At 68.4% G+C, this 43,659-nt stretch carries 40 protein-coding genes, 1 tRNA gene and 1 pseudogene; 20 read left to right on the forward strand and 22 right to left on the reverse strand.

What is annotated here, in order from left to right; all coding sequences use genetic code 11:
- Nucleotides 1–70: 70 nt before the first annotated feature.
- The 7 genes and pseudogenes from UK23_RS24550 to ssb all read right to left on the reverse strand — a co-directional run bounded on the left by UK23_RS24550 (nucleotide 71) and on the right by ssb (nucleotide 14,848).
- On the reverse strand, nucleotides 71–1,201 hold the full coding sequence (locus UK23_RS24550) for a low temperature requirement protein A (protein ID WP_196777867.1): 1,131 nt from the start codon (nucleotides 1,199–1,201) through the stop codon (nucleotides 71–73).
- An 85-nt stretch (nucleotides 1,202–1,286) separates the two neighbouring features.
- A complete protein-coding gene (locus tag UK23_RS24555) occupies nucleotides 1,287–1,913 on the reverse strand; it encodes a hypothetical protein (protein WP_045314006.1) in 627 nt (208 codons plus the stop codon).
- Entirely contained in the window at nucleotides 1,906–2,337 is a 432-nt protein-coding gene (locus UK23_RS24560) for an acyl-CoA thioesterase (protein ID WP_045313978.1), read from the reverse strand. The genes UK23_RS24555 and UK23_RS24560 overlap by 8 nt, the downstream gene beginning before the upstream one ends.
- Nucleotides 2,338–2,936: 599 nt before the next feature.
- Nucleotides 2,937–7,880, reverse strand: a complete 4,944-nt coding sequence (locus UK23_RS24570; RefSeq protein WP_045313980.1) for an NAD-glutamate dehydrogenase — start codon at nucleotides 7,878–7,880, stop codon at nucleotides 2,937–2,939.
- A gap of 356 nt (nucleotides 7,881–8,236) precedes the next feature.
- On the reverse strand, nucleotides 8,237–12,478 hold the full coding sequence (locus UK23_RS48895; RefSeq protein WP_052684996.1) for a hypothetical protein: 4,242 nt from the start codon (nucleotides 12,476–12,478) through the stop codon (nucleotides 8,237–8,239).
- 18 nt (nucleotides 12,479–12,496) lie between these two features.
- A pseudogene (ettA, locus tag UK23_RS24580) lies at nucleotides 12,497–14,172 on the reverse strand (energy-dependent translational throttle protein EttA).
- A gap of 280 nt (nucleotides 14,173–14,452) precedes the next feature.
- The gene (gene ssb, locus UK23_RS24585) at nucleotides 14,453–14,848 is read right to left on the reverse strand and encodes a single-stranded DNA-binding protein (RefSeq protein ID WP_052684997.1); all 396 of its coding nucleotides are present in this window, start codon (nucleotides 14,846–14,848) and stop codon (nucleotides 14,453–14,455) included.
- Between the two features lie 254 nt (nucleotides 14,849–15,102).
- On the opposite strand from ssb, the gene UK23_RS24590 reads away from it, so the two are divergent.
- Genes UK23_RS24590 through UK23_RS24600 form a run of 3 tightly spaced genes read left to right on the forward strand, consistent with a single transcriptional unit; the run spans nucleotide 15,103 to nucleotide 17,440 of the window.
- Nucleotides 15,103–15,717 (forward strand): TetR/AcrR family transcriptional regulator, encoded by a 615-nt coding sequence (locus UK23_RS24590; protein ID WP_052684998.1) that lies wholly within the window; start codon nucleotides 15,103–15,105, stop codon nucleotides 15,715–15,717.
- Nucleotides 15,710–16,633, forward strand: coding sequence for a daunorubicin resistance protein DrrA family ABC transporter ATP-binding protein (locus UK23_RS24595; RefSeq protein WP_045313983.1), 924 nt, complete (start codon nucleotides 15,710–15,712; stop codon nucleotides 16,631–16,633). Before UK23_RS24590 ends, UK23_RS24595 begins: the two co-directional genes overlap by 8 nt.
- A 9-nt stretch (nucleotides 16,634–16,642) precedes the next feature.
- On the forward strand, nucleotides 16,643–17,440 hold the full coding sequence (locus UK23_RS24600) for an ABC transporter permease (protein WP_045313984.1): 798 nt from the start codon (nucleotides 16,643–16,645) through the stop codon (nucleotides 17,438–17,440).
- Here the strand turns inward: UK23_RS24600 and UK23_RS24605 are convergent.
- A complete protein-coding gene (locus UK23_RS24605; RefSeq protein WP_231114653.1) occupies nucleotides 17,437–19,368 on the reverse strand; it encodes a cytochrome c oxidase assembly protein in 1,932 nt (643 codons plus the stop codon). The two genes, UK23_RS24600 and UK23_RS24605, sit on opposite strands and share 4 nt — an antisense overlap.
- Before the next feature lie 35 nt (nucleotides 19,369–19,403).
- Between UK23_RS24605 and UK23_RS24610 the strand changes: the two genes are divergently transcribed.
- Nucleotides 19,404–19,919, forward strand: coding sequence for a lipoprotein (locus UK23_RS24610; RefSeq protein ID WP_045313986.1), 516 nt, complete (start codon nucleotides 19,404–19,406; stop codon nucleotides 19,917–19,919).
- Here the strand turns inward: UK23_RS24610 and UK23_RS24615 are convergent.
- A complete protein-coding gene (locus UK23_RS24615; protein WP_045314008.1) occupies nucleotides 19,897–21,060 on the reverse strand; it encodes an MFS transporter in 1,164 nt (387 codons plus the stop codon). The two genes, UK23_RS24610 and UK23_RS24615, sit on opposite strands and share 23 nt — an antisense overlap.
- 64 nt (nucleotides 21,061–21,124) lie before the next feature.
- Here UK23_RS24615 and UK23_RS24620 point away from each other — a divergent pair, with 64 nt between their 5' ends.
- Nucleotides 21,125–22,213, forward strand: a complete 1,089-nt coding sequence (locus UK23_RS24620; protein WP_045313987.1) for a LacI family DNA-binding transcriptional regulator — start codon at nucleotides 21,125–21,127, stop codon at nucleotides 22,211–22,213.
- A gap of 127 nt (nucleotides 22,214–22,340) precedes the next feature.
- A tRNA-Arg gene (locus UK23_RS24625) sits at nucleotides 22,341–22,413 on the forward strand.
- A gap of 147 nt (nucleotides 22,414–22,560) precedes the next feature.
- On the opposite strand, the gene UK23_RS24630 is transcribed toward UK23_RS24625, so the two are convergent.
- Nucleotides 22,561–24,159, reverse strand: coding sequence for an HNH endonuclease signature motif containing protein (locus tag UK23_RS24630; protein WP_045313988.1), 1,599 nt, complete (start codon nucleotides 24,157–24,159; stop codon nucleotides 22,561–22,563).
- 94 nt (nucleotides 24,160–24,253) lie between these two features.
- On the opposite strand from UK23_RS24630, the gene UK23_RS24635 reads away from it, so the two are divergent.
- Nucleotides 24,254–24,637, forward strand: a complete 384-nt coding sequence (locus tag UK23_RS24635; protein ID WP_045313989.1) for a hypothetical protein — start codon at nucleotides 24,254–24,256, stop codon at nucleotides 24,635–24,637.
- Here the strand turns inward: UK23_RS24635 and UK23_RS24640 are convergent.
- Nucleotides 24,613–25,425 (reverse strand): NAD(P)H-binding protein, encoded by an 813-nt coding sequence (locus UK23_RS24640; protein WP_045314009.1) that lies wholly within the window; start codon nucleotides 25,423–25,425, stop codon nucleotides 24,613–24,615. The two genes, UK23_RS24635 and UK23_RS24640, sit on opposite strands and share 25 nt — an antisense overlap.
- An 85-nt stretch (nucleotides 25,426–25,510) precedes the next feature.
- Here UK23_RS24640 and UK23_RS24645 point away from each other — a divergent pair, with 85 nt between their 5' ends.
- A complete protein-coding gene (locus tag UK23_RS24645; RefSeq protein WP_045314010.1) occupies nucleotides 25,511–26,272 on the forward strand; it encodes an AraC family transcriptional regulator in 762 nt (253 codons plus the stop codon).
- On the opposite strand, the gene UK23_RS24650 is transcribed toward UK23_RS24645, so the two are convergent.
- From UK23_RS24650 to UK23_RS24660, 3 genes are all read right to left on the reverse strand, one after another.
- A complete protein-coding gene (locus tag UK23_RS24650; RefSeq protein WP_045313990.1) occupies nucleotides 26,229–27,128 on the reverse strand; it encodes a LysR family transcriptional regulator in 900 nt (299 codons plus the stop codon). The two genes, UK23_RS24645 and UK23_RS24650, sit on opposite strands and share 44 nt — an antisense overlap.
- A 47-nt stretch (nucleotides 27,129–27,175) precedes the next feature.
- On the reverse strand, nucleotides 27,176–27,499 hold the full coding sequence (locus tag UK23_RS24655; RefSeq protein ID WP_045313991.1) for a hypothetical protein: 324 nt from the start codon (nucleotides 27,497–27,499) through the stop codon (nucleotides 27,176–27,178).
- A gap of 147 nt (nucleotides 27,500–27,646) precedes the next feature.
- On the reverse strand, nucleotides 27,647–28,219 hold the full coding sequence (locus UK23_RS24660) for a TetR/AcrR family transcriptional regulator (RefSeq protein WP_045313992.1): 573 nt from the start codon (nucleotides 28,217–28,219) through the stop codon (nucleotides 27,647–27,649).
- Between the two features lie 85 nt (nucleotides 28,220–28,304).
- Between UK23_RS24660 and UK23_RS48900 the strand changes: the two genes are divergently transcribed.
- Nucleotides 28,305–28,943 carry a class I SAM-dependent methyltransferase gene (locus UK23_RS48900; RefSeq protein ID WP_052684999.1) on the forward strand — a complete coding sequence of 213 codons (639 nt, stop codon included), beginning with the start codon at nucleotides 28,305–28,307 and terminating at the stop codon, nucleotides 28,941–28,943.
- Here UK23_RS48900 and UK23_RS24670 read toward each other — a convergent pair.
- Nucleotides 28,891–29,679 carry a DUF3152 domain-containing protein gene (locus UK23_RS24670; protein WP_052685000.1) on the reverse strand — a complete coding sequence of 263 codons (789 nt, stop codon included), beginning with the start codon at nucleotides 29,677–29,679 and terminating at the stop codon, nucleotides 28,891–28,893. The two genes, UK23_RS48900 and UK23_RS24670, sit on opposite strands and share 53 nt — an antisense overlap.
- A 79-nt stretch (nucleotides 29,680–29,758) precedes the next feature.
- On the opposite strand from UK23_RS24670, the gene UK23_RS24675 reads away from it, so the two are divergent.
- The 3 genes from UK23_RS24675 to UK23_RS24685 are packed head-to-tail and all read left to right on the forward strand — an operon-like array spanning nucleotide 29,759 to nucleotide 32,711.
- The gene (locus UK23_RS24675; protein ID WP_045314013.1) at nucleotides 29,759–30,424 is read left to right on the forward strand and encodes a response regulator transcription factor; all 666 of its coding nucleotides are present in this window, start codon (nucleotides 29,759–29,761) and stop codon (nucleotides 30,422–30,424) included.
- Nucleotides 30,421–32,175: a sensor histidine kinase gene (locus tag UK23_RS24680; RefSeq protein ID WP_045313993.1), complete on the forward strand. Its 1,755-nt coding sequence runs from the start codon at nucleotides 30,421–30,423 to the stop codon at nucleotides 32,173–32,175. Before UK23_RS24675 ends, UK23_RS24680 begins: the two co-directional genes overlap by 4 nt.
- On the forward strand, nucleotides 32,172–32,711 hold the full coding sequence (locus tag UK23_RS24685; protein ID WP_045313994.1) for a dihydrofolate reductase family protein: 540 nt from the start codon (nucleotides 32,172–32,174) through the stop codon (nucleotides 32,709–32,711). Before UK23_RS24680 ends, UK23_RS24685 begins: the two co-directional genes overlap by 4 nt.
- Here the strand turns inward: UK23_RS24685 and UK23_RS24690 are convergent.
- Complete coding sequence (locus UK23_RS24690; RefSeq protein WP_045313995.1) at nucleotides 32,680–33,486, reverse strand: NAD(P)/FAD-dependent oxidoreductase; 807 nt, start codon at nucleotides 33,484–33,486, stop codon at nucleotides 32,680–32,682. The genes UK23_RS24685 and UK23_RS24690 overlap by 32 nt on opposite strands.
- Nucleotides 33,487–33,536: 50 nt before the next feature.
- Between UK23_RS24690 and UK23_RS24695 the strand changes: the two genes are divergently transcribed.
- A complete protein-coding gene (locus tag UK23_RS24695; RefSeq protein WP_045313996.1) occupies nucleotides 33,537–34,097 on the forward strand; it encodes a helix-turn-helix domain-containing protein in 561 nt (186 codons plus the stop codon).
- Between the two features lie 7 nt (nucleotides 34,098–34,104).
- Nucleotides 34,105–34,374, forward strand: a complete 270-nt coding sequence (locus tag UK23_RS24700; RefSeq protein ID WP_045313997.1) for a DUF2277 domain-containing protein — start codon at nucleotides 34,105–34,107, stop codon at nucleotides 34,372–34,374.
- Here UK23_RS24700 and UK23_RS24705 read toward each other — a convergent pair.
- The gene (locus UK23_RS24705) at nucleotides 34,371–34,628 is read right to left on the reverse strand and encodes a hypothetical protein (RefSeq protein WP_045313998.1); all 258 of its coding nucleotides are present in this window, start codon (nucleotides 34,626–34,628) and stop codon (nucleotides 34,371–34,373) included. The genes UK23_RS24700 and UK23_RS24705 overlap by 4 nt on opposite strands.
- 285 nt (nucleotides 34,629–34,913) lie before the next feature.
- Between UK23_RS24705 and UK23_RS24710 the strand changes: the two genes are divergently transcribed.
- A complete protein-coding gene (locus tag UK23_RS24710) occupies nucleotides 34,914–35,594 on the forward strand; it encodes a hypothetical protein (protein WP_231114654.1) in 681 nt (226 codons plus the stop codon).
- A gap of 99 nt (nucleotides 35,595–35,693) precedes the next feature.
- A complete protein-coding gene (locus UK23_RS24715) occupies nucleotides 35,694–36,419 on the forward strand; it encodes a class I SAM-dependent methyltransferase (protein ID WP_045313999.1) in 726 nt (241 codons plus the stop codon).
- On the opposite strand, the gene UK23_RS24720 is transcribed toward UK23_RS24715, so the two are convergent.
- Together UK23_RS24720 and UK23_RS24725 are read right to left on the reverse strand one after the other, a co-directional pair.
- Complete coding sequence (locus UK23_RS24720) at nucleotides 36,406–37,056, reverse strand: HNH endonuclease family protein (RefSeq protein WP_045314000.1); 651 nt, start codon at nucleotides 37,054–37,056, stop codon at nucleotides 36,406–36,408. The two genes, UK23_RS24715 and UK23_RS24720, sit on opposite strands and share 14 nt — an antisense overlap.
- Nucleotides 37,057–37,119: 63 nt before the next feature.
- Nucleotides 37,120–38,067, reverse strand: coding sequence for a methionyl-tRNA formyltransferase (locus UK23_RS24725; protein ID WP_045314001.1), 948 nt, complete (start codon nucleotides 38,065–38,067; stop codon nucleotides 37,120–37,122).
- 93 nt (nucleotides 38,068–38,160) lie between these two features.
- On the opposite strand from UK23_RS24725, the gene UK23_RS24730 reads away from it, so the two are divergent.
- Genes UK23_RS24730 through UK23_RS53925 form a run of 3 tightly spaced genes read left to right on the forward strand, consistent with a single transcriptional unit; the run spans nucleotide 38,161 to nucleotide 40,939 of the window.
- A complete protein-coding gene (locus tag UK23_RS24730) occupies nucleotides 38,161–39,411 on the forward strand; it encodes a lysine N(6)-hydroxylase/L-ornithine N(5)-oxygenase family protein (RefSeq protein WP_045314002.1) in 1,251 nt (416 codons plus the stop codon).
- Nucleotides 39,408–40,199, forward strand: coding sequence for an amidohydrolase family protein (locus UK23_RS53920; protein WP_231114655.1), 792 nt, complete (start codon nucleotides 39,408–39,410; stop codon nucleotides 40,197–40,199). The genes UK23_RS24730 and UK23_RS53920 overlap by 4 nt, the downstream gene beginning before the upstream one ends.
- On the forward strand, nucleotides 40,094–40,939 hold the full coding sequence (locus UK23_RS53925) for an amidohydrolase (protein WP_269112307.1): 846 nt from the start codon (nucleotides 40,094–40,096) through the stop codon (nucleotides 40,937–40,939). Before UK23_RS53920 ends, UK23_RS53925 begins: the two co-directional genes overlap by 106 nt.
- Nucleotides 40,940–40,982: 43 nt before the next feature.
- Here UK23_RS53925 and UK23_RS24740 read toward each other — a convergent pair whose 3' ends face one another.
- From UK23_RS24740 to UK23_RS24750, 3 genes are read right to left on the reverse strand one after another with little or no spacing between them, the layout of a single operon-like run.
- Nucleotides 40,983–41,294: an ArsR/SmtB family transcription factor gene (locus tag UK23_RS24740; protein ID WP_082114938.1), complete on the reverse strand. Its 312-nt coding sequence runs from the start codon at nucleotides 41,292–41,294 to the stop codon at nucleotides 40,983–40,985.
- The gene (locus UK23_RS24745; protein WP_045314003.1) at nucleotides 41,291–41,725 is read right to left on the reverse strand and encodes an SRPBCC family protein; all 435 of its coding nucleotides are present in this window, start codon (nucleotides 41,723–41,725) and stop codon (nucleotides 41,291–41,293) included. The genes UK23_RS24740 and UK23_RS24745 overlap by 4 nt, the downstream gene beginning before the upstream one ends.
- Before the next feature lie 37 nt (nucleotides 41,726–41,762).
- Nucleotides 41,763–42,572 (reverse strand): hypothetical protein, encoded by an 810-nt coding sequence (locus UK23_RS24750; protein ID WP_045314004.1) that lies wholly within the window; start codon nucleotides 42,570–42,572, stop codon nucleotides 41,763–41,765.
- A 153-nt stretch (nucleotides 42,573–42,725) separates the two neighbouring features.
- On the opposite strand from UK23_RS24750, the gene UK23_RS24755 reads away from it, so the two are divergent.
- A partial coding sequence (locus UK23_RS24755) for a CHAD domain-containing protein (protein WP_045314005.1) occupies nucleotides 42,726–43,659 on the forward strand: 934 nt, incomplete at its 3' end.

Here is a 43,659-nt window from a genome sequence, read left to right on the forward strand (position 1 = left end):
GTCGGACCCTCTGAGTACGTTGAAACGCAGGGGTTCCCAGCACGGGGGTACCCCTGCGTCAGCGTGCACGTCAGGCCTGTCGCTTGGCCTCGACCGCCAGCAAGGCACCGAAGACGGCGACGAGCGCGGCGACCTGGGCGATGGCGAGCCACAACCCGACCGGCACCGTCACCAGCGCGGCGACCGCGGCGATGATCCGCCACTTGTTGCTGCCGATCCGCAGCCGGTAGCGGAAGTAGATCTCGCCGACGAGGAAGATCGCCGCGCCGCCACCGAGCGCGAGCGCGCCGCTGAGGTGGAGGTGCTCGGTGGCGTGCCCGATCGTCTTCTTCACGCCGACCGCCACGACCACGATGCCCAGCAGGATCGGCGCGTGGGCCCAGCCGAAGGCCGAGAGTGCCGCGCTGGCCCGGTCGGACGGCGTCATGGCCGCCAGGTTGTGCTCGGCACGCAGGTCCTGTTCGCGGCCGAAGTAGCACCACCACAGCTGGTAGACGAGCGCGAGGCCCAGCAACGCGGCCACGACCAGTTGCAGGTTCAGCGGCAGTCCCGTCGCGCCGATGCCGATCGCGATGATCGACTCGCCGAGCGCCACGATGACCACCAGGCCGTGCCGCTCCACGAAGTGCGCCGACCGGATGCGGAACTCGCCGTGCCGTCGGTTCACGTACGGCGACACGATCATGACCACCACGGCCGCCGTCCACGCCGCCGCGCGCCACGTGCTCGGCAGGAAGCCGCCGACGAACACCAGACCGGCCGACCCGAGGTTGAACGGTGCCAGCCGCGCCATCGCCGCCGCCGAACCCGGGCCGCCGGACGCGATGAACAGGCCGGAGTGCACCAGGTTCACGATCAGGTAGCCGATGCCGAACGCGACCCCGGCGGCGCCGAACGCGTTGGGGATGGCCAGCGCGATGACCAGGAAGCCGCCCATGCCCGCCATGAGCAGCAACCGTCGCATGGTGGTGGTCGGCGGCACGGCGTTCGTGAGCCAGACGTACCCGAAGTACATCCACAGGATCACGAACAGCATGATCACGACCTGCGCGAACCCGAGCGGCGACGTGTCGTCGGCCAGCTTGCTCGTCAGCTGCGTGATCGTGAAGACGAAGACCAGGTCGAAGAACAGCTCCAGCGTCGAGACCCGGTACTCGGTCCCCTCGGGCGCTTCGGGCGCCTCGTGCGTTTCGGCGGACACGCGCGACATCGTGCCACGCGCATCCGCTTGTGGCGCCCCGAATTCTCCAACCGCGAACCTGGACCTAACTCCAGGTCAGCCCAGTTCAGACGAGCAGTGGCAGCATCGAGTGCCGGCGCCGCACCACCGCGCCGTACTTGGCGTCGATCCGCAGCCACGAGTCGGTCGCGGTCACCCGCACCTCGCCGTCCTCGCCGAGGAAACCCATGCCCGACAACGCGAACAGGCACCGCAGCGGGATCTTCACGTCCAACCCGGACCCGCTGACCGTGAGCACGGTCTGGTCGAGCAACGAGGCGGGCGGAGTGCCTTGCGGGCCGGTGTTCTCCCGCGCCACCGCGACACCTTCGTCGGCGAGCTTCGAGATGACCTCGACGGGCAGCCGGTCGACCATGAGCCAGCCCTCGAACGGCGGCAGGGCCGAGCGCCACATCAGGTCCTTGGCCGGGCCGGGGTCGATGCGTTCGTCGCGCATCACCGCGAGCCCCGTCAGCAGCTCCGAGCCCGACACCGTGACGTCGGCCGGATTCGCCTGTCCCGCAACGGTTCGCGTCGCGAGCGTGTCGAACGGCGTGGCCACCCACGCGTCCAGCAGCTCGGAGTTGCGGTTGCGCAGCCGCACCACGGACTGCGCCTCCAGCCGCACCGCACGCGCGGCGAAAGCGCCGAGGTCGTCTCTCTCGGCCGCGTCGGCCAGCACCAGCTCAGGCACCATTACCCCCTGCTCGCCACCCGGCGAGGAAATCGCGCTCGGCGTCGGTCAGACGACGTGGCCGCGCGGTCGTCACGTTGTAGGGCACCATGAGCGTCTCCGCCCTGGTGACCACTGGGCTGTCCGCCTCCCGGCTGCCGCGCACCACGTAGTCGAGCGTGAACGACGCGGACTTGAGCTCCCGCACCGACATCTCGACCACGATGTCCTCACCGGTGAACACGATCGGCGCGAGGTAATCGACGAAGAGCTTCGCCACGACCATCCCCTCGGCCATCTCCTTCACCCCGTGGCGGGCGGCCTCGGTGAACAGCAGCTCGATCCGGGCCTCTTCCAGCAACGTCACCGTGTTCGCGTGGTTGACGTGACCGAACGCATCCATGTCCGACCATCGCGGCCGCACACCAGTGACGAAGACACCCATGCAGGGACCCTACCGCCCGGGAACCTTCACAGGATCTCCACTCCAGCCGATTGAAAGTCGATAGCCAGCCCTCACCAATCGCGCTGCGTCACACGCACTGCTGATCTTCCCGCAGGCTGTCTGCTACCGCGTTCTTCAGCAGGCTGTTCGCACCGATCGCGGTGATCCCCGCCGTCGCGGCAGACGAGGTCGCGTTCTTCCCGCCCCGCGAGTCCGTGCCTGTGCCGGTCGGGTGTCCTCGATCGTCTTCGTCGCGTGCTGTCAGGTTCTGATCGTGGCGTGGTGAGGAGTGCTGCACCGGCGGGGCCGGGCACCGTGTTCGAGCCCCGCATGCTTGGGCGGACGAGTCACGATCGGTACCGTCCTGCCACGGTCGAGGTGCTCGGCTCCGGCTGCTCACCGTGCTGCACACGCTCCCCCCGCGCGCTTCCTCATGGCGCAACGATCGAACGGCGATTTCGGTTCCCGGCGCCGCCAAAATCCTGTGGACAACTCGCGGCTACATCGGCCGCGTACCTCCTGACCTGCGAAACGCTACCGGAAAAACGCCAGGGGGCCGTGGAGTTGTCCACAGCCCCCTGGCTTTCGGCTGATGCTTACTACCTGACCATGCTCCGCACCTGACGGGCGGCGACGGAAAGGGTCGCCAGGTCCAGCTGGTGGACCCGGTTGATCTCGTCCAGCGCACCGCGCGAGCGAGCCAGGCGGGAGGCGTTGGCCTGCTCCCACTTGGTGATCTTCTCGCTCGCCGTGTCGCCCTCGTCGCTCGCCCTCATCACGTCGATCGTGATGGCCCGCAACGACGAGTAGAAGTCGTCGCGCAGAGCCAGGCGGGCCAGGGCGTGCCAGCGGTTGCCACGCTCCAGGCTCGTCACCGAGTCCAGCATGTGGTCGATGTCGAGGTGGTCGGACAGCGCGAAGTACAGCTCGGCGCTCTCCCGGTGCGAACGCTCCGGGCCCATACCGCCGGCCGGGCCGAACTCGCGTTCGGCCAGCTCGGCGATCTCGGTGACGTCGAGCAGTCCGTACATGTAGAGCAACGCGGCGACCTTGCGGGCGAGCTCCGCCGGGACGCCCTGCTCGACGAACTTGTCCGCCTTGCCGGCGACCACGTCGAGCTCCTTGCCCTGCAACAGCTCGAAGGCGAACGGGCTGAGCTCCTCGACCACGCTGCGGAATCGGTTGATCGTCGAACCCACCGCCAGCGGCTGCGGGCGGTTCGACAACAGCCAGCGGGACGCGCGGTCGAGCAGCCGGCGGGTCTCCAGCACCAGGTTGTCCTGGACCGCCGTCGACACCACGTTGTCCAGCGCCTCGATCTCCCGCCAGATCGCCGGCAGGTCGAAGACCTCGGTCACCACGGCGTACGCGCGCACCGCGTCGGTCGCCGAGGCACTCATCTCCTCGGCCAGGCGGAAGGCGTAGGACACGCCACCGCCGTCGACGACCTCGTTCACCACGACCGTCGTGATGATCTGCTTCGCCAGCGGGTGGTTCGGGATCGCGGTGCCGAAACGTTCGCGCAGCAGCGTCGGGAAGTAGTCCGGCAGCTTGTTCTTGAACGTGTCGATCGTCGGGATGTCGCTGGAGAGCAGCTCTTCCTTCAGCGTGAGCTTGGTGAAGGCGAGCAACGTGGCGAGCTCCGGCGAGGTGAGGCCCTCGCCGTTCTTCTCCAGCGTCTTGAACTCCGCGGCGCTCGGCAGCGCCTCCAGCTTGCGGTTGAGCGCACCGCGGGCTTCGAGGTCGGCCGTGAGACGCGCGTGCACCGACAGCATCGGGCCGGCGTGCGCCCGGCTGACGCCGAGGACGTTGTTCTGCGAGTAGTTGTCGGCCAGCACGAGCTCGCCGACCTCGTCGGTCATCTCGGCGAGGACCTCGTTGCGCTGCTGCTGTTCCACCGAGCCCTCCCGGACCAGGTGGTCCAGCAGGATCTTGATGTTGACCTCGTGGTCGGAGCAGTCGACGCCGGCGGAGTTGTCGAGCGCGTCGGTGTTGACCTTGCCGCCGTTGCGCGCGAACTCGATGCGGCCGCGCTGGGTCAGGCCCAGGTTGCCGCCCTCGCCGACGACCTTGACGCGCAACTCGTTGCCGTCGACGCGGATCGAGTCGTTGGCCTTGTCGCCGACGTCGGCGTGAGACTCGGTCGACGCCTTGACGTACGTGCCGATGCCGCCGTTCCACAGCAGGTCGACCGGCGCGAGCAGGATCGCCTTCTTCAGCTCCGGCGGGGACAGCTTCTCGACGCCCTCCGGCAGCCCGAGCGCGACACGGGCCTGCTCGGACAGCGGAATCGACTTGGCGGACAACGGGAAGATGCCGCCGCCCTCGCTGATCAGCGAGCGGTCGTAGTCGTCCCACGACGAGCGCGGCACGTTGAACAGCCGCACCCGCTCGGCGAACGAGGTGTCCGCGACCGGGTTCGGGTCGATGAAGATGTGCCGGTGGTCGAACGCGGCCACGAGCCGGATGTGCTCGGACAGCATCATGCCGTTGCCGAACACGTCACCGGACATGTCGCCGATGCCGACGACGGTGAACTCCTCGGTCTGCGTGTCCACGCCGAGCTCGCGGAACGAGCGCTTCACGCTCTCCCACGCGCCCTTGGCCGTGATGCCCATGGCCTTGTGGTCGTAGCCGATCGAGCCACCGGAGGCGAACGCGTCGCCCAGCCAGAAGCCGTAGCTCTGCGACACACCGTTTGCGATGTCCGAGAACGTCGCGGTGCCCTTGTCCGCGGCCACGACCAGGTACGTGTCGTCGGCGTCGTAGCGCACGACCTGCGGCGCGGGCACGACCTCGTTGTTGATCAGGTTGTCGGTGAGGTCGAGCAGGCCGGAGATGAACATCTTGTAGCAGGCGATGCCCTCGGACATGAAGTTCTCGCGGTCGATGCCGGGGTCACCGGTCGCCGGGATCGGGCGCTTGACGACGAAGCCGCCCTTGGCGCCGACGGGCACGATCACCGCGTTCTTCACGGCCTGCGCCTTGACCAGGCCGAGGATCTCCGTGCGGAAGTCCTCGCGGCGGTCGGACCAGCGCAGACCACCACGCGCGACGGAACCGAAGCGCAGGTGCACGCCCTCGACGCGCGGCGAGTACACGAAGATCTCGAACTTCGGCCGCGGCGCCGGCAGGTCCGGGATCGCCTGCGGGTCGAGCTTGACCGACAGGTACGGCCGGGCGTTGCCGTCGGCGTCGCGGAAGAAGTAGTTCGTCCGCAGCGTGGCGTTGATCAGCGTGAGCAGGCTGCGCAGGATGCGGTCCGCGTCGAGGCTCGTCACGTCGTCGATCAGCTTGCCGGTCTCGACGACCATCGTCTCGGTGCGGTCCGCGCGCGTGGCGTCGTCGAGCCGCGGGTCGAACCGGGACTCGAACAACGCGACCAGCGCGATCGCCACGCTCGTGTGACCGAGCACCGCGTCCTCGATGTAGTCCTGCGAGTACGGCGTGCCCGCCTGCCGCAGGTACTTCGCGTACGCGCGCAGCATCGCGGCCTGCTGCCAGGTGAGCCCGGCCTGCAGCACCAGCGAGTTGAACCTGTCGACCTCGGCCTCGCCACGCCAGACGGCGGCGAACGCGTCCTGGAACCGCACGCGCACGTTGTCGAGGTCGGACTCCGACAGCTGCTCGAGCGCCTTCTGGTCGATGCGCAGGCCGAAGTCGTAGATCCAGCACTGCACGCCGTCTTCGCGGGTGATCTCGTACGGCCGCTCGTCGACCACGATCACGCCCATGCGCTGCAGCATCGGCAGCACGTCGGACAGCGTGATGCCGTCGCCGGTCACGAACAGCTTGAAGCGCCGCTCCCCCGGCTCGGCGTCCTCCGGCACGTAGAACACCATGTCGAGGTCGCCCTCGGCGAGCGCCTCGATGCGGCGGAAGTCGCCCAGGCCGACGCTCGCCGGGAAGTCCTCCTTGTAGGCCTCCGGGAAGACCGAGGCGAACCGCTGGCCCTGCTCGGTGGCCGACTCGGCCCCCAGGACACCGCTGTCGCCCAGCACGGCCTCGACCATGCGGTCGTCCCAGCTGCGGACGGCCTCGGCGAGCTTCTGCTGGATCGCGTTGGTGTCCGGCTCCAGCGTGCGCGCCGGGTCCGTGTGCACCATGAAGTGCACGCGGGCCAGCGCCGACTCGCCGATGCGCGCGCTGTACTCGAGGTTCAGACCGCCGAGCTCGGCGAGCAGCACCTCCTGCATCGCGAGGCGGCTCGTCGTCGTGTAGCGGTCGCGCGGCAGGTAGACCAGGCACGAGAAGAAGCGGCCGAACGGGTCTCGGCGCAGGAACAGCCGCAGCCGGCGCCGTTCCGCGAGGGCGATGACACCGGTCGTGGTCTGGTACAGCGTGTCGGCGTCGACCGAGAACAGCTCGGTGCGCGGGTAGTTCTGGATCACCTCGAGCATCCGCTGCCCCGAGTAGGACTGCAGCGGGAAGCCGGCGCGGTGGATCACGTCGCGCACGCGGCGCTCGATCACCGGGATGTCGAGCACGTCCTCGTGCAGCGCCGTCGTGCTGAAGATGCCCAGGAACCGGTGCTCGCCGGAGACGTTGCCCTCGGCGTCGAACGTCTTCACGCCCACGTAGTAGGGGTAGACGCTGCGGTGCACGCTGCTCTGCGCGCTCGCCTGGGTCAGCACGAGCAGCTCCGGGCTGAGCGCCTGCGCGCCGTTGTCCGGCCCCGCGGTCAGGCTGCGCGCCGCGAGGCTGTCCTGCCTGAGCACGCCGAGACCACTCGCGAGCACGGCCCGCAGCGCCGGTTCGCCGTCCTCCTGGACCAGCTCGTACTGCCGGTAGCCCATGAACGTGAAGTGCCCGTCCGCGAGCCACTTGAGGAGCTTCGCGGCGTCCGTGGTGGCCTCGGACGAGTCCTTCTCGAGCTCGTCGGCGAGCTGCGTCGCCGTGGTGACCATGCGGTCGGTGTCCTCGACGACCTCGCGGACGTCGGTCAGCACCGTCAGCAGCCGGGTCTCCAGCTCACGCGCCCGATCGGCGTCCGTGATCAGGTCGACCTCGATGTTCATCCACGACTCCGCCAGCGCGTCGCCGGGCGGGTCGGCCGGGTCGGCCGTGGGCAGCACCTCGGTGCGCTCACCCGTCACCGGGTCGCGGCGCACGACGACGATGGGGTGCACAACGCGCTGCACCTGCACACCACCGCGCGTGAGCTCGGACGCGACCGAGTCCACGAGGTACGGCATGTCGTCCGTGACCACTTGGACCACGGTGACCGGACACTGCCAGCCATCGGTCCCGCGTGTCGGGTTCAGGATGCGCACCGCGGCGCGTCCGGGAACGCGGCTCTCGGCGAGCTGGTAGTTCGACCGCACCGCTCCGACCAGGTCCACCGGGTCGTCGTCGTTGACTTCCTCGGCGGGCACGTGCCGGTAGAAGAGGCGGATCAGATCAGCGAGTTCGGGGGCATTGGCGGCGGCCCGTTCGATCAGCTCGTCACGGACCTGCTCAGGACTGGCCGGTCGACTTCCACCGTCCGCGGTCGGGGCCGCGGAGGCGTCGTCGGTACGGGTCGGGGCTCCAGTCGAGGTCATCTTCAGGCGACTCCACGCTATCCGGCACCTCTGTGTGCCGGGTCCGCCTCCACCCTAGATGGGGTGGCGGCCGTCACCGGCAACGGGAGGGGCACTGACGGACCACTGAATCGTGGGCTGAATCGAGTCACATAATCAGTGGCTCCAACGCATTTCGCATGATGGACGCTCAAGCCCACCACCAGTTCCGCCGCCCGGCCCGACCCGGCGACCACTCTTGCGCAGGACACCGGCCCGACCCGCCTCACCGCCCACCTCGGCGTGGCGGGCGGGTCGGCGGCACGAGCGGCTTGGGCAAGGCTTGAGGTGTGGCGCTGACCACCACGGCGCGCCGAGTGGCCTGGTCCGAGCCCGGCTCACGTACCGGGCAAGGTCCAGCTGGCGGGGCCACCGGGCGAAACCGGACGGATCGGGCCGGTCGTCTCGCTGTCCGGCGCGCCGCCCACGGGGACGATCGGGCCGGTCCTCTCCTGCTCGGACTCGCCCTTCCGCCCGGCCGGCTCCCCCGCGGGTGGCTGCTCGCCGAACGACTGGCTCGGGTTGAACAGGGAGTCGGCCGCGGGCTGCGGTGTCTCGAACGGCTGTCCCGAACCGAAGGCCGGCTCGAGGCTCGACCGGTTCTCGGGGGGCGCCGGGAACTGCTGGGAACCGAACGCCGAGCCTGCCTGAAACAGCGAGTCCGTGCCCGGCGTGGCTGTCGTGGTCGGCTCCGGTGCCGGGGAACCGAACGGCTGCCCTGGCCGAAAGAGGGAGTCAGCTCCCGCTCCGGATCCTGTGGCGGACTCCGGCGACTGCTGGGATCCGAACGACTCCCCTGGACGAACCTGGAAGTCAGCGCCTGGCCCAGGCTGAGAACCGAACGGCTCATCGGGACGAACCTGGAAGTCCGCGCCTGCGCCAGACCCTCTGGCGGATTCCAGCGCAGGCTGAGAACCGAACGACTCACCAGGACGAACCTGGAAGTCCGCGCCTGGCCCAGACCCTCTGGCGGACTCCGGCGCAGGCTCAGAACCGAACGACTCGCCCGGCCGAACCAAGAAGTCAGAGCCTGTTCCGGCAGCTGGCTCCGGCTGTGGCGAACCAGTGGGCTGACCGGGGTTGAAGAGCGAGTCGGTGTTGGACGGTTGCTCGGGTTCGGAAGCGGACCATTCCGGGACGGGCAGGTCCACGGCGTCCATCTGTTCCTCGTCGGAGCGACGGCCGGTCTCGTAGGCGACCAGTGCTTCCGCCAGCAGGTCGGCGAGGCTCAGGTCGCTGGGCTTGCGGCGGCTGCTCGGGCGGCCCGTCCGCGCGCCAGGCTCGTCCTTCGCCTCGGCGGGTTGGACGATGCCCGCGGCCTCGTAGGCGGTCGGCGCGGCAGCATCCGGCGCAACGATCTCGGCTTGAACCGGCTCGGTAACCGGGTCCGGTTCGGCCGACGGCTCGGATTCCGTGGCGAAGAAGTCGTACTGCGGCGGCGAGTCGAGCCCCGCTGCGGGCGCGGGGATCACGGACGTCGCCGGGTCGAAATCGGTGCCGGTGGCATCGGGCGTCGCCGAGCCGGACGCCGGACCGGCATCCGGGGCCGAGGACGGCTCGTCGGGCTCACGGACCGACATCGTCACGATGGGGTCGACGTCGAAGTCGTCAGCGATCTCGAAGTTGGCCCAGCCGCCCGGATCCGGCTGGCTTCCCTGGCCGGACGACGTCGGGTCGGCCTGCGGGGACGGATCCGGCTGGGTGCCGAACCCCGCCTGGGTGCCGAAGGTGGGCTGGGAACCGAAGTTCTGCGTGCCGAAGCTGGTCTGCGTCCCGAAGGTCGGCTGGCCACCGAACCCGGTCTGAGTGCCGAAGGCCGACTGTCCGCCGGTGTTGGGCTGACCAGCGAACCCCGCCTCGGTTCCCGCCTCTGCTGGGTTGCCGGAGCCGGACTCGGCACCGAACCCGGGCCGGCCACCGAACCCACGCGCACTTTCGGCACCAGGATCGCCGCCGAACCCGCGCTCACCGGAACCGGACTCACTGCCGAAGCCGCGCTCGCTCGCGGCACCCGGCTCGGTGCCGAAGCCTGGTCGGCCAGGTGTGGCGCGCTGGTCCGGAAGTGCGGTCAGGGGGACCGGGGTGGTGGGGACGTCCGCGGAGTCGTCCTCGACGTCTGCCGCGCTCAGAAACGTGCTCGAGAGCAGGTCCGGCTCCGGGGGCTGCGGGATCTCGTCCGGGACCGGCACCGACGGCACCGGGTCCGGGATCGGTGAGTGCGGCTTGTGCTCCGGGTCCGGGTCGGGGGCGGGCGTTGGGTGCTCCGCCGGGTCCGGGGACGGGATCGAGGACGTCGACCACCGCTGACCGGTGAAGTCGAGGTTGGAGTAGTCGCGCTCCGGGAGGGTGCGCTCGTCGGCCGGGGTCGCGGGGAAGCCCGCGGCCGGGGTGTGGAGCGGGTAGGCCGGGGGCGGGTCGTCCAGGTGGGGGCCGAAGTCCGGGGCGGCCGGCGGGCGCGAGAACGCCGCGGACAGGCCCGAGCGGGACGGGGCGTCCGGCGTGTTCGGGTCGGCGAAGTAGTTCGGGGCGTCCGGGTGGTCCTGGCCGCCGAAGGAGGATTGCGGGGCCGGATCGTCCTGGCGCAGACGGGACGGTGGTTCCACTCGCCACGACGGGGCGTCCGTGCTCGAGGCTGCCTCGGCGTCCCGGGCACGGCGGCGGCCGCCTGCTCGCAGACCCTGGGCCTTGAGCATCTCCAGGACGCTTTCCGGCTGGGCTCTGGACGCCTCTTCGCGGGCCGCGGCTTCTCTGCGCGCTGCTTCCTCGCGGACCGCGGCCTCGCGTTCCGCGACTTCACGGGCGGCGGCGGCACGGGCCAGTTCCTCGCGCGCCGCGGCTTCGCGGGCTGCGGCTTCGCGTTCGGCGGCTTCGCGTTCGGCGGCCTGGCGAGCGGCTTCCTGGCGAGCGGCTTCTTCCGCCGCTTCGCGTTCTGCCTGGGCGCGTTGCTCGGCGCGGGCCTGGCGTTCCGCCTCGATCTGGCGGCGGGCCTCGCGCTGCAGCTCCATGAGCTGTTCTTCGACCTTGCGCTTGCGTTCCTGGTCCGGGCTCAGCTGCGGGGCCGCAGGTGCTGGCTCGGGGGTCTCGGCGACGGTGGACGGCTGGTCTTCGTCGATCTCGCCCGCGGCGACTCTGGCTGCGCGGCGGCGGCCGCTCACCATGGCGCCGGCGGAGGCGATCAGACCTGAGGCGGGGACTGTGCGGTCGGAAGAAGGCACGACAGGGGGTGGGGGTTCCAAGGGTTCCGGTGTCTTGTCGTCGGGTTCGCCGAACGGCTGGACCGTGCGCCACCTCTCGGCGGCGTGCTGGCGTGCCGCGGACAAACCCTCCACGGTCATGTCTTCGGCAGCTCTGCGGACGCGCTTGACCTTCAGGCCATCGCCCTTGCGGACCTGGACCGGGCGCCACGTGCGGAGCTGTTGCTTCAAAGCGGCGGACAGGACGCCGTCGGTCACGATCTGCATGCCCTCGGCCGGGCGGAGCAGGCTCGCCAGTTGCTGGTGCAGATCCGCGGGCTGGCGGTGGACGCCGGAGAACTCGGCCGCGAGTCTGGCGCGCACCGCGTAGACGGCGCGGGCTCTGCGGCGTTCGGCGGCGTGGGCGGAGCGCAGGTTCGTCAGCGCGTCGGCCAGTTCGCCGGACACCTCGTGCACGTGCGCCAGTGCCAGCAGGCTTTCCGCCAGCAACGTGTCGAGCTGGTGGCGTTCGGCACTGGCCGCGGCCTCGCGCAACATCTCGCGGGCGAGCGCCACCCGGCCCGCGGGGAGATGGACGCGTGTCGCGAGAGCCAGGCGCAGCCAGCCGGTGGTGGAGGCCGATGGCGCGCGCACCGGGCGGTCGAGCAGTGGCGTGCCGACCTCGCTCGCGTCGAGCAGGCGGTTCGCGTCCATCAGCGCCAGCACCAGTTCCAGCGTGAGCCGGCCCATGCCCTGACCGCTGTCCGCCGACGGGTCGGCGAACCTGCCGAGCAGGTCGAGGCCTTCGCGCGCGGCACCGATGGCGGCGGCGATGTCGCCCCAGCGACGGTGCTGGGCTGCCTGCACCGCGCGGATCAGGCCGCGCAGCAGCAGGCGGGTGTCCTCGTCGAGCGTCGTGTCGGCGACGTAGAGCTGGTCCGCCTCGGCGAGCGCCCGCGTGGGCTCGTCGCCGCGGCCGACCGTGACGAGGCATTCGCTGGCCTGCACCAGAGCGGAGGCCCGCAGTTCCGCGGGCACGTCCGGCGCTTCCAGCACGGGCGTCACCGCGGCGAAGCCCGTGAGCGGTGCGCCCACGGACCGCGCGCACGCCGCGAGCTCCACCCGCAGCAGCCACGCGGTCTCGTGTTCACCGGCGGCCTCGGCCGCCTTCAGCGCGTCGATCGCCCTGTCGGCGATGCGGACGCCGCGGCCCACGCGGTTGCCCGCGAAGACCACCAGCGACTCGGCGCGGAGCCGGTCGGCTTCGTCGCGGCGGGTGGAGGCGAGCGCAACCGCCCGCTCACCGAGCACCAGAGCGAGCTCCGGTGCCCGCCAACGCAGCATCCAGGCGGGCACGACCAGCGTGCTCACCTCGACGTTCGCCTGCGTCTCGCCCCTCGCCGCCACGACGTCGCCGTTGCCCTCTCAGTCCCGTGTCAGCTTGCGGTACGTGACACGGTGCGGGCGGGCCGCGTCGGCACCCAGGCGCTCGAGCTTGTTCTTCTCGTAGCCCTCGAAGTTGCCCTCGAACCAGTACCACTTCGACGGGTCTTCGTCCGTGCCCTCCCACGCGAGGATGTGCGTGGCGACGCGGTCGAGGAACCACCGGTCGTGGGAGATCACGACGGCGCAGCCGGGGAACTGCTCGAGAGCGTTCTCCAGCGAGCCGAGGGTCTCGACGTCCAGGTCGTTCGTCGGCTCGTCCAGCAGGATCAGGTTGCCGCCGAGCTTGAGCGTGAGCGCGAGGTTCAGGCGGTTGCGCTCACCACCCGACAGCACGCCCGCGGGCTTCTGCTGGTCCGGGCCCTTGAAGCCGAACGCGCTGACATACGCGCGCGAGGGCATCTCGACGTTGCCGACGTGGATGTAGTCGAGTCCGCCGGACACGACCTCCCACACGTTCTTCTTCGGGTCGATGCCACCGCGGTTCTGGTCAACGTACGAGAGCAGCACGGTCTCGCCGACCTTCACCTCGCCGGCGTCCGGCTTCTCGAGACCGACGATGGTCTTGAACAGGGTCGTCTTGCCGACACCGTTCGGGCCGATGACACCCACGATGCCGTTGCGCGGCAACGTGAACGACAACCCGTCGATCAGAACCCGGTCGCCGAAGCCCTTCTTCAGCTTCTCGGCCTCGACCACGACGTTGCCCAGACGCGGGCCCGGCGGGATCTGGATCTCCTCGAAGTCGAGCTTGCGGGTCTTCTCCGCCTCGGCCGCCATCTCCTCGTAGCGGTCGAGACGCGCCTTGGACTTGGCCTGGCGGGCCTTGGCGCCGGAGCGCACCCAGTCCAGCTCGTCCTTGAGGCGCTTCTGCAGCTTCTGGTCCTTCTTGCCCTGGACCGCGAGACGCTCGGCCTTCTTCTCCAGGTAGGTGGAGTAGTTGCCCTCGTACGGGTGGGTCCGGCCGCGGTCGATCTCGAGGATCCACTCGGCCAGGTTGTCCAGGAAGTACCTGTCGTGGGTCACGGCGAGCACGGCGCCGCTGTACTGCGCGAGGTGCTGCTCCAGCCACAGGACGCTCTCCGCGTCCAGGTGGTTGGTGGGCTCGTCGAGCAGCAGCAGGTCGGGCTTGCTCAGCAGCAGCTTGCACAGCGCGACGCGGCGGCGCTCACCACCGGAGAGCTTGGTGACGTCGGCGTCCGGCGGCGGGCACCGCAGGGCGTCCATCGCCTGCTCCAGCTGGGAGTCGAGGTCCCACGCGTCGGCGTGGTCGAGCTCCTCCTGGAGCTTGCCCATCTCCTCCATCAACTCGTCGGAGTAGTCGGTCGCCATCAGCTCGGCGATCTCGTTGAAGCGGTCCAGCTTCACCTTGATCTCGCCCAGGCCCTCCTGGACGTTGCCGAGGACGGTCTTCTCCTCGTTGAGCGGCGGTTCCTGCTGCAGGATCCCCACGGTGTAACCGGGAGACAGGTACGCCTCGCCGTTGTTCGGCGTGTCCAACCCCGCCATGATCTTGAGCACGCTCGACTTGCCGGCGCCGTTGGGACCGACCACACCGATCTTCGCGCCGGGGTAGAACATGATCGTGACGTCATCGAGGATGACCTTGTCACCGTGCGCCTTGCGCACCTTTTCATGGTGTAGATGAACTCGGCCATGGCGGCGATCGTAGAGCGGTGCTCAGAGGCTCCTGACCTCGGTCGCCGACAAGCAGCCGTCCACCCCCGGATCAAGCGTCACGCGACTCGGTGACCAGCCCGTTCCGTTCGAACGTGAACGACTCTCGGCGACCGGGCCTCAGCGGCCCCGATCTACGAGCTTCCCTCCTTCGTGGATTGCGGTGCGCACATCATCTCCGGCGGCGTTGCCGGATCGGGCGGGTTCCCGAACTCCTGTGCGCGGTTGCCCCGAAAGTCGCAAGATCAAAACGGTGCCGGATCAGAACGGGATCGCCTCTTCGACGAGATCCTCGCCGACCCGCGGTTCAACGACCGGAGTGGATCCCAGTGACTGCACGCGACTCAAGTCCAGTCCGACGTGCAGCGCGTCGAGACTCAGCGACGATCGTTTCACGTCGTCCTTCTCGTAGTACCGCATGCGCAGCTTGCCCTGGACGATCACGGGATCACCTTTGGACAGCGTGGTCTTGACGCTGTCGGCGAGCTTGCGCCAGCAGGAGACGCCGAGCCAGATCGTCTCGCCGTCCTCCCAGTCGCCCAGCGACGTGTTGTAGCGCCGTTCGGTCGACGCCATGCGGAAGAACGCGCTCGTCTTGCCTTCCTCGCCGTGCCGGTACGTGATGTCGCCGGTAACAGTGCCAACAACGGTGATCACGGTGGAATTCCAGGACATCGGGTTCGCCTCCAGGTCGCGGGTGTGCTGGTCCAGGTTGCTCCGGGAGGCGGGGTGGGAACCGGGGTGGACGGGGATCTGTGGATTACTCGCGGGTTGTGGACAGGTCGCGATCTTCAGCCACCTCGAACCGCGAAATTGTCAGACCTGTGTGCTAGTGCGGCGCTCGAGCCGGACCGAGTGAGTGAGCGCCCACTCATTGACATGAGTGAGGACTCACTCATACAGTTGCGGACGTGTCAGAGGAACCACGCCGCCGCCGCGCCCCCGCGATGAGCCCGGAAGACCGCCGTGAGGCGATCCTCCAGGCCACGCTGCCGCTCGTCGTGAAGGCCGGCGCGAACGTCACCACCAGCCAGATCGCCGCGGCGGCCGGCATCGCCGAAGGCACGGTGTTCCGCGTCTTCAAGGACAAGGCCGAACTGCTCAACGCGGTCATCCAGCGCGCGTTGCTCGCCGACGACGAAGTGGCCCGCATCGAAGCGGTGCCCACCGACCTGCCTATCGAGCAGCGGCTCGTGGAAGCGACCGGCACGGTGACCGGCTACCTCGACCGCATGTGGAGCGTCATGGGCGCACTGCGCGAGTCCGGTTACCAGCCGAGCCAGGAGGACCACGAGAAGCACAAGGGCCCACCGGAGGGCATGCTCCGCGTCTCGAACGCGATCGCCGAGCTGTTCGCCGACGCGGACCTCCGCACCAGCCCCGAGCACGCCGCCCGCCTGCTGCTCGGTTTCGTCTTCACCAACCGCCTGCAAGGCAAGGGCTTCGGCGAGACGACCGTCGAACCGGCGCAGCTCGTCGAACTTTTCCTGCACGGCGCACTCAAATCAGGGGGAGCAGATGTCTGAGCTCATGATCGAAGCCACCGAGGTGAGCAAGAGATTCGGTGACGTGCACGCCCTCGACGGCGTCAGCGTCACCGCGAAGAAGGGCTCCGTGCTCGGCCTGCTGGGCCACAACGGCGCCGGCAAGACCACGCTGATCAACATCCTCACCACGATGCTGCCGCTGTCCGCAGGCAGCGCGAGGATCGCCGGTTTCGACGTCTCGAAGCAGAGCCACGAGGTCCGCAGCCGGATCGGCCTGACCGGCCAGTTCGCCGCCGTCGACGAACAGCTCAGCGGCCACGACAACCTCGTGCTCATCGCCCGCCTGCTGGGCGCCAGCCGCAAGCAGGCCCATCAGCGCGCGGACGACCTGCTGGAGCAGTTCGACCTCACCGACGCCGCCAAGCGCAACGCCAAGACCTACTCCGGCGGCATGCGGCGCCGGCTCGACCTGGCCGCGTCCCTGGTCGGCAATCCCGAGGTGCTGTTCCTGGACGAGCCGACCACCGGCCTCGACCCGGCCAGCCGCCTGGCGATGTGGGAGATCGTCGAGAAGCTCACCGCGGACGGCACGACCGTGCTGCTCACGACGCAGTACCTGGACGAGGCCGACCGGCTCGCCGACACCATCACCGTGCTGTCCCACGGCAAGGTCGTCGCGTCCGGCACCAGCTCCGAGCTCAAGGCCCAGGTCGGCCAGCGCACCGTGACCGTCACGCTCGACTCGGTGTCCGAAGTGGACATCGCGCTGAAGGCGATCAACGCGGTGGGCCTGCACCCCGTCGCCGAAGGTCTCACGCTCACCACGCCCGTCAGCGCGTCACGCGACCTGGCGACGGTCGTGCGCGCGTTGGACGACAACGGCTTGGAGGCGCACGAGATCGGCCTCGCGGAGCCCACTTTGGACGACGTCTACCTCACTCTCGCCGCGAACTAGGGGGACATCATGGCGACCTTGACCTGGCACGGCAGCAGCTACCCGACACAGGTGCTGGTGCTGACCGGCCGTTCACTCAGAGCTTTGCTGCGCACACCGCTGCTCGTCTTCTTCAGCGTGCTGCAGCCGTTGATCATGCTGACGCTGTTCAGCCAGATCTTCGGCAGCATCACCGGCACCGCGAACTTCCCGCCGGGCATGAGCTACATCGACTACCTGCTGCCCGCGATCTTGGTGAACACCGCGATGCAGTCCTCTCTCGCGTCCGGCATCGGACTCGTGCAGGACATGTCGAACGGTGTGCTCGCACGGTTCCGTTCACTACCCATCAGGCCGAGCACGGTTCTGTTGGCGCGCAACCTGTCCGACGCGGTGCGGACGGCGTTCCAGCTCGTGCTGATGATCGCGTTCGGCGTGCTCGTGTTCGGGTTCCGGCCCGACGGGGGCATGCTCGGCACTCTCGCCGCACTGGGTCTTGCCCTGGTCGTCGGCTGGGCGCTGAGCTGGGTGTTCATCGCGATCGCCGCGTGGGTGCGCAAGGCCGAGCTGATGCAGACCGTCGGCTTCCTGGCGATGTTCCCGCTGATGTTCGCGTCCAGCGCGTTCGTGCCGGTGGGTGGCCTGCCCGGCTGGCTGCAGGCGGTCGCGAAGGTCAACCCGCTGACCTACGCGGTCGATGCCGCCCGCAGCCTCGCCCTGGCCCACCCGGTCACCGGTGTGGCAGGCGCGCTGGCCACGAGCGGCGTGATCGCCGTCATCGGAGCGTTCTTCGCGGTCCGCGGTTTCCGCCGGCCGCTGGCTCTCTAGTCCTTGCCCGCCATTTTGCGGAGCATCGCGTTGTAGGCCTCGAGGTCGGCGTCGCCATCGGCGTCGGCCTTGCGGTCCAACCGCTTCGCCTCACGGGTGTCCTGCCGCGCCCACTGTGCGAGCAGGGCGACCATCACCACCAGCAACGGGATCTCCCCCGCCGCCCACGCGATGCCACCGCCGAGTCGCTGGTCCTCCAGCAGGTTCTGCACCCACGGCAGCGCGAGCCCGCGGTAGAACTGCTCGCCGATGACATTCTGCGAGCTCATCAGCACGATGCCGAAGAACGCGTGGAACGGGATCGACGCGAACAGCAAGCCGAGGCGGCCGAGCGGCGGCAGCTTGTTCGGTGACGGGTCCACGCCGATCACGGGCCAGTAGAAGACGTAGCCGACGAGGATGAAGTGGGCGTTCATCGCGAGGTGCGCCCAGTGGAACGGCAGCGCCGCCTCGAACAGCCCCGAGAAGTACAGGGCGTAGAAGGAACCGACGAACAGAGCCAGCGCCACAAAGGGGTTGGTCAGCAGCCGTGCGAGCGGTGAGTGCACAAAGGCCAGCACCCACTCTCGTGGCCCCGGCACCTCTTTGCTCACCGGCAACGCGCGCAACGCCAGCGTGACCGGTCCACCCAGGACGAACAGGATCGGCGTCAGCATCGAAAGCACCATGTGCGCTTCCATGTGGATGCTGAACATCGCCGGCGAGTACCGGCCCATCCCCGACGACGTGGCGAACAAGAGAGAGAAGCAGCCGCACAGCCACGCGACCGTGCGTCCGACCGGCCACTTGTCGCCGCGCTTGACCAGCTTGCGCACACCCACCAGGTAGAGCGCGGCGAGAACCAGTGCCGCGGTGCCGTAGATCAGGTCGAAGCGCCAGTCGAACAGGATGCGCGCCAGCGTCGGCGGCCCGTCGAGGTCGTAGCCGATCGCGAGCTCGGTGCGGCTCGGCAGTTCGAGGCTGCCGCCGGGCGGAGGCGTGCGGGCCAGCGCCACGGCCAGGCCGATCGTGAACATCATCAACAGCACTTCGAGGCCCGCGAGTTTGAGCAACGCGCGCGGCTTCCCGTCGGCCACGCCCTTCACGCCACGTTCGCGCTGGAAGTAGCCGAACACGCCGAGCAGCAGCAGACACGCCAGCTTGCCGAGCGTCAGCCAGCCGTAGGTCGACGTCACGAGGTCGGTCGGCGTGATGCGCACGAGCGCGTTGACCACACCCGAGACGGCCATGACGACCCAGCAGACCAACGCGAGCTTCGAGAACCGCGTCGCGGCAAGAGACAGATGAGCGCCGCCACGCCTGCCGTGCGCGAGCAACGCGATGAGGCCGCCCACCCACAACACGACCGCGATGAGGTGGAACAACAGGCTGTTCGTCGCCATGTCGTGCGAGCCGCCCGACGACGAGTGGCCGGTGACCGCGACCGGCACCAACGCGAAGATCGCCAGGAACAGCAGGACCGTCGCCCATCCCCACGACAGCACCAAACGGCAGCCCAGCGCGAGCAACGCCACGATGATCGCCGTCAGCATCCAGGCCTTCGACTGCTCCACCAGCATCGCCGTCGCGATCATCTGGCTGAAGCCGAACGAGCTGACCGGCCGGTCGATCGCAGCTGCTGTGTTGAACGGCACGGACAGAACCGCGCCCACGAGCCACACGAGCGCGAACCACCCAGCGGTGCGCATCGCGGCGTAACCGTCCGCTGCGAGAGTGCCGGACTTCTGCGGTGGCACGAGGAACGCCGCCAGCAGCAACGAGCCGATGGTCACCACCGCGCCGGTCTCGGTCAGCACGCGCACGATCAGCAGCCCGAGCGGAGGGTTGGGCGACAGCGCGCTGAACGCGACGGCGACGAGTGCCGCCACCGCGAACCCGATGACGACCAGAGGGACCAAGCCCGTTCTGGTGGAGCGTTCGATTGCCACGTCCAGGAGCCTACGACCCTCTAGTGTTGCGCCGTGTGAGACGTTCTCTCCTCCTCCTGCTCGCCCTCTTGACGGTGTCCGGCTGCGCGTACCACATCCAGGGCGAACCCATCGCGGCTCCGCTGCCGCCGCTCGCCATCGCGACGCCGCGCAAGACCGCGGGCGTCGACCCGTGCAAGCTGGTCACGGAGAAGGACCTCAAGCCGGTCGGGACGCTCAAGTTCCCGGCCGCACCGCGCGCCGAGCTGGCGAACTCGTGCCTCTTCACGTTGAAGGAGAACGCGTACGTGGTGGTAGCGGTCCCGTACCGGCCGTTCGAGGAGTCGAAGAACTCGCAGAAGAACGGCCGCGAGGTCCAGACCGGCAAGCACGCCACGTGGCTCAGCTGCGGTCAGCAGGACAAGGACATGGTGTGCACGGCCACCATCGCCGTGACGCGCAACGAGTCGTTGCTGGTCGCCATTGGCATGAACGGCGGCACCGAGACCAAGGCGCGTGACCTGCTGGAACCGATCGGTCAGGAAGCGCTCAAACGGATGCCGGCTGCTTAGCCGCTTTCTTCGCGAACCACGTCGCCGGGATGATCAGCGCGGTGACGAGCGCCACGAACCCGAGGGACACCACGAGAGAGCTGACGTGCGCCAGCCCGCCCACGATCGGCGGACCCGCGAGGAACCCCGTGTAGGCGATCGTCGTCACCAGGCCCAGCTCACGTTCGCCGCCGCTGCCGTCCGCGCGTTTGCCGGTCTCGCTCGCCAGGTCCATGACCACGGGGAACGAGAACGCGAGCCCCAGCCCGGCCAGGCCGAACCCCAGGTAGCCGGCGACCGGCAGGGGTACGAGAACGGCAGTCGCCAGCCCCGTCGCGGCAAGGCCACCGCCCGCGGCGAGCAGGCGATGCGGGCCGAGCGTGCGTTGGATCGGCTCACCGAACCACCGTGCGAGCGCCATCGTGACGGAGAAGCCCGCATAGGCGTATGCGCCCGCCGCGTCACCCATGCCCCGCTCACGGACCATGAACAACGCCGACCAGTCCGCCGCCGCCCCTTCCGCGATGGCGCTGCACAGCGCGACGCTCGCCAACAGCCAGAGGACAGGGCTCTTGAGCACGTTGACGCGTTCGGTTTCCTCTTCCCTATGACGCTCCCCCACTCCTCCGGGGATGGCCTTCGCTGTTATGGCCGTGATGATGAGGCCGACGAGTGCGGCCAGGAGGAAGTGCTTCATCGGCGTCCAGTGGGCCTGAGCCGCGGCGGCACTGCCCAGCGAGCCGATCAGCCCGCCGACGCTGAAGCCCGCGTGGAACTGCGGCATCAACGGCCGTTGCAGGTCGCGGACGACGACAACTGCGGCGATGTTCATCGACACGTCCATCGCCGCGACGCTCGCACCCAGTGCGATGAGCGTCAGTCCGAACTGCACCGGTGACTGCGAGAGCGCGAGCACAGGCAGAAGGAGCGGACTGAGGAGACTGCTGGCTATCAACACCGTGCGCGACCCGTGAACCGCACAGATCCGTGCTGCCAGTGGTGCCGTGAACGCCAGTCCGGTGCTCGCCCCGAGCAACGCCAGGCCGAGGCTGCCCGGTTCGGCGCCGATCTGCTCGGCGAGCGCGGGCACGCGGGAGGCCCAGGTGCCGAAGACGCCGCCGTTCAAGAGGAAGACGACGAAGGTGGCCAGGCGTGGGGACATGCGTTCCAGCATGACTGAAGCGCTTCAGTCATGCCAGTTATTTGGGTGCGATCTGTCGCATACGATGCTTTCCGTGGACGCCGACCGCCGACGCAGGCCGACGCTGGACACCGTCGCCGCCGCGGTAGGGGTTTCCCGGGCAACGGTGTCGAACGCGTACAACCGGCCGGACCAGCTGTCGTCGTCGTTGCGCGAACGCATCCTCGAGACGGCGCGCTCTCTGGGCTATGCGGGCCCGGATCCCGTTGCGCGATCCCTGGCCACACGCTCGTCGGCGGCCGTGGGTTTCATGCTGCCGCAGGGGTTGTCCGGCGCGTTCTCGGATCCAGCGCTGTCGATCGTGCTCGACGGCCTGGCGTCCACCGTCGACGGGCACGACCACAGCCTGGTATTGATGCCCGGCGATTCCACAGGCGGTCCACGTCCCTCGATCGTGGCACGCGCGCAGGCGGACGTGATGGTGGCCTACTCGCTCCCGGACTCCGCCCCCGCGTTCGACGCCGTGGCCGCCCGCGGACTGCCGCTCGTGGTGATCGACCAGCCGGTGCTGCCGGGTTCGGCACGGGTCGAGGTGCAGGATTTCCTGGGTGCCTCGCTCGCCGCCTCGTTCCTGCTGGACCAGGGGCACTCGCGCTTCGGCGTCCTGACGTTCGCGCTACACCCGGACGGAGTATCCGGACCGGTTTCCGCTGACCGCCGTTCAGCCGTGCCGTTCCGCGTGAGCCGCGACCGACTGGGCGGCTACCTCGACACTTTGGCAAAAGCCGGGGTGAAACCGGACAATGTTCCGGTGTGGGAGGCGCGCGGCAGTGATCGCGAACTCGGACGTCTCGGCGCGCGGTGGTTGCTCACCCGCACGCCGCGCCCGAGCGCTCTGCTGTGCGCGTCGGACCAACTGGCCTTCGGCTGCCTGCAAGCGGCCCGCGACCTGGGCCTGACCGTTCCTTCGGACGTGTCCGTCGTCGGCTTCGACGACGTCCCCGAAGCGGCCTACAGCGACCCACCGCTGACTACCGTGCGTCAACCCCTGGCCGATAAGGGCAGGCGCGCGGGCGAGCTGGCGCTGAAGTTACTGGCCGGGGGCAGACCGCCGCGGCCCACGAGACTCGACGTTTCACTCGTGCAGAGAGCCTCGACGGCCCCACGAACGTGATACACCTCACGTTTAGCCCGTTTTCGTCACCCGTTTGGTCGTAGGGCGGAAACGGTCGATCGACTCCGGACGATGTGTCCGGTGGGGGCATCGGCGACCACAGTTCGTGGCCGCACGGTCTCCTCAAGCCTCCGTAGCTCAGTGGAGAGAGCGAGGGACTTCTAATCCCGAGGTCGCAGGTTCGAATCCTGCCGGGGGCGCTCGTGGCGAGGGGTGAGGTGTGTCTGCGGAAAGCGCGGACCATGCCTCGCCCCTCGATTTCTATCTGGGGGCCGAGCCCCCAGACCCCCGCCGGGGGCAAGCCCCCGAACCCCCATCACGGTGGCTGCGCTACGAAGGCGGCCCGGTTAGACCCAGGTGGCGGTTACGGCGATGAAGTGGTCGGTGATGGCACTGGGGCTGGGACCCTCGGCGAACTTGACGCCGTCGAGATCCTCGTAGGCTGGGTAGCCGCTCAACGAGGGAGCCAGGACTACTCGCCAGGTTGTTGGGTCGACGGCCAGCAGCTTCTTGTCGAAGAGTTTGTGCACGTCCGCACGTAGTAGGACGCCCTCGTCCAGGATGTGTGTCTCGTGCTCGGCAAAGCTCCGCAGGTGTGCCGCTTCCAGCACTTCGGCCGGGCAACGGCCGGTGACAGCACACACGTGGCCGTAGCGACGGATCAATGCCTTGCGGAACTCGGGTTGTCCGATGCGGACGTTCGTGGTCCGTTCGGTGCGGCCACCCTTGGGCGTCTTCGCGTCGCCGCTGTCGCCGCCAGCGGTGACAGTGCGGCGTGCGGCTTTCACCTTCACGGCAGTGCTTGCTTCCGCCTCTGGAGAAGGCAACTGCACGTCCACCCTCGCCAGCATCGCCTCCAGCTTGTCGACGTCCAACGGCCGGATCGCGTTCTGCACCGCCCTGTCGGTGCACGCCTCTTTCAGGTCCTCAGCGGTGACCGCGCCATCGAGTGCGCGCCAGGTGGCGCCGTAGTAGGCGGCGTACTGCCGGACGGTCGTCGACTTGTTCTCGGGCTCATCGAACTCGTGGTTGCACGTCTCACGGCGGCATCGATAGCGCGGCTGCTGGACCTTGCGCCTGTCGAAACGGCCGCCTTTGCACTTGGGGCACACCCGCTGCCACTTCTCGACGCCGTCCTTGTGCTCGATGCGGCTGATCCGCCCGATGCCCAGGACGTCGTCGCCGTCCCGGATGACGATCACGTGGCCTTCGCGGACCTGCTGCGAGTTGCCGACGTTGTTGTCGTAGACGTAGGTGGAGCCCAGCACATCCGGGTAGCCGGCGTTGCCCCCGTACTTCCTGTCCCCCTCGGCGGAGTACATCGCCCACGCCTTGAAGGACGCGTGCTCAGCTCGGATCCTCGCGGCTTCGCGCTGCATGCCGGCTTCGTCAGCGAGAAACTCCCCCAGTACGACGAGGTCCTCGCTGCCACCGCGAGTCTCCTTCTTCTCGTAGTCGGGCAGGGCGGTCGCCAGGTTGTACAGCTTGAGCTGCACGCTGTTGACCGAGCGGAAGTTGTGCCCGCGCTTCTCCGGAGCGTGGAACGGCATCCGTTGCAGCAGCGCCGCGAAGTCCTTGACAGCGGGATCGGTGGCGCGCTGCGCGACGCGGTTGTTCGAGAAAAGCTGCGAGCAGGCCAGAATCAGCTCCTCGCGCGACCAGGTCGGCGGTCGCAGCTCCTTGACCTCGAAACCCAGCGCTCTCAACGTCTCGTTGACGAGTTCCTCATCCACGACCTCGTCCTGCCGCAGCGGAGCCTTGCCGGGCAGGTGGCCGTGCGCGGCGGCAGCGATCACTCGCGTGCCGTACCTGCCCTTGCCGATCGCGATCAAGTAGTTGCGGAACCTGTCGAAGCCGTACCTGTCGCAGAACTTCTCCAGCCCCACCTGGTCGTGCTCTGCGATTGCCGTGCGCACCGCCTCAGCGGTGATGTCTTGAACTCCCACCTATGGACAGTTTCAGGCACAAACGAACCAGACATCTACCAAATGGCCTAATGGCGACGCACGGACATAAGTGCGTCGCTAGCTACCCTGCCGCGTGGACAAGACGCGGTTGGGCATCGGAGTTGTAGTCGCGGTTCTGGTCGTGCAGACGCTGGCCAGCTTGGTGTGGAGTGCTGACTCGACGTTGACCGGTGTCGCGTTGGCGTTCAACGCGGTGGCCACGGTGTCGACCTGGTTGTTGGCCAGGCGCGGCGGGAGGGCCGCTTGGGTCGTGGCCGGGTGGTGTGCCGGGTTCTTCGGGTGGCACGTGGTGGGGCTCGGCGAGTTGGCGGGCTGGTGGACGACCGGGCTGGACGCGGCGTTCCTCGTGGCGGCGAGCTACCAGCTCTCGATCGTCTACCAGGCCGTGCTGGCCACGGCGGCTGGGTTCGCCGTGCACCTGCTGTTGCCGCGTCAGGACCAGGCTTCAGCCACGTAGGTGTCGAAGCTGGTGGCGGGGCGGCCGAGGAGGCGGGCGATGTCGTCGGTCGGCTTGGCGAGGAGGCCGTTGCGCATGGATTCGTGCATGCCGTCCAGGTCGGCGACGACTTGTTCTGGGACTCCTTGGGAGAGCAGGCTTTCGCGGTAATCGGCCGGGGAGAGCTTGATCAGTTCGATGGGGCGGCCGGTTGCCGCGGAGATCTTTCCGAGGGCTTCGGCGAACGTGACGCTCGACGGGCCGGTCAGGTCGTAGGTGCGGCCGTCGTGCTCGCCGCTCGAGGTCAGGATCAGGGCGGCGACTTCGGCGATGTCCTGGACGTCCACGAACGGTTCCGGAGTGTCGTCCACGGGCAACGAGAGGCGGCCGGCCTCCACTTCGGCCTGCCAGATCTCCTCGGAGAAGTTCTGGGTGAAGTTGTTGGCGCGCAGGATGGTCCATGCGACGCCGCACCCGCGCACTGCCTTCTCCGCCGCGTGCATGCCCTGGAAGACGTCGTCCGGTGTCCGGTCGAGGCCGCGGCCCGAGAGCAGGACAAGACGCTGCACGCCGGAAGCTTCCGCGAGTGAAACGAACGGGGCGGCCAGAGCGGGGTCTTCCGGCGCGATCAGGTACGCGGCGGTGGTGCCGGCGAGGACCGGCTGCCACGTGGACTCGTCGGCCCAGTCGAAGCGGTGTGCGCTGGAACGGGAGGCGGCGCGAACATGAGCGCCGGCGGCTTCGAGGGGGCGGACTACGCGGCGGCCGGTTTTGCCCGTCGCGCCCAGGACCAGGATCTCTTGTGTCATGGCCTTCACCCAACCCTCGATCCAAGCGCCAGAACATGGGTGAGAGTCCATCGACGATGTTCGATCGTTCCGTATGTTGGTGGGCATGGAGCCGTTCGACGAGCTGCTGCGCGGGGTGCGCGCGGATGGTGCTGGGGTGCGCCGGGTGGAGACGTCCGGGAGGCGGGTGTCGCCGGGGCTCACGTTGTACGCGGTCGTGTCCGGAGAGATCAGCGTGCGGGGCGAGACCGCGCGGGCCGGCGATCTCGTGGTCGTGCGGGAATCTGTTGCCGTGGAAGGGCATGCGTCGGCGATCAGCGGGACGTACGACGTCAAAGGGGCGGTGGCACGAAGGTTGACGGCGGTGTTGCCGGACGCGGTGGTGGCGCCTGGGGTCGCCGGGTGCGCGGAGTTCTACCGGGACGTCGACACGAGCGGGCCCAGCGTGGTCGCGGACCGGTTGCTCGACTGGCTGATGGTGTGTGCGCTGCGGGAGTGGTTCGACCGCGAGCACGGCACTGGGTGGCTGGCCGCGCTTGGCGACGAGGTGGTCGGGCCGGTGTTGCGGGTGATGCACGCGCAACCGGACAAGGCTTGGACGTTGGCGTTGCTGGCCAAGGAGGCCGGGGTGGCGCGGACGACGCTCGCCGGCAGGTTCGCGAAGCTCGTCGGGGTGCCGCCGTTGACGTACCTGACGGAGTGGCGGATGGCGGTGGCGGCGGACCTGCTGGCCGAGTCCGACGCGACGGTGGGCTCGGTGGCGCGGCAGGTCGGGTACGCGGACGCGTTCGGGTTCAGCGCCGCGTTCAAGCGCGTCCAGGGGGTCAGCCCCAGCGAGTGCCGCAGCCGGTGCGCCGCGTCTGCGTGACGTCGAGGCAGCACTGGACGAAGTCGGCCACGGCCTCGCCGGCTTCCGGCAGCCACGCGACGCCCACCTCGCTCGGGCTCACGCCGGTCACCGGGATGTAGACCACGCCAGGTCTTTCGTACAACAGCGACGTCGACGCCGGGACCAGCGCGATGCCGTGGCCGTGGGCGATGGCGTTGAGGAAGTCCTCCGGTTGTTCCGCGACAGCACCGATCCGCGCCTTGCAACCATCCCTTTCGGACGTTGCGAGCCAGTGGTCGCGCCACGTTCCCTTCAAGGCCGGCGCGACGACGACCGGGTCGTCCCACAACTCCGGGAAAGCGATCTCACGCCGTCCGGACAGGCGGTGCGAGGAAGACAAAGCCACGCAACGAGGTTCGCTGAACAACGTCCGGACACCGAACTCGTCCTCACCGGGGAACGGCAGGCGCAGCAACGCGACCGGCACCTCGGCGTGGGCCAGGCCCGCGGTCGGGTCCGTCCACGGTGCCTGCCGCAGGTCGACCCGCCAGCCCGGTCGTCGTTGGCCGAACGCGGCGACGATGTCGTCCGTTGCCACGGCGCTGGCCAGGAATCCGACGCGCAGCACACGGGCGGCGCTTCTGGTTTCGCGCACCGCGACGTCCCAGTTCGCGAGCACGGGCGGCACCCGCCGAGCGAGGGCGTGGCCGGCGTCGGTCAGCGTCATGCCGGTGCTGGACCTGGTGAAGAGCCGCACACCCAGTTGCGACTCCAGGTGTTTGAGCTGCTTTGTGAGCGACGGTTGTGACACGAAGAGCCGATGCGCCGCGCGCGTGAGGTTGCCCTCCTCGGCGATGGCGGCGAAGTACCGCAGGAGTCTCGTGTCCACGTCCATGCCGTCAGGTTATGGAGACGGGCATCGGACGGGCATGAGCTCCTGGATCAGTCAGGAAGCGTGTAGCGGTACCGAGTTGGGGCCAGGTGGTCGTCGTGAGGACTCCAGTCGGGCCACACGCGCAGTTGTCCCCCGGACAACGCCCACCGGCCGACGCCCTCGTTCACGGCACGAATCCGGTCCACGACAACAAGATCCGTCGGGTGGTTGCGCGCGTGGTAGACCTCGCCGACGGTCAGCTCGACGCCGGTGCGCCACGACGTGCTGCCCTCCTTGAGCCCCGCGAAGACCTCCTCCAGCAACGGCCGCGGCTCCGCGATCCGCGCCCGGTCCAACGGATGATCGAGCCGGTGCAGACCTCCGCACTGCATGCGCCAGCCACGACCTTTCGTCGGCACACCGCGCGCACGGCCCCGTGTGCCACTGCCAGATGTAGTTCTCCTTCTCCGACAGCGGCCCGGTCACCTCGGACCAGCCGACCAACGCCGGGCGCCCCAGCAGCGTGCGACGCCAACGGCTTATGACGCTGCCACAAACACACGGCACAGCTGGTGATCCACGAGCTCCACGGCCACCTCCGCAGACACCTGGCCGATCAGCATCTGCATCATCAGGCCGTCCACGAACGCCAGCAGCGCCATCGCGTCCTGTTCCGCATCACCGCCGGGACGCACCTGGGTGATCAGGTCCGCGACGAACGCCACCATCTGCGGAGCGCCTTCGCGCAACGGTGCGGCGAGCCGGGGTTCGACGACCGCTTGGGCCAGGAACGCGGCCAGCACCGGAGCCTCCAAGCGGGCTGCCGCGCTCAACGGCAGCAGCTCCAGCAACAACGTCCGCAAATACGTTCGCGGATCAGCCGAGTGCACCGCGCCGATGCGATCCCCCACACGAGCGCTGATCTGGTTGAACGCGAACAGGAGCATCTCGTCCTTGGTCGCGAAGTAGTGCTGCACGCGGCCCATCGACACGCCTGCTTCGGCGGCCACGTGGCGCAGCGACACCGCGTCCAGGCCGCGGGTGGCCATCACGCGGCACACGGCGTCGCCGATCTGGCGCCGGCGTTCGTCGTGGTCTACCTGCTTCGGCATGCGCACATCTCCAATGCGATCGCATTGCATCCTACGCATGCGGTGTTTTACGATGCGATCGCATTGCAAAACGGAGGGGGACGTCATGCAGCTGTGGGACTTTGCCGCGCTCACCTACTACCGCGTGCTCGACCGATTCTCGGGGACGCTCAACGCGCTCGCGATCCAGACGCTCGAGCTGCGGCCGGGCGAGGCGGTGCTCGACATCGGGTGCGGGACCGGGGCGTTGATCCCCGCGCTCGTGGAAGCCGTTGGGCCACAAGGACGTGTGGTCGCAATGGACTTCAGTTCAAAAATGGTTGCCGTCGCCAGGAAGCGGAGCAGGCGGTGGCCGAACGTCGAGGTGCGCCAAGCGGATGCGTGCGCCACCGATCACGGGGCCGGTCAGTTCGACGCGGCCACAGCACTGGGAGCGTTCAGCGCCATGCCGGACGTGCCCGGAGCGATCGCCAACGCGGCCGAGGCGCTCAAGCCCGGCGGGCGGTTGTTCGTGTTCGACGTGCGGCTGGCCGGGAAGACCCGGACCACGAGGTTCCTGAGGGCGGCCTACCGGAAGATCGCCGGGTTCAGCGGAGCCGATGTCGTCGACGAGCTCCGGAACGTGTTCGAGCAGGTGGAGCCCATCTTCAAGGTGGAAGGCGAAACGACGGCCGTGGTCATGGCCAGGAAGGTCACGGATATGGCCAGGGATTCGGCGCGCACACCTTCCCGTCCTGCGGGATGACGACGCCCTGAGGTGCACCGGCGGTGATGTGGACGATCTCGTCGTTCGAGACGCTGAACGTCTGCTGCATCATCACCGGCGCCGGGCCTCCTGCCGCGGGGCACGGGCGATGGCCCTGGCCGAAGGCGTGGCCGGTCTCGTGGTTGACCATGTACTGACGGTACGAGGTCAGGTCCGGCAGGTAGGCGACGGCGCCGCGGAACCACCGGGCCGCGCTCAGGAACACGAGGTTGCCGTCCCGGCACGACACGTCGACCGGGATTTCGTAGCCGCAGACGGAACGCGCGGTCTGCTGTGAGGTCAGCCTGACGCGCATCGACGCCGGGCCCTGCACCCGCTGGACCGACACACCGCCGCGGGCCGTCCAGCCGCGCGGGTCGGCGAGGGTGGCGTCCACGAAGGACGCGAAAGCCTGTTCATCGACGGTGATGCCGTCCTCGATCTCGACGGCATAGGTGCGCAACGGGCCGCCGGTGCCGGCCACCGGGCCCGAACCCGGGACCACGTGGAACGTGCCGGCACCGGCGGCCGGGAAATCCTGGCCGTCCGGCAGGTCCGAGCTGGACGCGTACACACGCGGCGGCGGAGCAGAAGGAGGCGGCACGGCCGAAGACGACGAGACAACGGGTGGCGGCACGGTCGGAGCGGCCGCCGGGGACGTTTCGCCTGCTAGTTGAGTCGTCGTGAGCAGCAGGGCGGTCAGTGCCACCGCCCCCAGAACCAGGTGCACCTTCATGCCGGCAACGCTCGCCGGAACTGATGAAGAACCTGTTTACGTCCCGCTTGACTGTCGTGAAGGACTGCATACTGCAGTGGTGTGTGCCCACATCCTCGTGGCCGAGGACAACGTTCACCAGGCGGAGCTCGTGCGCCGGTACCTCGAGCACGACGGGCATTCCGTGGTGGTCGTGCACGACGGGCGCGCGGCGATCGACGAGACGCGCAGGAGGAACCCCGACCTGCTCGTGCTGGACGTGATGATGCCGCTTGTGGACGGCATCGACGTGCTGCGGGCCATCCGGACCGAGTCGGACGTGCCGATCGTGCTGCTGACGGCACGGTCCACAGAGGACGACGTGCTGCTCGGGTTCGACCTCGGCGCGGACGACTACATCACCAAACCGTTCCGGCCGCGGCAGATGGTGGCGCGGGTGCGGACGATCCTGCGCCGCACCGGACGGGCCAGGGAGACCAATGCGACCGTGCTCAAGGTCGGCGACCTGGTCATCGACCCCATCCGGCACGAGGTCCACCTCAGCGACGAAGCCGTCAGTCTCACGCCCGCCGAGTTCCGGTTGCTGGCGAGGATGGCCGCGCAGCCGCAGCGGGTGTTCACGCGCGAGCAGTTGCTGGAGGACGGGTTCATCACCGCGCGCACGGTCGACGTGCACATGATGAAGCTGCGTCGCAAGATCGAGAAGGATCCGCGCAGGCCCGAAAGACTCCTCACCGTCTACGGCATCGGGTACAAGCTCGTATGAAAAGCCTGCTGGTCCGGTTCTTCCTGTTCTCCGTGGTGATCGCGGCGTGCTCGATCGCGGTCACGGCGTGGCTCGCCAGCCAGGCCACGACCGGCACGATCCGGCAGGAGCAGGGGGAAGCGCTCGCGACCGAGCAGCAGATCTTCGACGAGGTCGTGAAATACGCGGCCACGCACCAGAACTGGTCGCAGGCCAAGTCCGAAATGGACCGGATCGCGAAGCAGTACAACCGCCGCATCGCGCTGACCGACCACAACGGCAGGAAGCTCGTGGACACCGGCGACGCGAGTTCGCCGCCGTTGCCCATCACCCCCAAGGCGATCGTCGACCCGCTCAACGTCAACGGCGAGATCGATCGCCGGGCGGTCGGGCCGTTCAAGCTCACCGACGACGAGTCCGCCAAGCTGCACGCGTTCGCCGACGAACTCGGGCAGTGCAACCGTTTCATCAAGATCGTGGACGCACCGAACGGCCGGCCGCGACTGTCCACCGACGAGCCCGGCAACCTCTCGCAGTGGGACAGCTGCGAGGTCGGCGACGCGCTCTACACGCTCACGCCCACGGAGAACGCCGCGTACGCGCAGCTGCAGCAGCTGTTCACGCAGTGCACCGCCAAGATCCCCGGGCAGAACCTCTACAAGGAATCCAGTCGCATCCAGCTCGACTGGGAGATCCTCACCGCCCGCCACGCCCCACCCGAGGTCGCGGCCTGCATGGACAGCGCGCGCCGGACGCAGCTGCAGCCCTACGTCGCCGAGGAAGCGCGGCTGTTCCTCACCTCACCGACCGGGAACGAGCCGCAGACGATCGATCTGTCGACCACCGGCGTCACGCGGATCACGTTGGTGGCACTGGGAATCCTCGCGCTCGCCGGGTTCGCGTCGTGGATCACCGCGACGCAGCTGGTGCGGCCGATCCGTGCGCTCACCGCGGCCACCAAGCGCACCGCGGAGGGCGACCGGACGGCACGGGTGGACGGCGGTGCGGGCGAGATCGGCGAGCTCGCCAAGTCGTTCAACGCGATGTCCGAGAAGCTCGCCGACACCGAACGCCAGCGGCAGGCGATGGTCAGCGACGTGGCGCACGAGCTGCGCACGCCGCTGGGCAACATCACCGGCTGGCTGGAGGCGACGCAGGACGGGCTGGCAGAACCCGATCCGCACCTGATCGACATGCTGCTGGAGGAATCCCTTCTGCTGCAACGACTCGTGGACGACCTGCACGACCTCGCCCAGGCCGACGCGGGCACGTTGCGACTGCATCCCGAGCCGATCGCCCTCGAAGACGTCGTCGACCAGGTCGTCAACGCGCAGCAGAACCGCGAGATCCTGCTGCGCGCCGAGCTGACGCCCCTGCACACCACCGCGGATCCCGTGCGGCTGCGCCAAGCGCTCGGCAACCTCGTCGCGAACGCCGTGCGCTACACACCTCCCGGTGGCGAGGTCGTCGTGAAACTGTTCGAACAAGCCAACAACGCCGTCCTGGAAGTGCGGGACACCGGCACCGGCATCGCGCCAGAGGACGTCCAGCACGTGTTCGACCGGTTCTGGCGCGCGGACAAGTCGCGCAGCCGCCGCACCGGTGGCAGCGGGCTCGGGCTCGCGATCACGCGCCACCTGGTGGAGGCTCACGGCGGCACGGTCTCGGTCACGAGCCGGCTGAACGAGGGTTCGACGTTCCGGATCACCCTGCCGATGAGTTCTCCTGAGCACGACGGTCTACCTGATCACGACCACGGGAGGCAGTCATGATCACGCACTTCGTCCACCAGTCCGCCGACGGTTTCATCGAGGGCCCCAACGGCGAGTTCGACTGGCCGCGGATGGGCAAGGAGATGTCGGACCACTCGCTGGAGCTGTCCGGCCAGGCTGACCTGCTGCTCTACGGGCGCAAAGTCTGGGACATGATGGCGTCCTGGTGGCCCCGGGCCGAGCAGCTCGACCAGTCCGAGCACACGCTGCGGTACGCGCCGCTCTGGCGCGAGTCGCCCAAGGCCGTCGTGTCGCGGACGCTCACCGATCCCGGCTGGAACACCCGCGTGTTCACCGATCCGGCGGACCTGCCGGACGAGCGGATGATCCTGTTCGGCGGATCGACGCTGGCCGCGAGCCTGACCGAGCTGGACCTGATCGACGAGTACCTGATCTTCGTCCACCCGGTCGTGCTCGGCGGCGGCAAGCCCGTTTTCCAGCACCCCAAGCGCTTCGACCTGAAACTGGCCGAGTCGAAGGTGTTCGACGGCAGGGTCGTGATGCTCAGGTACCAGCGAGGACGAGGTCCATGTTGATCATGCCGGCGGCCTGGGCTCCCTGCGCGGCGGCGACGATCACGATGGCCGCCGGGTCCGTGACGTTGCCCGCCGCGTAGACGCCCGGCACGCTGGTGCGCCCCTTGTCGTCGGTGCGCACGAACAGGCCCATCGGCGTTTCCGCTGTTTCGGCACCCAACGCCAGCAGGAACTCGTCGCGCGGCTTGACCTGCGCCGAGTACACGAGGGCGTCGGCCGGGACGCGCTCCGAGCCGGAGATCACCGCGACCAGGCGGTCGTCCTCGACCTCGATGCCGTCGACCGACGGGACGTGCGTGACGTCGCCGGACCACTGCCGGACCAGCGCGACCTTCATCTCCTCGCCGAACACGACGAGCCTCTGGTCGCGGACCTCGTAGCCGTGGCAGTACGGGCAGCTGAAGACGTCGCGACCCCACCGCGCGCGCAGGATCTCCGGCACTTCGTCGACGAGACCCGTCGCGAACAGCAGCCTCTGGGCGTGCACGGTGCGCCCGGACAGCTCGACCGCGAACCCACCGTCGATCTTCGTGACGCCGTGGACCGTGTCGTTGACGATCTCTCCGCCGTAGCCCTCGACCTCGGCGCGACCGTGCTTGAGCAGGTCCAACGGCGAGAGCCCGTCACGAGAGAGATAGTTGTGCATGTGCGCGGCCGGCTTGTTGCGCGGCTCGGCACCGTCGACCACGAGCACGCTGCGGCGCGCCCTGGTCAGCATCAGGGCGGCACTCAATCCGGCCGCTCCTCCTCCGATGATCACCACTTCGTAGCTCATGGCTCAACAGTGCGGTCGACAGTCCAGTTTTGGCAAAGTAAGTTGCTGTTATGGCAACTTCGGTAGGACAACGGCTCGCCGCGCTGCGGGCCGAGCACGACCTGACGCTGGCCACGTTGTCCGAGATGACGGGCATCTCGAAGTCGACGCTGTCCCGCCTGGAGACCGATCAGCGCAAGCCGACGCTGGAGCTGCTGCTGCCGTTGTCGCGGACGTACCAGGTGTCGCTGGACGACCTGGTCGGCGCGCCCGAGGTCGGCGACCCGCGCGTGACGATGAAGCCGCGCGAGCTGTCGCACGGCCGCGTCGGCATCCCGCTGACCAGGTCGATCGGGCCGCTGCAGGCGTGGAAGATGATCATCAAGGACACCGAGCTGCACGAGCCGCGGGTGCACGAGGGCTACGAGTGGTTCTACGTGCTGAGCGGGCGGATCAAGCTGCGGATCGGCGACAAGGAGGTCGTGCTGCGGGCGGGCGAGGTGGCGGAGTTCGACTGCCGGCAGCCGCACGCGCTCGGCAGCGCGGACGGCAACCCTGCCGAGATCATCAGCCTGTTCGGCAAGCAGGGAGAACGCATCCACACCCGCGCGGCGCCGCCGAAGCAGTCATAGTGGAGGCATGTGCCGAAACATCCGGGTGCTCCACAACTTCGAACCGCCGGCGACCTCCAGCGAGGTGCAGGCCGCGGCGCTGCAGTACGTGCGCAAGGTGAGCGGGGCGGCGAAACCGTCCGTGGCGAACCAGGCGGCGTTCGACCAGGCCGTCGCGGCGGTGGCGGCAGCGACTCAGGAGCTGCTCGACGCGTTGGTGACCACCGCGCCGCCCAAGGACCGCGAGGTCGAGGCGGCGAAGGCCAAGGTTCGGGCCCAGGAGCGCTACGGGCGTTAGGAGCGGACGCGGGTGTCGAGGTACATGCAGATGAGCTTGGCCGCGACGCCCGCCGAACCGACGATGAACGCCTGGTCGGGGCCGAGCGTGAGGGCGATGGCCCACAGCAGCAGGGCGATCAGCACCAGGATGACCGTCACCTGCGCGGCGTGCGGCCACTGGTCGGGGTGGACGAGCCATCTCGTGGGCTGCCGCGGCTGCGGAACATCCACGTCACCCGCACTATCGGGTGAACGCTCCGCCTTGACCGCCATCTCGCTCCTTCTCCGCGATTCCTCCTGCGGGACCCATTCTCCTGAGTTGATCTTCTACGGAGGGTGACTTCCGCTTGTCGTGCGGTAAGCGTTGCGTGAGCGTCGGCGAACGGCAGACGAACGGTCATCCACATGATCGGCCGCCGGTCCGTCACCGTCCGTTTACCGAATGAGGCCCAGACCACCACATTGAGTGGTGCCTACTTGGACCATCGCTCAACTCTACGTAGTCGTTACACCGTTCGGAGCAACGCCGTTTTTGTCAGACCCCTCCGATAACGTCAGGTGAAGATCGCGGTACGAGGGGAGAAAGCGTTGCCGGACAACAACGTCAGCGTCACCGCACTGTCGTTCACCGAGTACGTCATGAGCGGCCAGCGTGGACGCATCAACATCGTGTCGGAACAGCGGGGGATGTACCTGACCGACGACCCCAAGGTGTGCGGGTTCTACAACCCGATCCGCGACGCCATGCGACGAGCGGTCAACTCCACCGAACCTGAACTGGAGCTGAAGAAGGCGGTTCTGAACGCCAACCGGACGGGTCAGCCGCGGGCGTTCGAGGAGATCGCGGACGGGTTCCTGCCGTGGCTCGCGTCGTTCAAGGCCACCGGCGTGCAGGTGGAAGGGGCCACCTACCGCGTCGGCGACCTGACTCTGAAGGTCCGCCCGCATCTGGGGCTGCGCAAGAAGGACGGCTCGGCGTACGCGGTGCTCGTGCACACCAAGGAGGTGCCGCTGACGCGCGAGGCGGCGAACGTGGGGCTGCGGATCCTGCAGCACACGATCGCCGACACGTTGCCGGGGGCGACGCCGATGGTGCTGGACGTGCGGCGCGGCAAGGCCTACCAGATGCCGGTGCGGACCAACCTGGGGAAGCTCGACGTGCTGATCGCGGCCGAGGCCATGGGGTACGTGACGCACTGGCAGCTGTCCGGGCTGTTCGAGTCGGTGCGCGCGGTCTAGCGAGATGGGCGACGCGGCCCGTCCGGGGGTCGGGCCGCGTCGTTCCGCTGTCGGCAGAGTTCTCGGCACGATGCTGCTGACGACGGCAGAGTCGAAGCCATGAGTACGACAGGGCTGGGTTTCAGCGGCGAGGTGGCCGACTTCTACGCGAGGTTCCGTCCTGGCTACCCACCACAGGTCATCGACGCGTTGGTCCACAAACTCGGACTGACCTCCGAACACCGGGTGCTCGACCTCGGGTGCGGCACCGGCCAGCTCGCCGTGCCGATGTCGGAGCACGTCGCGCAAGTGATCGCGGTCGACCCAGAACCGGACATGCTTGCGCACGGACCGGAACTGCCGAACGTCGAGTGGCGTCTGGGGTCGGACGCGGACGTGCCGGAGCTCGGCCGGTTCGACGCGGTCGTGGTCGGGCAGGCGCTGCACTGGATGGACCACGGAAAACTGTTCCGCGAGGCGGACACGGCGAAGTTCGCGATCATCGCGAACGGGACGCCGCTGTGGCGCCAGCACCCTGCAATCCGCGAAGTCCTCGAAGACTGGTTCGGCCGCCCGATGACCGCCGGCTGCGGAACGGACGACGAAGCACGGCGGCGGTATGCGAACGCCCTGGAAGCGGCCGGGTTCACACCGCACGAGTGGACGATCGGCCACACCCACGAGCACACGATCGAAGAGCTGGCAGGCAGTCTGTTCTCCGCGATGTCACCGGAGACCCTCCCGTCACCGCAGGATCGCCCGCTCTTCCAGGACCAGCTCCGCACGGCGTTGCGGGCCGACACCTACACCGAGCCGATCACCGTGACCGTGATCAGCACGCTTTGAGCATCACGGCCAGTGCGTCGTGCTCGGCCTGGTCGACGGTGAGCTTGTAGGTGATCTTCACCGCGATCCAGTGCTGCGCGTAGGTGCACCAGTACGACTCGACCGGCGGCTTCCACTTCGCCGGGTCCTGGTCGCCCTTGGAGCGGTTGGACTTCGCGGTCACCGCGAGCAGCTGGATGCCGCCGAGGTCGTTGGCGAACGCCTTGCGCTCGTCGTCGGTCCACTTGTCCGCACCGGAACGCCAGGCCTCGGCCAGCGGCACGGTGTGGTCGATGTCGACCTCGCCGCCGTCCTTGATCACCACGCCGTCGTAGGCGCTGTTCCAGGTTCCGGACACGGCCTTGCAGTCCTTGTCCGTCTTCACGTCGGTGCCCTGGCGCTGCAGCACGATCTCCCTGGTGTCGCAGGAGTTTCCCTGCGAGGCCCAGTGCGGGAACCGGTCGCGGCTGTAGCCGGCCATCTTGCCCTCTGGCGCGATCTTCAACGCGCCGAGGTCTGATGAACCCGCCGGCGCGGATCCGGTGGGCACGGGCGAAGTGGGCGGATTGTCCTTGGACGACTGGAGATTCGTCAGGTACCAGCCCACTGCCACCAGCAGCACGAAGACCACCAGTGACGTCACCGCCGCGCGATTCATTCGCCCATGATCGGGCATGCCGATCACGGATCGATCACCCGACCCGCGATCGGCAGGTCACAGTTACGGCCGCGAGGTGAGATATCCACCCATCGTCTTGAAGTACTCGTGCGCCTTGAGCTCCACCCCGTCGGCAGTGCGAACCTTCTTGACCAGCAACGCCTTGCTGCGGCCACGGCGAGCCTCTGCGCCCGCGACGATCGTCACGCCGTCGCCCTCGCGGTAGAAGATCCGGCCGGGAGTGCCTCCGTAGACCTCGGATGAGACCTCCGCCTCGATGATCTCCAGGCGCTGGCCGCGGTGGAAGCAGAACGCGCTCGGGTACGGCGCACACTGCGCGCGCACCAGGCGATCCAGCTCTTCGGCGGTCCAGGAGAAGTCGATCCGCAGGTCCTCCTCCGCGCGCTTGTGGAAGAACGAGGCCTGCGAACGGTCCTGCTTCACGAAGTCCGTGCGACCGGAGGCGATCTCGGCCAGGCCGTCCACCGTGATCGGGCCGAAGAGCTCCAGCGTCTTCTCGAACAGATCAGCCGTCGTGTCGCGCGGCCCGACCGGAACCGAGCGCTGCAGCACGATGTCGCCCGCGTCGAGCGTGTCGTCCATCATGTGCGCCGTCACGCCGACTTCCTTCTCGTCGTTGAGAAGGGCCCAGATCAACGGCGAGAAGCCCGCGTACTTCGGCAGCAGCGAGTCGTGCACGTTCAACGTGCCGTGCTTGGGCAGCGCGAAGACCTGCGGCGGGATCCAGGTGCGCCAGTTGCAGGCGACGATCACGTCCGGCTCGGCGGCCTTGAGCTTGTCGAGCAACTCCTGGTCCTCCGGGCGTTCGCGGACGACGACCTCGACGCCGTGCTCGACGGCCAGGTCCTCGACGGAATCGCTCCAGATCTTCTCGTACGCACCTTCACCCCTGGGATGGGTCACCACCAGGACGACCTCGTGCTCGGACGCCAAAAGTGCCTGCAGGGTGCGATGACCCCAGGTTTGGAACCCGAACATGACGACCCTCATGGGGGAGCCCTCCTCTACTCAGATGCGATACGGTCAGGCTAACCTAACCAAGGGCTTGCAAAGCAAGCTTAGGCTTCCCTAAGTTAGGTGCTCATGCATCCGATCTACGACATCGTCGGCATCGGGTTCGGCCCCTCGAACCTGGCGCTCGCCATCGCTCTCACCGAGCACAACGAGCAGGCCGAAACCCCTGTCACCGCGGTGTTCCTCGAACGTCAGGACGCGTTCGGCTGGCATCGGGGCATGCTGCTCGACGACGCCACCATGCAGGTGTCGTTCCTCAAGGACCTGGTCACGATGCGCAACCCGACCAGCCGTTTCTCGTTCCTCTGCTATCTGAACGACCGCGGCCGGTTGATCGACTTCGTGAACCACAAGAACCTGTTCCCGCTGCGCGTCGAGTTCCACGACTACTTCGAGTGGGCCGCCGCGCAGGTCGACGACCTGGTCGCGTACGGCACGGAAGCCGTTGGCGTGGAAGCGATCCAGGACGACCTGTTCGAGGTGATCACGGCCACGGGTGACGTGTACCACGCACGCAACCTGGTCTTCGCCACCGGACTGCGGCCAACCGTGCCGGCGGGCATCGAACTGTCGGACCGCGTGTGGCACAACAGCCAGTTCCTGCACCGCGTCGGCGAGCTGCAGGACCCGAAGCGCTGCGTCGTCGTCGGCGCCGGGCAGAGCGCCGCGGAAGCCGTGGCGTACCTGCACCGCGAGTACCCGAACGCCGAGGTCTGCTCGGTGTTCTCGCGCTACGGCTACTCCCCCGCGGACGACAGCTCGTTCGCGAACCGGATCTTCGACCCCGAGGCAGTCGACCACTACTACGACGCACCGGACGCCGTGAAGCAGCGGCTGATGGACTACCACCGCAACACCAACTACTCGGTGGTCGACGTCGACTTGATCGCGCAGCTCTACCGGACTGTGTACCAGGAGAAGGTCCTCGGCACCGAACGGCTCAAGATGATGAAGATGACCCGGCTCGTCGCGGTCGAGGAGTCCTCCACCGGCGCTCGTGCGGTGATCCAGTCGCTCGTCACCGGCGAGCAGGAACTGATCGAGACGGACCTCGTGCTGCTCGCGACCGGCTACGACGAGGCCGCGCCGATGCTCGGTTCGTTGGACGGCACCTGCGCACGCGACGTGGAAGGCCGTCTGGTCGTGGGACGGGACTACCGCGTGCAGTCGTCGTTGCGCGGCGGCATCTATCTGCAGGGCGGCACCGAGCACTCGCACGGCATCACGTCGTCGCTGCTGTCCAACGTCGCGGTGCGTTCTGGTGAGATCCTGGCTTCCGTGCTGACCAACACCCCTGTGCCGGTCCTCGCGACCGCATGAGACTCGATCTCAAACTGACGGGCTGCCGGGCCCTCACAATGGACCCGGCGCACCCGGCCGCGCACACGATCGGCATCTGGCAGGGCCGCGTCGCCGGGCTGGACGAGCAGGTCGCGGACCTGCCCGCCGCCGAGACCGTCGACCTCGGCAACGCCGTGGTGCTGCCCGGTTTCATCGACGCCCACACGCACCTCGCGTGGAACGGCCGCTCACGCCGCAACATCGACGTGGCGGGCCTGACCACTGTCGCCCAGGTGCTCGAACGCCTGGCCAACGCTCCTGGCGAGGGCTGGATCGAGGCGTCCGGCTACGACCGGCGGATCATGGACCGGCCGCTGACCGCCGCCGACCTCGATCCCGTGACAGGCGAACGGCCGCTCTACATCGCGGACATCTCCGGGCACGCGTGCGTGGTGAACTCGGTGGTGCTGAACCAGCTTCCGGGCATCACCGGCGACGGCTGGCTGACCGAGAACGAGCAGTTGGCCGCGCGGTCGTTGCGGCTGCCGTACTCGATCGACGAGATCACCGCCGAGCTGCACGAGAGCGCTCGGCAGGTGCTGTCCGAGGGCGTGACGATGTGCGCCGAGGCGGGTATCGGCGCGGGCCTGATCGCCAGCAGTCCGCTGGAAGCCGCCGCGCACCAACGCGCAAAGCTGCCGATCTCATGGTTTCCGCGTACGTGCTGCACGACGTCGCCGCCGACCCGGCGGACGGGATTCCGCGGGCGATCGATCTCGGCCTGCACACCGGGTTCGGCGACGACATGCTGTCGTTGGGCGCCATGAAGCTGTGGACCGACGGCGGCATGATCGCGCGCACGGCCGCGATGTCCGAGCCCTACACCGGCACCGGCAACTCCGGTCAGCTCGCCGAGTCCGAGGAGTTCATGCGGGCGGCGATCATCGACGGGCACCGCGCGGGATGGCAGCTCGCGATCCACGCGATCGGCGACCGCGCGATCGACTTCACCCTGGACGCGGTGGCGGAAGCGCAGAAACAGCTTCCTCGCGAAGACGCGCGACACCGGATCGAGCACTGCGGTCTCGTCCGGCCCGATCAACTCGAACGGATCGCGGCCCTGAGGCTGATACCCGTCGTCCAGCCGACTTTCCTGTGGGCGTACGGCGACGACTACAGCGTGATCATGGGCGAAAACCGGGCACCCTGGATGTACCGCGGCAGGTCGTTCCTCGACCACGGGATCACTGTCGCGGGCAGCTCGGACCGGCCGGTCGCGGACGGATCACCGTTGCGCGCCATCGAGTTCATGGTGCGCAGGCGTTCTTCCGGCGGCCGGGCGGTCGGGCCGGACGAGGCGATCACCGTCGAGGAGGCGATCCGTGCGTACACGCTCGGCAGCGCCTACGCGTGCCGCAAGGAGCACGTGCTGGGCAGCCTCACGCCGGGCAAGCTCGCGGACCTCGTGGTGCTCGGCGACGATCCGCGCACGAGCGACGCCATCGCGGACATCCCGGTGCTGGCCACGATGGTCGGCGGAAACCTCATGCCGCAACGGTCCGCCTGAACGCGGTGGGTCCGGCGCCGGGCCACGGCGGGCAGCGAGGCGCTCACCCCTCAGCGATCTTCTTGATCGCGGCCAGTCGCTTGTCCCACTGCGAGGCGAGCGAGGACATCCAGGTGGCGGTGGCGTCCAGCGCCTCGGCCCGGACGGAGAAGTTGTTCTCCCGGCCGGCCCGCTCGGACGCCACCAGGCCGGCCTTCTCCAGCACACCGAGGTGCTTCACGATCGCCTGCCGGCTCACCGGCAGCTCGTTCGCGAGCGCGGACGCCGACGCCGCGCCCCTCGCCGCCACGAGATCGAGAATCCGTCTGCGCATCGGATCCGCGAGCGCGGCCAGCACGTCATCGACCTGACTCACTTCTCCAGGTACTCCCGCAGCTCGTCCAGCTCATGGCCCCAGCCGTCGACGTTGCCGGACGCGTACTTCTCCTGCTCCTCCGACGGCAGGTCGAGCTCCGTGAACCCGCTCTCCACGACCTGCAGCAACGTGCCACCGTCCTGCGGCGTGAGCGTGAACTCGACCAGCGTCGCGTTGCCGGGCACCGGCTCCACCCCGAGCGGACCGGACCAGCGCCACGAGAAGAACGACTCGGGCTCGACCTTCTCGATGATCGCACGCCCGATGCCGTGCTCCGCCCACGTCAGCGTGACCTCACCACCGGGCTCGAGCGCCGACACCGTCGCGCCCGCGTCGCCGAACCACGTGCCGAGGTGCTCGGCGGAGGTCAGCGCGTTCCACACACGCTGCGGCGACGCGTTGATCAGCACGTCGCGTTCGATCCGGTCCACTCGCCCACCTCCTGCAACCCAGCGGTTGCAGAACAGGCTACTGCAGGTGGAACGTGGCGGCCAGCGTCGTGAGCCGGTCGGTGATGTCCGCGTGGACGTTCGTCCGGCGCACCCAGTTCTGACACCCGCTCTTGGCCGACGGCGGCGCCCCGAGCGGCGTGACCGCGTCCGTCACCCCGTACTCCAGCCGGTACGCGAGCACCGCGATCGCCGACTCGAGCCAGAACGACGGGTCGGGCGTCGGAATCTCCCCGAGGCCCACCCGGAACCACACGGGCATGCGCGCGTACTGCGACAGCGCCTCGGAGATGCGCCGCTCGGCCGCGTCCTTGATCTCGCCACGAGCCTTGTCCCCGGCGAGCACCGCCTCGGTCCGCCACTCCTCACCGGCCGCGTCCTCGTCGGCCGCCAACCGCTCGGCCGCCCGCTGCGCGCTCGCCTCGTTGGCGTTGATCAGCCACTCCATCTGGCGAACCTCGTGCGACAGCGCGTCCCGCTCGAACCGGGGCACCCGCCCACCGTCCAGTTTGGACTTGGCGTCGTCCCGGCGAGCCTTGAGCCCGTCGAACTCCAGCACCTCCTGCTTCAACTCGACGCGCGCGGGATCGGCGAGGATCTCCTGCTCGGCGTCCCACGCCCTGCGCAACGCCTCGACCAGTGGCGCGATGTCCCCCGCCACCGCGTCGAGATCCACCAGCGGCCCGTCGCCGGCCCCCGACAACCGCCGCTCCAACACCGTCAGCCGGGCGGTGACGCGTTCCAGCTCCGCCGAGAGCTGACCGACGTGACTGATCAACGTGGCGACCTGCGGCTCGACAACCTCAAGCCGTTCCTTCTCCGTGGGCACGCGACCAGCGAACCGGACACTCCGACCACCGCCAAGGCGGTCACCACTCATTACACGCATTCGAGGTCGGGATTCCGCCCGGCCGTGGCAACCACCCCTCACGCACCGTCACCACACTGGGTGAACTGCGGAGAAACGAGGTATTACTAGTAAATGGCGACCTCCGTTACTGAGACCGAGCGCAAGTACGAGGCCCCATCGGACGCGAGTCTGCCGGACCTCACCGCCATCACCGGCGTGGCAACGGGCCCGGAGGAGTTCGACCTAAAAGCCACGTACTTCGACACCGACGACTACCGCCTGGCCCGAGCCGGCGTAACGCTGCGCCGCCGCGTGGGCGGCGACGACGAGGGCTGGCACCTCAAACTCCCGGCCGACGACGCAGACTCCCGCCAGGAAGTCCGAGCCCCACTGGGCCGCGCCGTGAAACAACCCCCGAAAGACCTCTCCTCCCTGGTCCGAGCCCACACCCGAGGCTCCGGCCTCGGCCCGATCGCCGAAATCCACACCAACCGCCGCCGCTGGCAACTCACCAACGGCAACGGCGAACTCCTGGCCGAGGTCGTCGACGACGTGGTCACCGCCCAAACCATGGGCTCCTCGACCACCACCACGAGTTGGCGCGAGATCGAAGTCGAACTGGGCTCAGGCGGCGACCGCAAACTCCTCGACACCGTCGAACAACACCTGAGCACAGCCGGAATCCACCCCTCCGCCTCAAAATCCAAGCTCTCCCAAGTGATCGGCGTAAAACGGGACGCCATCCCGTCCACCGGTAAGAAATCCACCGCAGGCGAAGTCCTCCTCGCCTACCTCCACGAACAGCGCGCGGCCCTCCAGAACCAGGACCCCCGAGTCCGCCGCAACGAACACGACGCCGTCCACCAGATGCGAGTAGCCACCCGCCGAATGCGGTCGGCCCTGCAAGCGTTCGGCAAAATCGTCGACCGCGAAGCGACGCGAACCCTGACCGACGAACTCAAGTGGCTCGCCACAGTCCTAGGCACCTCCCGAGACCTGGAAGTCCTCCGCATGCGCTTCGAGGACGCCCTCCACTCCCTCCCCCCAGAACCTGTCTCTTATACAC

The sequence above is a fragment of the Lentzea aerocolonigenes genome, from assembly GCF_000955955.1.
In the GTDB taxonomy this organism is placed as follows: Bacteria; Actinomycetota; Actinomycetes; order Mycobacteriales; family Pseudonocardiaceae; genus Lentzea; species Lentzea aerocolonigenes_A.

Coding starts and splice junctions, on each gene's coding strand:
- UK23_RS24700 (WP_045313997.1), top strand. CDS start 34,105: ATGTGCCGAAACATCCGGGTGCTCCACAACTTCGAACCGCCGGCGACC.
- UK23_RS24730 (WP_045314002.1), top strand. CDS start 38,161: ATGCATCCGATCTACGACATCGTCGGCATCGGGTTCGGCCCCTCGAAC.
- UK23_RS24645 (WP_045314010.1), top strand. CDS start 25,511: ATGGAGCCGTTCGACGAGCTGCTGCGCGGGGTGCGCGCGGATGGTGCT.
- UK23_RS24720 (WP_045314000.1), bottom strand. CDS start 37,056: ATGAATCGCGCGGCGGTGACGTCACTGGTGGTCTTCGTGCTGCTGGTG.
- UK23_RS24595 (WP_045313983.1), top strand. CDS start 15,710: ATGTCTGAGCTCATGATCGAAGCCACCGAGGTGAGCAAGAGATTCGGT.
- UK23_RS24655 (WP_045313991.1), bottom strand. CDS start 27,499: ATGCAGTGCGGAGGTCTGCACCGGCTCGATCATCCGTTGGACCGGGCG.
- UK23_RS24600 (WP_045313984.1), top strand. CDS start 16,643: ATGGCGACCTTGACCTGGCACGGCAGCAGCTACCCGACACAGGTGCTG.
- UK23_RS24715 (WP_045313999.1), top strand. CDS start 35,694: ATGAGTACGACAGGGCTGGGTTTCAGCGGCGAGGTGGCCGACTTCTAC.
- UK23_RS24560 (WP_045313978.1), bottom strand. CDS start 2,337: ATGGGTGTCTTCGTCACTGGTGTGCGGCCGCGATGGTCGGACATGGAT.
- UK23_RS24680 (WP_045313993.1), top strand. CDS start 30,421: ATGAAAAGCCTGCTGGTCCGGTTCTTCCTGTTCTCCGTGGTGATCGCG.
- UK23_RS24660 (WP_045313992.1), bottom strand. CDS start 28,219: ATGCCGAAGCAGGTAGACCACGACGAACGCCGGCGCCAGATCGGCGAC.
- UK23_RS53920 (WP_231114655.1), top strand. CDS start 39,408: ATGAGACTCGATCTCAAACTGACGGGCTGCCGGGCCCTCACAATGGAC.
- UK23_RS24725 (WP_045314001.1), bottom strand. CDS start 38,067: ATGAGGGTCGTCATGTTCGGGTTCCAAACCTGGGGTCATCGCACCCTG.
- UK23_RS24640 (WP_045314009.1), bottom strand. CDS start 25,425: ATGACACAAGAGATCCTGGTCCTGGGCGCGACGGGCAAAACCGGCCGC.
- UK23_RS24570 (WP_045313980.1), bottom strand. CDS start 7,880: ATGACCTCGACTGGAGCCCCGACCCGTACCGACGACGCCTCCGCGGCC.
- UK23_RS24690 (WP_045313995.1), bottom strand. CDS start 33,486: ATGAGCTACGAAGTGGTGATCATCGGAGGAGGAGCGGCCGGATTGAGT.
- UK23_RS24620 (WP_045313987.1), top strand. CDS start 21,125: ATGCTTTCCGTGGACGCCGACCGCCGACGCAGGCCGACGCTGGACACC.
- UK23_RS24615 (WP_045314008.1), bottom strand. CDS start 21,060: ATGTCCCCACGCCTGGCCACCTTCGTCGTCTTCCTCTTGAACGGCGGC.
- UK23_RS24650 (WP_045313990.1), bottom strand. CDS start 27,128: ATGGACGTGGACACGAGACTCCTGCGGTACTTCGCCGCCATCGCCGAG.
- UK23_RS48900 (WP_052684999.1), top strand. CDS start 28,305: ATGCAGCTGTGGGACTTTGCCGCGCTCACCTACTACCGCGTGCTCGAC.
- UK23_RS24705 (WP_045313998.1), bottom strand. CDS start 34,628: ATGGCGGTCAAGGCGGAGCGTTCACCCGATAGTGCGGGTGACGTGGAT.
- UK23_RS24685 (WP_045313994.1), top strand. CDS start 32,172: ATGATCACGCACTTCGTCCACCAGTCCGCCGACGGTTTCATCGAGGGC.
- UK23_RS24670 (WP_052685000.1), bottom strand. CDS start 29,679: ATGAAGGTGCACCTGGTTCTGGGGGCGGTGGCACTGACCGCCCTGCTG.
- UK23_RS24695 (WP_045313996.1), top strand. CDS start 33,537: ATGGCAACTTCGGTAGGACAACGGCTCGCCGCGCTGCGGGCCGAGCAC.